Raw genomic sequence first — 57671 nt, 5'->3', positions numbered from 1 at the left:
AGTTATGTCTTTTATTTCCATGAATACCTTTGAATTTATATCTGACTTGTGGTATCATTTAATATGCTGAAAATTAAAGGAGCATTAAATGAACGATATTAAAAAGATATGCAATGCGACTAATTTGAAATACCTAGCTGTTGCACTTATGTTTTTGGACCAAATCTATCAGATGTTCGGGAGTATGGGGGCACCTATATGGTTGACGATGTTGGGACGCCTGTCTTTCCCAATTTTCCTCTTTCTTGCTGCTGATAGTTTTCACTACACTCATGATCGTATGGCTTTTCTCAGGCGTCTGCTTTACATGAGTTGGTTTATGATTATTGGCAACGCCATCATTGGTAGTATTTTTCATAATGGTAGTATCGGTTTAACCAACAATGCCTTTTCAACCTTCTTTATCACTGGGATTTTTATTTGTTCTTGGGATTTGTTGGCTAAGGGGCTTCGCGATAAATCGAACAAGGAGTTGATTCAAGGGATTGGTGTCTTTCTCTTGCCGATTCTTTCGTCTATTCCAGTTGTGATTCTTGCAGGCATATTTGAAACGCCACATGCAAACCCAATCGTTGTGCAGATTGTTGCCTTTATCTTGTCACTTGTTCCAAGTATTATCATGGTTGAGGGTGGCTTTGTGATGGTTATTCTTGGGTTGCTATTCTATATTTTCCGTACCAATCGAATCGCTCAAATTATTGTCTTAGCTGTTATTTCAGTGATTGCCCATCTCTTTGATCCGACAGGTGTGCAGTGGATGATGGTCTTTGCTGCGATTCCTATGTCTTTCTATAACGGTGAGCGTGGTAGTGGTAACAAGAATTTCTTCTATATTTTCTACCCAGCCCATATTTATCTCTTGTGGATCCTAGCAAGTTTGTTTAGATAAGATAACAAAGACAGTCCTTGTGCTGTCTTTTTTCATGCTCAAAGTCCGTTTTTATGGTTTGTTTCCTGCTTATAAAACTGCTATAATTTAAGGCGTAATAGAATCATGTGATAAGTCAATTGGAGGTATATCATGACAAAAGTAGCAGTAGTATTTGCGGACGGATTTGAAGAAATCGAAGCCTTGAGCCCAGTGGATGTCTTCCGCCGAGCAGGATTTGACTGTAGCATGCTTGGACTTGAAAGTGCGTCAGTAACTGGCTCACATGGAATCCAAGTCGCTATGGATGGCGTATTTGATGGCAATTTTGCGGATTATGACTTGGTGGTCCTTCCTGGAGGTATGCCTGGATCAACTAACCTACGCGACAACGAAACTTTGATTGCCTCTCTTCAAGAGGCTGCAAAAGCTGGAAAATACGTTGCTGCCATTTGTGCTGCACCAATTGTTCTCGAACGTGCTGGTCTTCTTGAAGGGCGTAAATTCACATGTTTCCCTGGCGTAGAAGAACAAATTGCATCTGGCGAGCATCAAACTGACTTGGTAGTTGTTGATGATAATATTGTCACAAGTCGTGGTGCCGGAACAGCATTAGCCTTTGCTTATGCCTTGGTCGATCTGTTGGGTGGTGATGGTCAGCAGTTGGCTCATACTATGGTTTACGACAGATTGTTTAAATAATGTTTTTTAGGGCTCTTGTTCAAGAACTCTAGCACCTCTTGTTAGGAATGTTGACAATTTATATATCCCTATGAGATGATAGAGAACGTATCTAACAGAGGGCCTAGTTATAGGCTGGAGAGACCTTAGCTTAATTTTATGAGCTTTGGTTTTTTCTTTTCTCCTTTGACATCCGTCTTGAAAACGGTTATAATAATCACAAAATAACCTTTAAATGAGTCCAGAGAGGCTTGAAAGGTCGGACAGAGTGAAACAGCAGGGGATTTCCTGTGATTTTTTGTGCGACCTTGCCATGTGGCGAGGTTTTTTTGACGACAGTTTACAGTTTAGAAAGGGTTGTCATGATTTTAGTTGAAGATTTAACCATTGTAAGTCAGCGTGAGATTGCACCTCGTATTTTCGAGATGGTGCTTCAGGGAGAGATGGTTGCAGATATGCAGGTTGGTCAGTTCGTCCACCTCAAGGTGCCAGACCCAAGTAAGCTCCTTCGTCGTCCGATTTCTATCTCAGAGATTGACTACGACAAGAAAGAGGCAACTATTGTCTATCGTGTGGAACGTGAGGGGACAGCCATACTGTCTAAGATGGTAGCTGGTCAAACCATTGATACTATGGGCCCTCAGGGAAATGGTTTTGATATTTCCGTTGTCGATGCTGGGCAGAAAGCTCTCCTTGTTGGTGGAGGTATCGGTGTGCCACCTTTGGTTGAGACGGCTAAACAGTTGAAGGCTAAAGGTGTGGAAGTCGTGTCTGTGATTGGTTTTGCCAATAAGGATGCCGTCATCTTGGAGGACAAACTCAGAGCTTGTGGTGATGTTTATGTGACCACTGATGACGGTTCATACGGTATCAAGGGTTACGTTTCGACGGTTATTGATGGTTTCGACTGGACTCCAGATGCCGTTTACAGTTGCGGAGCTCCAGGTATGCTTAAATATGTCGATAGCAAGTTTGAAAATCATCCTCATGCCTATGTTTCTATGGAAGCTCGCATGGCTTGTGGTATGGGCGCTTGCTATGCCTGTGTGGTTCACGTTAAAGGAGAATCAGACGCCAAAAATCTTCGTGTTTGCGAGGAAGGGCCAGTCTTCCCTACCGGAAAAGTCATCGTCTAGGAGGTTCCTATGTCAAAGATTAAATCAGAAAATCGTTTAGCTATTAGCCTTCCAGGGCTCGATTTGAAAAATCCTATTATTCCAGCATCAGGTTGCTTTGGTTTTGGGCAAGAGTACGCCAAGTATTATGATTTGGACAAACTAGGCTCTATCATGATTAAGGCAACGACTGCCAACCCACGCTTTGGTAATCCAACACCCCGTGTGGCAGAAACACCATCGGGCATGCTCAATGCCATTGGCTTGCAAAACCCTGGTGTTGATGCTGTCTTGTCAGAAAAACTCCCTTGGTTGCAGGAGCATTATCCTGATCTGCCAATCATTGCCAATGTGGCTGGGTTTTCTAACGAAGAATATGCGGAAGTTTCCCACAAGATTTCCAAAGCCAGTAACGTCAAAGCTATCGAGCTTAACATCTCCTGTCCAAACGTGGACCATGGCAATAACGGCCTTCTTATCGGACAAGTCCCAGAGCTTGCCTATGCAGCAGTAAAAGCTAGTGTCTCTCACTCTGATGTGCCCGTCTATGTCAAACTGACACCGAGCGTGGCTGACATCACGAGTGTCGCCAAAGCAGTCGAAGATGCCGGTGCGACAGGCTTCACTATGATTAACACCTTGGTTGGTACACGCTATGACTTGGCTACTCGTAAACCAATTATTGCCAATGGTCAAGGGGGCATGTCAGGGCCAGCTGTCTTCCCGGTAGCCCTTAAACTTATCCGTCAAGTTGCTCTAGCGTCAGACCTTCCAATCATCGGTATGGGTGGCGTTGACAGTGCTGAAGCGGCTATCGAAATGTTCATCGCTGGTGCCTCAGCCATCGGTGTTGGAACAGCCAACTTCGCAGATCCATATGCTTGCCCTAAAATCATTGACCGTCTCCCTGAAGTCATGGACAAGTATGGCATCACAACACTTGAAGACTTGCGCAAAGAAGTTCGAACAGACTTGTTGGGGAAATAGAATAAGAATAGCTTCTTTAAGGAATTTAACAAAGGTATAATTACTTTCATCCCCCTTTGACAATCCTATATAAAAGCGCTATAATAGAAAAAATTGAACTGAACCTTTAATCGAGTCCAGAGAGGCGAGAAAGGTGTACTGAGATGCTACGGCATCACTAAAGGGTAGGGACTGCCCTATTTTCGTGCAACCTTCGCTGACTGGCGGAGGTTGTTTGTGTGAAAGGATATAAGAAATGAGAGAAAATCGTCCTGTTATTGCCCTTGATTTCCCGACTTTTGAGGATGTGAAGGCTTTCCTTACTAAGTTTCCTGCTGATGAAAAGCTCTATGTGAAGATTGGTATGGAACTTTACTATGCGGCTGGTCCAGAGATTGTACGCTACGTTAAAGAGCTTGGTCATAGTGTTTTCCTTGACCTTAAGCTTCACGATATTCCAAATACTGTCAAATCTGCAATGCGTGTCTTGTCTAATCTTGGCGTTGATATGACTAATGTGCATGCGGCTGGTGGTGTGGAAATGATGAAGGCTGCGCGTGAAGGCTTGGGTGATGGTCCAATCTTGATTGCTGTAACTCAGTTGACCTCTACCTCTGAAGAGCAAATGCATGATTTCCAAAATATCCAAACGACACTTCAAGAATCAGTGGTTCATTATGCTAAAAAGACTGCTGAAGCAGGTCTTGATGGTGTTGTTTGCTCAGCACACGAAGTCGCAAAAATCAAAGACGCAACAAATGAAGATTTCGTTTGTTTGACACCTGGTATTCGTCCAGCAGGAGCAGCAGTTGGTGACCAAAAACGTGTTATGACACCTGCCGATGCTCGCCAAATTGGTTCAGATTACATTGTTGTAGGTCGTCCAATTACACAAGCTGATGATCCAGTAGCAGCTTATCATGACATTAAGGACCAATGGAACGGTCAATAAATTTTCAAAAAGACCTTATTTCATAGGAAAATAGATGGAATTAGGTTATAATAAAGAATAGAAAACGCTTTACGGAGGATAATAATTATGACATTAGCAACACAAATCGCATCTGACTTGCTCGATATCAAGGCTGTTTACCTTAAACCTGAAGAACCATTTACATGGGCATCAGGAATCAAATCACCAATCTACACAGACAACCGTATTACTTTGTCTTACCCAGAAACTCGTACACTTATTGAAAATGGTTTTGTTGAAAAGATTAAGGAAGAATTCCCTGAAGTAGAAGTGATTGCAGGTACTGCAACTGCTGGTATTCCTCACGGTGCGATTATCGCTGACAAGATGAACCTTCCATTTGCCTACATTCGTAGCAAACCAAAAGATCACGGTGCTGGTAACCAAATCGAAGGTCGTGTGGTTAAAGGCGAAAAAATGGTTGTTGTTGAAGACTTGATTTCAACTGGTGGTTCAGTACTTGATGCTGTAGCAGCTGCAGAGCGTGAAGGGGCTGATGTTATCGGTGTTGTGGCTATCTTCACTTATGAATTGCCAAAAGCTGAGAAAAACTTTGCGGATGCTGGTGTGAAATTGGTTACTCTTTCAAACTACACTGAGTTGATCAAAGTCGCTAAAGTTCAAGGCTACATCACAGCAGATGGACTTCAACTTTTGAAAAAATTCAAAGAAAATCAAGAAACTTGGCAAGACTAATTATCAAGATTTAAGGCGGAACGTTTTAGGCGTTTCGCTTTTTTTAGTATAATTTAGGAAAAGATAAGCAGGGAGAGTAGAAGATGACAATTAATGAGAGGTCAGATGCGACGGCAATGGCTGAAGCCGTGCAAAATAAGATGGTCAGTCCCCAAGAACTAGTGGAGGCTACCATTCATGAAGCAGAGAGGACGAATCCTAAACTCAATGCTATCGTCAGTCAACGCTACGATAAAGCATTGAAAGAAGCAGAAACTAGAGACTTTTCAGATAAACCATTTGCTGGAGTTCCGATTTTTCTAAAAGATTTAGGTCAAGAGCAAGCTGGTGAGCCGTCAACAGCGGGTTCTCGCCTATTTACAAGTTATCATGCAATGGAAACAGATAATTATGTTAAGAAACTTGAGGAACTGGGCTTTATTATTTTAGGGCGTTCTAGTACTCCTGAGTTTGGCTTCAAAAATATCAGTGATGCTCAGATTCATGGTCCTGTTAATTTGCCTGACGATGTGACACGAAATGCTGGCGGGTCAAGTGGTGGTGCGGCAGCTCTTATAAGTTCTGGCATTTCTCCCTTGGCACCAGCTAGTGACGGTGGAGGCTCTATCCGTATTCCAGCTTCCTTTAACGGACTTATCGGGCTAAAGCCTACAAGAGGACGGATTCCTGTCGGTCCTAGTTCTTTCCGTGGCTGGCAGGGAGCCTCTGTCCAGTTTGCTTTGACTAAGACTGTACGCGATACAAAACGCTTGCTCTATCACATGCAGACGTGTCAGATGGAAAGTCCCTTTATTCTACCGAAGCTTAGCAAAGTGTCTTTAGAAGAACCAGTTAGACCTTTGAAGATTGCTTTTTCAACTGTCTCTCCTATTGGTGGTATGGTGTCAGAATCTGCTATTGCGGCGACAAAAAAGGCTGCTAGAGTATTAGAAAGTCTAGGGCATCATGTGCATGAAATCAACGACCAGCTCTTGAATGGGATTGAAACTATGCAGTCTTACTACATCATGAATAGTGTCGAGACGGCTGCTATGTTTGATTCCATAGAGGCTGGTTTAGGACGGAAGATAACCTTTGAAGATATGGAGTTGATGACTTGGGCTATTTTCCAATCTGGGCAAAAGATTCCTGCTAAAATTTACTCTAAAATCCTTGCCCAGTGGGATCAGTATAGCCATCAGATGGCGAAATTTCATGAGTCTTACGATATTCTTCTGACACCAACAGTTGCGGATGTGGCACCTAAGCATGGACAGTTTGCCCTCTCTGAAAACTTACAAAATCAACTCAAACATATGGCTGATTTTGACTGGCCAAAGCAACAGGAACTTATTTGGGAAATGTTTGCGGATAGCTTAGATTGGACACCTTTCACGCAACAAGCAAACCTGACGGGACAACCATCAATTTCTTTACCTGTCTATCGGGATGAGCAAGGTCTTTCACTTGGAGTTCAATTAACAGCTGCTAAAGGAAGAGAGGACCTCCTCTTACACTTGGCCCAACAGATGGAAGAATGTTCGGTTTTTAGCTAGACATTCTCATTTTCAGTTCAATATTTTGTGAACCCCTTTCAAATAGTGTAGGCTAAGATTATAAGTTTTTAACTTAACTTCATTTTTTAAGGAGAGACACATAGATGAAAAAGAGATTTTTCGCCGTATTTAGCCTAATTTTGGCTGCGGTCTTTTTGGTTGCCTGCTCGTCACAGAGTACAGGTGAGAAGAACTGGGAAAAGATTGAGAAACGTGGGAGCATCAAGGTTGCGACTGCTGGAACTCTTTACCCTCAAAGCTACCACGATGATAAGAATAATCTGACTGGTTATGACGTTGAGATTCTCAAAGAAGTTGGAAAACGTCTTAAGTTGAAAATTGAATTCACTGAGATGGGCGTGGATGGCATGCTTACTGCTGTAAATAGTGGTCAAGTCGATATCGCCAACTACTCACTCGAAGACGACAACAAGAATGTCAAAAAATTCTTGCGTTCTGAACCATACAAGTATTCATTCACTTCTATGGTAGTTCGTGAATCAGATAACTCAGGAATTTCTTCATGGAAGGACCTTAAAGGCAAGAAAGCAGCCGGTGCTGCAAGTACTAAATACATGAAGATTGCCAAAAAAATGGGTGCTGAACTCGTCGTCTATGACAATGTTACCAATGACGTTTATATGCAAGACTTGGTAAATGGTCGTACAGACGTTATCGTCAACGATTACTACTTGCAAAAGATGGCAGTAGCTGCTATCAAAGATAAGTACCCTGTTAAGATCAACGATGGTATCTACAGTAACCCTTACTCAACAAGCTTTACTTTCTCATTGAAGAATAAAACCCTTCAAGAAAAAGTTAATAAAGCTATCAAAGATATGAAGAAAGACGGTACCCTTACCAAGATTTCAGAGAAGTTCTTTGCTGGTCAAGACGTTACAAAGAAAACGAAAGTTGACTACACTGAGATTGACATCTCTGACGTTGAATAATATGAGCGATCCAATTGGATCGCTTATTTGCTAAAGAAATGTTTAGAAAGATAGACTTATGATTATTGATTTTTCACTGATTCTAAAAAGCATTCCCTATGTCCTATCAGGTTTGCCCTATACTTTGGGGATTTCCCTTTTAAGCTTTATGGTGGGGAATGTATTTGCCATCATCCTTGCCTTTATGCGGATGTCGCAAAAACCTTGGTTGAAATATCCTGCCCGTGTTTATATTTCCATCATGCGTGGGGTCCCTATGTTGGTCGTCCTCTTCATTCTTTACTTTGGTCTGCCTTACATTGGTGTTCAGCTGCCTGCCCTTCTTTGTGCCTTTATTGGTTTCTCATGTGTCAGTGCCGCTTATATGGCAGAAATTTTCCGTTCATCCATAGCTGCAGTAGATAAGGGGCAGTGGGAAGCCGCTCGTTCTCTTGGCCTTCCTCAGAAATCTATTATCCGTCGAATTATCTTACCTCAGGCCATGCGTATAGCAGTAGCCCCACTTGGTAATGTTATTATTGATATGGTTAAGAGTTCGTCATTAGCTGCTATGATTACAGTGCCTGACATTTTCCAAAATGCTAAGATTATCGGTGGGCGTGAGTATGACTACATGTCAATGTATATCCTAATCGCCCTTATTTACTGGACTTTGAGCTTTACTTTTGAACTGCTTCAAGGTTATCTAGAAAAACGTTTAGCTACCTATTGACTTTTTTGAAAGAATTGTTTGAATATCTAATAAAATATTGAAGTTTATTTAATTCTAATCTTATAAATGTGGTATAATAAAAAACGATTTAAAAATCAGAAAGGTATTTTGGAATGAAGAAGAAAACAGTCGTTGCAACGACCCTATCAACCCTACTTGTCTCAACTGCCATCTTGGCCAATGCTGTCCAAGCTGACGAGGTAGAAACTCATGCAGCTGTTACAGCACCAAGCACTGAAGTAGTAGCTACAGAGGCAACTACCAATGCGACATCTACTGCAGCAACAACTGCATCTAGCGAGTCTGCAGCACCAGTAGCTAGTTCAACATCAGTTGTTACTGCTTCAACAGCTGAAATAAGCGAAACACCCGTTGCCACAGCAAGCGAAACTGCAACTGTAGCCGCAACTCCTACAACAGAAGTCGTAACAAATTCTAGCACAAGTGCCAGCAACGATACTGTAACAGTCCTTCACACCAACGATGTTCATGGTCGTATGGTTGAAGATGATCGTAATGGGGTTATTGGTGATGCCCTTTTGTCTGGTATCGTCAATGATTATCGTTCGAAAGGAACAACCATCGTCCTTGATGCTGGTGACTCATTCCAAGGTCTTCCAATTTCAAACAGTTCTAAGGGTGAAGACATGGCAAATGTCATGAATGCTGTTGGTTTTGATGCCATGACAGTGGGGAACCATGAGTTTGACTTTGGTCTTGACCAATTGCGTCGTTTGAGCAAACAAATCAATTTCCCAATCATCACATCTAACGTATATGTAAATGGCGTACGTCTTTTCCAACCATCTACAATCGTTGACAAAACACCTGGTGTTGATGGAGATGAAGTCGTTGTTATTGGTGTCACTACACCGGAGACAGCTACTAAGACACACCCACGTAATATCCCAGGTGTCTCTTTCACTGATCCTATTACTGAAGTTAAGGCTGTTGTTGACCAAGTGGAATCAAATGCCCGTGCCGAAGGTAAGGAATACAAGACTTATGTTGTCCTTAGTCACTTGGGGATTGATACAACAACTCCAGTTGAATGGCGTGGATCAACTTTGGCAGAAGCTCTTTCAAATTATGCCCCTTTGAAAGGAAAACGTGTTCTTGTCCTCGATGGTCACTCACACACTCTTCACACAGCGACATACGGCGATAACGTTACTTACAACCAAACTGGTAGCTACCTTAACAATGTTGGCCGCGTCGTTTATAATTCTGACCGTGTCTTGTCACATGGTGTGATCTCACACGACGAAGCTAAGAAAAATTATCAAGTTAACCCAACAGTTAAAGCTATGATTGATGATATCCAAGCTAAGTACAAGGCGGATTCCTCAAAAGTCGTTATTGAAAATAGCCCAGTTAAACTTAGCGGTGACCGTATGGACGTTCGTGTTCGCGAAACTAACCTTGGTAATGTGGTCGCCGATGCTCTCTTAGATTACGGACAATCAGCCTTCACACACAAGTCTAACCTTGCCGTGACAAATGGTGGTGGTCTTCGTGAAACAATCGCCAAAGACAAAACAATCACTAAAGGTGATATCATTGCCGTTCTTCCATTTGGTAACTCAGTTGCTCAAATTCAAGTAACAGGTCAAAATATCCATGATATGTTTGTCAAATCTCTTGGTTCTATTCTCCAAGTTGACGAAAGTGGTAAAACTGTTATGGACGAAAATGGCCAACCTCTTCTTGAACCATCTGGTGGTTTCCTTCAAGTCTCAGGAGCTCGTGTTTACTATGACACAACTCTTCCAGCTGAAAAACGTATCTTGTCAATTGACATTTTGGACCCAGAAACTGGTGTCTATAAACCACTTAACACTAACGAAACTTACTATCTTGTAACCAACGACTTCTTGGCTGCTGGTGGTGATGGCTTCACTATGCTAGGTGGTCCTCGTGAAGAAGGTCCTTCAATGGACACAGTCTTTGCGGATTACTTGACACGTGCAGACCTTTCTAAGTATGCCGTTATCAATCCAAATTCACGTACCATTTCAATTTCAAGTGCTGATTTTGCTGCCTTGAACAAAAAAGAAAATGCAGCAGACCCTACACTTAATCCTTTGGAACCTGTTACTCCATCAACTATTGCTAAAGATTTAGAAACTAGCAAACCAGTCGTATCTAAAGTAGTGACGACTCCTAATGGAAAAGTATTCTTCATTTCAACAAGAAGTGAAGCACTTAAAGAAACTGAAAAAGCGACAGAAGCTTCTGCTCAAACTGAAGTTCTTCCTACAACAGGTGACAAGGGCTCACACGCTGGTCTTCTTGGACTTGGTATGTTGCTAACTCTCTTTGGACTTAGTGGTAAACACAAAGGCAAAGAGAAAAACTAAGAAGTTTACAGATAAAAAAAGAGTTAACCATTTGGCTAACTCTTTTTTGTTTTCTTCTTGTTACTATGTGTCTTACGATACTGGCTTGGTGTTTGGTCGTAATAGTGTTTAAATTGGCGGTTAAAATTGGATAGGTTATTAAAACCAACATTAGTAGCAATTTCCAAAACTGGTTTAACGCTATTACGAAGCTCCTCGCAAGCAGCATTGAGTCTTGCTTGAATGATAAATTCTGTACAAGAGGTACCTGTATGTTGCTTAAAAATCGTCATAAAGTGAGTCTTACTATACCCCATAAGCTCTGATAACTTTTCAATAGTCAGATTTTCGGCATAATGTTGATTAATATAATCAATGATTTCCCGAATCTTTTCATTCTTACGATAATGATCATCAGAAGTTTTGCGCTCTACCAAACGATAGAAGTAGAGGAGGTAAATTAATTCTTCTAGTTTTGACTTGAGAAGGAGTTCATAGTGACGATCTTTCTGACGAATCATTTTAAAAATCTCAAAGAGGAGAGCTTTGATTTCCCTATACCCCTCGTCTGACGGTCTCAGGCATTGTTTAAACTTGAAATTAGAATTCTGTAAAGGCTGTAGGTAGCGTAGACTAAGCGGGTCCACCAGCGACTGTCCCAGCATATCCAAATGAAAATGTAAGGTGTCCGTATGATGAGGCTGATTATCTACGGGGTGAATCGAATGAAGGCCATTCGGACGTATTAAAAAGATATCTCCAGCCTGACTGTCAAAATAGTCATAATCAATGTGATAACGAGCTGTCCCCTCATAAACGTACTGAATCTCAAGTTCAGGATGCCAATGAAAAAGAATATCAGGGCGTCCATTTTCAACCTTAGTTTCCGTCAGTCGAAAAGGAAGCAGATTATCGTCAAAGTCTATCAAATGTTTAAAATCAGTATCAGTAGTTGCTTGACTCATGACAAACCTTTCAAAATCATAGGATAGTACCATGATAGCATTTTCTTTCTTAAAAAGCATGAGGTAATCGTCTTATGGTATTGATAGGTTTTAGTTTACATAACTTTATTTCTGTATTTATGATACAAAAAATAAAAAGATGACAGAGCATCTTTTTTACATAAATTTAGTTATGTTTATTTTCCTAGACAGAACTGGCTAAAGAGTTGCGTAATGAGTTCATCTGGGGCAGCATCACCAGTGATTTCTCCCAGAATTTCCCAAGTACGTGTCATATCTACTTGTAAGAGGTCAACAGGCATGCCTAATTCAAGAGCTTGATTGACTGCTTCAAGGCTTTCGAGGGCTTTTTCAATGAGTGAAATGTGACGGGCATTTGAGAGATAAGTAGCATCTTTCTCCACTAGACCAGCATTATCAAAGAAGAGTTGATTGATGCGATCTTCAATTTTGTCGATGTTTTCATTCTTGAGGACTGAAATCGGAATGACATCTTCAGGAAGCTCTTCCATTTGGATTGCTTGTGGAAGGTCTGTCTTATTTAGGAGAATGATTCGATTGCTATTTTGGCTGATTTCGAGTAATGTACGGTCTTGCTCAGTTAACGGTTCAGAGCTATTAAGGACAAGAAGAACCAGGTCAGCCTCTTCAAGAGCTTTCTTAGAACGCTCCACACCAATTTTTTCAACAACATCGTCTGTGTCACGGATACCAGCGGTATCAATTAACTTAAGTGGAACGCCTTTGATATTAACGTATTCTTCAATGACATCACGTGTTGTACCCTCAATGTCTGTAACGATAGCCTTCTCCTCACGTAGGAGATTGTTAAGAAGGCTAGATTTTCCGACATTTGGACGACCAATGATTGCCGTTGAAAGACCTTCTCGTAGAATTTTTCCTCGTTTGGCAGTAGCCAGAAGATTTTCTAGAAGTGCTTGGAACTCTTGAGTCTTTTCACGGACAAGATTTGTAGTAACTTCTTCAACATCATCATACTCTGGGTAATCAATATTCACTTCGACTTGAGCCAAAGTGTTAAGGATTTCTTGGCGAGTGTTGTTAATGAGATCCTTGAGCGAACCATCAAGTTGAGAAACGGCAACGGCCATAGCCTTATCAGTTTTAGCACGAATCAAATCCATAACAGCTTCGGCCTGGGTCAAGTCCACACGACCATTCAAGAAGGCACGTTTGGTAAATTCTCCAGGTTCGGCCATACGAGCGCCAGAACGGATAAGGAGTTGAAGGATTTCATTGGTTACAGCGACACCACCATGGGTGTTGATTTCTACGACATCCTCACGCGTAAAGGTCTTTGGTGCACGCATAACACTGACCATGACTTCATCAATGGTTTCATCATTTTCCACGATATGACCGTAATTGATAGTATGTGAAGCGACCGTTTCTAAATTTTTTCCTTTGAAAACCTTATTAGCAATAGCAACTGCATCGGTTCCAGATAGGCGAACGATACCGATAGCACCTTCACCTAAAGGTGTTGAAATTGCAGTAATCGTATCAAATTCTTTGGTAATTGACATAGTTATTCCTTTGGATTTTTTCTCTATTAGTTGTAAAATGATTTAATTTCATTGTAACGCAAAAGACCAGTAGTAGCAAGGATTGGTGCCGATAAAGTCAAGAAAAAAGAGCCTAGGCTCTTTTTGTTTATTTGTGACGTTCAAAGTAAGATTTAGTTTCTTTGAAGATGATTGGTGAGAGGACAAGAAGGGCAATCAAGTTAGGCAAAGCCATCAAACCGTTTACGATATCCGCAATTTTCCAAACAACATCAAGTGTAAGGTAACCACCAAGGGCAACCATGACCACAAAGATAAGGCGATAGAGTGGGAGGAATTTAGTTGATTTGAAAATGAATTCGAAACAACGTTCACCGTAGTAAGACCAACCCAAGATTGTTGTAAAGGCAAAGAGAACCAAAGAAAGTGTTAAGGCAATTTCACCAAATGTACCAAAAACAGAAGAGAAGGCAGCTTGTGTCATTGGGGCACCTTCTAGGCTACCTGACCATTGACCCGTTACAAGGATGGCAAGACCAGTAAGCGTACAGATGATAATCGTATCAATGAAAGTACCTGTCATTGAAATCAAACCTTGTTCAACTGGTTCTTCGGTCTTAGCAGCAGCTGCAGCGATAGGAGCTGATCCAAGACCTGACTCATTTGAGAAGACACCACGCGCAATACCAAGACGCATTGCAACCAAGACTGTTGCACCAGCAAAACCACCTACAGCTGCTTTACCAGTAAAGGCAGATTGGAAGACCATTTCAAGGACTGGAAGAAGTTGATTAAAGTTAGTAAAGATAACCACAAGAGCTGCCAAGATATAAAGCCCAGCCATAAATGGTACGACCTTTTCAGAAACTTTAGAGATAGATTGGATACCACCAAAAATGATAGCAGCAGTGATAAAAGCAAGAATGACACTTACGATTTTTGGTGACCAGTCAAAGCTATTTTGAAGTGAAGCGGTGATTGAGTTAACTTGAGAGAAAGTACCAATCCCCAACCATGCAACTAGCACACCTGCAAAGGCAAAGAAGTAGGCCAAGGGTTTAGCGATTGTTTGCCATTTCCCAGAAAAACCGTGTGTGATGTAATACATTGGACCACCAGAAACATTACCTTGGTCGTCAAGTGTACGGAATTTAATAGCCAAAAGACCTTCGGAATATTTAGTTGCCATACCAAAGAAAGCGGCAATCCACATCCAGAAAAGGGCACCAGGTCCACCCGTTTTGATGGCAGTAGCTACACCGACAATGTTACCTGTACCAACAGTTGCAGCAAGAGCCGTTGCAAGGGCTGCGAAACTAGAAATATCTCCTTCCCCTTTATCTTCAGAAAAGATAAGTTTAAAAGCTTTAGGAAGACGAAGAACTTGCAAAAGACCAAGACGAATTGTAAGGTAAATCCCAGTTCCTACAAGAAGGACCAGAAGGGGAGGACCCCAGACAAAATCATCAATGGTAGTAAAAAAGTCTAACATAAATTTACAATCTCCTTTAACCGAGACGTCAAAAAAGAGGTTTGGCTTAACCAGACCTCTGAGAATACAAAGCTATTACTACAAGTTAAAAAACTTGCGATGCTTTCTGTCCTTTTACCTGAGAGTTTCGGTTGTTACCCCTTGCCCCTTCGGTGTCTTGTTTACAGCTAAGGCTGCTTCAAGATCTCTCCAGAAGTCCGTCAATCACCAGTCATCCTGATGACATCACTCGGTTCTTATTTTATTGTGATTATATCTTATCGAAAAAACCGAACAGTGTCAACACTAATTTTCATCAAAAGTATAAAAATCCGAATATTATTCTTTAGCATGTCTTCCCCCAAAGCTAGAAAAAGCTAAGAATATGGGTAATCTTAAGCAAAGTACTTCCAATAAAAACAAACAATTATCTTCTAAAGTTATTTCAGATCCATTATGAATAGAGTCTGCATTTTCATCCAAAAAATGATAAAATAGTAGAGCCTATTTTTGAGAATGGAGAATATGATGAACCCATTATTAACTGGTATGAATGACAAACAGGCCGAAGCCGTCCAAACGACTGAAGGGCCTTTATTGATTATGGCTGGTGCAGGATCTGGGAAGACACGTGTGCTTACCCACCGCATTGCCTACCTCATTGACGAGAAAATGATTAACCCCTGGAATATCCTAGCCATTACCTTTACCAATAAGGCAGCTCGTGAGATGCGTGAACGTGCTATGGCTTTAAATCCAGCAACTTCAGAAACCTTGATTGCAACCTTCCATAGTATGTGCGTGCGAATTCTTCGTCGTGAAGCGGACCATATTGGCTACAACCGAAACTTTACTATCGTAGATCCTGGGGAACAACGTACTTTGATGAAGCGTATTCTCAAGAATCTGAACCTAGATCCTAAGAAGTGGAATGAACGTGCCATCTTAGGGACGATTTCCAACGCCAAAAATGACCTCTTGGATGAAGTGGCCTATGAGCACCAGGCCGGTGATATGTACACCCAAATTGTTGCTAAATGTTATAAGGCCTATCAAGAAGAGCTACGTCGTAGTGAAGCTATGGATTTTGACGATTTGATTATGATGACTTTACGTCTCTTTGACAAAAATCCTGATGTCCTCGCCTATTATCAGCAACGTTATCAGTACATTCACGTGGATGAGTACCAAGATACCAACCATGCTCAATATCAGTTGGTAAAACTCTTGGCTTCTCGCTTCAAGAATATCTGTGTCGTAGGTGATGCGGACCAATCAATCTACGGTTGGCGTGGGGCTGATATGCAGAATATCCTTGATTTTGAGAAGGACTATCCTGAAGCTAAGGTAGTTCTCTTGGAAGAAAACTACCGTTCAACCAAGAAAATTCTTCAAGCAGCCAACGAAGTTATCAAGAATAACCGCAATCGCCGTCCAAAGAAACTTTGGACACAAAATGATGACGGTGAACAAATTGTTTATTACCGTGCTAATGATGAGCGTGATGAAGCTGTTTTTGTTGCTTCAACAATCGACAATATTATTCGTGAAGAAGGTAAGAACTTTAAGGATTTTGCTGTACTCTACCGTACCAATGCTCAGTCTCGTACTATTGAAGAAGCCTTGCTCAAGTCAAATATTCCTTATACCATGGTTGGTGGTACCAAGTTCTATAGCCGTAAAGAAATCCGTGATGTCATTTCTTACTTAAACTTGATTGCCAATCCTGCGGATAATATTAGCTTTGAACGTGTGGTTAATGAACCTAAACGTGGAGTCGGACCTGGTACACTCGAAAAAATTCGTACCTTTGCCTATGAGCAAAACATGAGTCTCCTAGATGCATCAGCTAATATTATGTTGTCACCGATCAAGGGGAAAGCAGCTCAGGGCGTTTACGATTTTGCTAACATGATACTGAATCTACGTGACCAGCTAGACGGGCTAAGTATTACTGAAGCGGTAGAGGCTGTTTTAGATAAGTCTGGTTATCTGGATGCTCTTTCTATGCAACAAACACTTGAAAGTCAAGCACGCATTGAAAATATCGAAGAGTTCATGTCTGTTACTAAGAATTTTGATGAAACCAACTCCGATGGTACGGAAGATGAGACTGGTATTGACCGTTTAGGCCGTTTCTTGAATGATCTAGCTTTGATTGCTGATACGGACGATGGTGATATGGAAGCAGCAGAAGTAACCTTGATGACCCTCCATGCTGCTAAAGGACTTGAATTTCCAGTTGTCTTCCTTATCGGTATGGAAGAGGGAGTCTTCCCTTTGTCTCGTGCCTCAGAGGATCCAGAAGAACTCGAAGAAGAGCGTCGCTTAGCTTACGTAGGTATTACCCGTGCTGAAGAGATTCTTTTCCTTACCAACGCTAATACACGTACGCTTTTCGGTAAGACTAGCTATAATCGTCCTAGCCGTTTCTTGCGTGAAATTTCAGATGATTTATTACAATATCAAGGTCTAGCACGTCCAGCCAATTCATCATTTGGTGTTCGTTTTACAAAGGAAGAGCCAACACAATTTGGTCAAGGCATGAGTTTACAACAAGCGCTTCAGACCAGAAAAGCAAATGTACAACCTCAAAGACATACTGGTGCTCAGCCATTTTCAAAAGCTACTGGCGGACTACCTTTTGGTAAGACTTCAGACTCTGGCAATTCAGCTACTGACTGGGAAATCGGAGATATCGCTCACCACAAGAAGTGGGGAGATGGGACCGTCCTAGAAGTAACTGGAAGTGGCAAGACACAAGAACTTAAGATAAAATTCCCAGAAGTTGGACTTAAAAAAGTTTTGGCAAGCGTAGCACCTATTGAGAAGAAATAGAAAGGGACCGAAAGGTCCTTTTTAATAAGCCTTCCCTATCACATTGATAAAAAATTTCTATTAGACAGCTAGCTTTTCTGGGTGTAGAATGAAAGCAACTTTTGTTTTGGAGGACACCCATATGTCACGAGAATTTTCATTTGAAACCTTACAATTACACGCTGGACAAACACCTGACAAGGAAACAAAATCACGTGCGGTTCCAATTTACCAAACGACTTCATATGTTTTTGACGATGCTCAAGAAGGTGAAGATCTCTTTGCCCTTAGAAAACCGGGTAATATTTACACACGTATTACCAATCCAACAGTAGCAGTACTTGAAGAACGTATTGCAGCCCTCGAAGGTGGTGTTGGTGCCTTGGCTACGGCTTCAGGTATGGCTGCTATCACCTATGCTATCCTTGGTTTGGCACATGCTGGTGATCATGTAGTTGCTGCGACAACCCTCTACGGTGGAACATTCAATCTCTTAAAAGAAACTCTTCCACGCTATGGTGTCACAACAACTTTTGTAGATGTTGACAATCCTGAAGAAATAGAAGCTGCTATCAAAGATAATACCAAACTTGTATTGATTGAGTCTTTGGGAAATCCGCTTATCAACATTCCTGATTTTGAAAAAATTGCTGAAATTGCTCACAGTCATAAGATTCCATTGGTTGCTGACAATACTTTTGGTACTCCATATCTCATCAATGTTATCTCCCATGGTGTAGATATCGTGGTTCATTCTGCGACTAAGTTTATCGGTGGACATGGAACAACTATCGGTGGCCTTATTGTCGATTCTGGTAAATTTGACTGGGAAGCTTCAGGCAAGTTCCCACAGTTGGTTGAAGAAGACCCATCTTACCACAATATCAGCTATACACGTGATGTTGGTCCAGCAGCATTTATCACTGCCCTTCGTACACAACTTTTGCGTGACACAGGGGCTGCCTTGGCACCTTTCAATGCTTTCTTGCTTTTACAAGGACTTGAAACACTTTCACTTCGTGTCGAACGCCACGTCGAAAATGCTAAAAAAATCGTAGACTTTTTGGAAAATCATCCAAAAGTTGAAAAAGTGAACTATCCTGGATTGCCATCAAGTCCTTACTATGACTTGGCACAAAAATACTTCCCTAAAGGACCAGGTTCTATTTTCACTTTCCATGTTAAAGGTGGGCAAGACGAAGCACGTACCGTTATCGATAATCTTGAAATCTTCTCGGATTTAGCTAACGTTGCTGATGCAAAATCTTTGGTGGTGCACCCTGCAACAACAACTCACCAACAATTGGCAGAAGCAGATTTGTTGGCTTGTGGTGTCACTCCAAATCAAATTCGTATCTCAGTTGGTTTGGAAAACGCAGATGATTTGATTGAAGATTTAAAACTAGCCCTTGATAAAATCTAAGTATTTTGATACTAAATATTTAAACCAGCTCTTTAGCTGGTTTTTTGTTATACTATCCCTATGAAATTTGTTTTTGATTTGGATGGAACCCTATGTTTTGATGGTATAACCATGTCAAAAGAACTACAAGAGGTTCTTTTAACAGCACCAAAATACGGTCATGAGATTATTTTTGCAACAGCACGCTCTTACAGAGACTGTCTTGGTATTTTGGAGGGAGAATTGAAAAAACTGACAGTAGTTGGCTTAAACGGTGGTGAAGTCTTTCAAGATGAACTATTAGTATCTCAATACACAATACCTTCTAATGCTCTCAGAACGATTGTTAGCTACTGTGATACCTATAACCTCCCTTATTTTATTGATGATACCTTTAATTATGCTATACAAAATCCTGATCAGATTCCTTTCCTTTCAAATGTTGACCCATTAAACAAAGCAAGGATTTTGCCTGTCCAAAAACTTAATAAGCCTATTAAAGCTGTTATTCCACTTGCAGAGCATGAGGATATACGAAAAGATCTTATCTTTAATCTAAACAAACTGGAATGTTTAGACCTTACTTACCATGATATCGAAAGGTGTCTCTACATTAATCCAAAAGGAGTGACTAAGGCTAGTACTGTTTTAAACCACTTTGGTAGAGACTTTGTAGCTTTTGGAAATGACCAAAATGATATTTCTCTTTTCAAATATGCTATATATAGTGTGCAAGTTGGCGATTATCCCTATCTGAAAGACTTTGCAGACGAAGTCATTCCTGCAATTAATACAGTGATTGCTGAAAAAATTAAACTACTGTTTGAAAAGTTCTAAACAAATGCTTAGGCTTCTTGCTCTATTTGCAGTACAATAGTAAAAAAGTATTGGAGGATTAACATGCCAACATTTATTGGAAAACCAGTTACAGTAGCAGAAGACAAACAACTTCAAGTTGGAGATACCTTGCGTGACTTTAATTTGACAGCAACAGATTTGACGAAAAAATCACTTTCAGAATTCGACGGTAAGAAAAAAGTTATCTCTATCGTTCCATCAATCGATACTGGTATTTGTTCAACTCAAACGCGTACCTTTAACAAGGAATTGTCAGAACTAGATGATACTGTAGTTATTACTATTTCAGTGGACCTACCATTTGCGCAAGCTCGTTGGTGTGGTGCTGAAGGCCTTGAAAATGCCATCATGCTCTCTGACTACTATGATAATAGTTTCGGTAAAGACTATGGTGTCCTTATTGAAGAATGGCACTTGTTAGCGCGTGCCGTTTTAGTAGCAGACGCTGACAACAAGATTACCTATGTCGAATATTTAGACAATATCAATACTGATCCAAACTATGAAGCGGCAGTAGCAGCAGTTAAAAGCTTATAAAAGGGGCCCCGGTCTCTTTTTTATTTTATCTTTCTTACAGTTTTTACTTGCAAAAGTATTAGCTTCTTGCTATTATTGTATAGCAATACTTAATATGGATAGTAAAATATAAAAAGGAGATTCAATGTCTGAAAAAGAAAGACCTCAACTGATTATTGATTACGAAGCTAACACAGACAAACTTGTTCGTTTAGGCGATGTTGTCGATCAATTTAAAGGAAAAGCCGTCCCTGCTAAGGCAGAACCTGGCGAATTCGCTGTCATTAATCTATCGGATATGACACCCAACGGCATTGCTTACGATGACCTAAAAACATTTTCTGAGGAACGTCGCAAACTTTTACGCTTTCTCTTAGAAGATGGAGATGTTCTTATTGCATCTAAGGGAACTGTTCAAAAAGTTGCTGTTTTCGAAGATCAGGGCAAGCGTGAAGTTGTTGCTTCATCAAATATCACAGTATTACGACCTAAGGAAAAACTTCGTGGTTTTTACATCAAGTTCTTTCTTGAGACAGATATTGGTCGTGCCTATTTGGACTATGCTGATAAGGGAAAGGCTGTCCTCAATTTATCGACAGCTGACCTCTTGGACATCAAAATTCCTGAGATACCGATTGTTAAGCAAGATTACCAAATTGCGGCCTACCTACGAGGTCGTGCCGATTTCCACCGTAAGATGGTTCGTGCAGAGCAAGAGTGGGAAAATATCCAACACAATGTTACAGAAGCTCTATTTGGAAATTAACCAAAAGCCAGCAAACTAGGATTTGTTGGTCTTTTTTTATTATTCTCGTGTATAATGGTAGTAGCAAATATGTTATTAGGAGGTCATTATGACTACCAACACCATAGATTTATCACAACCAGTCGCAACAATCATAAAAGAGCATCCAGAGGTTAAGGATTTACTGATTGACCTTGGTTTTAAGCCCTTGTCTAACCCAGCTATGCTAAATACTGTCGGTAAGGTGACCAGTCTAAAAGCCGGCTCTAAGTTAGCTAATATTCCCCTAGATAAAATCAAGCAAACCTTACTATTCAATGGTTATGATGTCATCGGAGACTAATATGGAAAACAATCGTATTCAAATACTCAAAGAAATACTTCTAGATTTACACCAGGGAGCCAGTCCCGAGAGTGTTCAAGAGCGCTTCAATCAACACTTCAGGGGAGTATCTGCCCTTGAAATCTCTATGATGGAGCATGAATTGATGTCTTCTGAAGATGGAGTTACCTTTGAAGATGTGATGAGCCTTTGTAATGTTCACGCGAACCTCTTTAAAGGAGCTATTGCAGATGTGGAAGTGGCAGACGCTGATCAAGAGGGCCACCCTGTCTATGTCTTTAAACAAGAGAATTTAGCACTACGTTCAGCTATTCTCCGTATCCGACGTATCATAGAAAATATCAGTAAGCCCGAAAATGAAGACTTTAAATCTGACCTAGTCAATGGACTTAAACATCAGATGTCTTTATTGGGACAATTCCATAACCATTACACACGTAAAGAAAAGCTCTTCTTTCCAATAATGGAGCGTTATGGTCATGATTCTCCTCCAAAGGTTATGTGGGGTGTAGACGATGACATCCGAAAACTCTTTCGAGATGCAGAAGCTAAACTAAAAGAACTTCCAGATGCTGATTTCGAAGAATTTTCAAAGTCCTTTGAAGCTTTCTCAGAAGAATTTGAAGCTATGATTTTCAAGGAAGAAGCTATCTTACTTATGATTCTGCTTGAAACCTTCACGCAGGATGATTGGCTTTCAATTGCCGAAGAAAGTGATGCCTATGGCTATGCAATTATAAAACCTACAGCCGTCTGGAAACCTAAGCGTGAGCGTTTTGAGAAAGACAATACGGAAACATCGCAAGAACAGTCAGGTCTGAGCACTGACGCACATACGGGCAATACCCGAATTATTGAAACCCCAGAAGGGCAATTCACCATCAGCTTCACCCCAAAACCAAAAACTGAAACTGTCGTTGATAGAGAAACAACGCAACCTTTTGGCAATGGTTATCTTTCTGTGGAGCAGGCCAATCTCATCCTCAATCATCTTCCTTTGGAAATCACTTTCGTCAATAAAGACGATATTTTCCAATACTATAATGATAATGTTCCTGCCAATGAAATGGTTTTTAAACGAACACCTAGCCAAATTGGACGCAACGTTGAACTTTGTCATCCGCCAAAAGTACTTGATAAGGTCAAGAAAATTTTTGAATTACTAAGGAGTGGTGAGCGTGACCAAGTTCCAATGTGGTTCAAGTCTGAACGTTTAGGAAAATTCGTCTATGTTACCTATGCAGCTGTTAGGGATGACAAGGGAGACTTTCAAGGTGTCCTAGAATATGTGCAAGATATTAAACCTTTCTTTGAACTAGAACGCGATCTTAAAAGAGATATTGATTAAAAAGCTAGCAGTCTTACGACTGCTTATGACTATAATACTCAAGAGGTTTGAGACTTTGCTCTCTGCCTCTTTATGTTTCTACCTAGCTCTTTAGGATTGCTTTTGATATAATTAAAAGTATGATTTCAGGAATTATTAATCTAAAAAAAGAGGCTGGAATGACCAGTCATGATGCTGTATTTAAACTACGCAAAATATTACAAGAGAAAAAAATCGGACATGGAGGTACCCTTGATCCAGATGTTACTGGTGTTTTACCTATAGCGATTGGAAAAGCGACTCGTGTTATTGAGTACATGACTGAAGCAGGAAAGGTCTACGAGGGAGAAATTACCATTGGATTTTCAACAACTACCGAGGATGCTAGTGGAGATGTCGTTCAAACAACTCCGGTTACAGAGTTAGATGAAGAAACCGTCGATATGGTAATGGCTAGTTTTGTAGGAGAAATCACACAAATTCCTCCTATGTATTCAGCGGTTAAGGTCAACGGAAAGAAACTTTATGAGTACGCACGCGCTGGAGAAGAAGTAGAGCGTCCACAACGTCAAGTGACAATTTCCGAATTTGTCCGTACCTCTCCTATTGAATTGGAAAACAATACCGCAAAATTCACCTTCCGTGTTGCTTGTAGCAAGGGGACTTATGTCCGTACTTTATCTGTCGATTTGGGTGCTAAGCTCGGCTACGCAAGTCATATGTCTGCTCTTCGTCGAACAGCCTCAGCTGGTCTAACATTAGATAAGGCACTAACGCTTTCACAAATCTCAGAAATGGTAGAAGCAGGGGATACCTCCTTCCTCCTTCCCATCGAATTTGGTGTTCAGGATTTGCCAGCAGTACAAGTCACAGCAGATGATGCAAAAGAAATCTCATTTGGTCGTTTTATTGCTATTGATAGCCAAGAACCCTTAGTTGCGGCCTTTTTAGGAGACAAGGTTCTAGCCATCATGGAAAAGCGAAATCAAGTTTATAAACCTAGAAAAGTATTAAGTCAATGAAAATAACTTCTATTAACGATTATAAAGATATCCATCAGGACAAGGAAACGGTCCTTGTCTTAGGGTATTTCGATGCTCTTCACCGTGGTCATAAGGTCCTTTTTGATAAGGCGCGCCAGATTGCTGATGAAAAACAGCTTGAAGTAGCTGTCCTTACCTTTAATGAGAGTCCTCAATTGACTTTTCAAAGGTATACAGATGATCTCCTCCTTCATATCACAGCACCTCAGAGACGTTGTGATCTTTTTGAAGCCTATGGCACTGATCAGCTTTATTTAACAGATTTCAATAGTGATTTTGCTCGAACAAGTTCAGACGATTTCATTGCTCGTTATATTAAACGTCTAAAAGCCCAAGAGGTTGTTGTGGGCTTTGATTACAAATTTGGACATCATCGAACAGATGCGGACTATCTAGCCCGTAATTTTTCTGGTAATGTTCATGTCATTGAGGAGCAACAAAGCGATGGTGAAAAGATTTCGTCAACACGTGTGCGTCAATTAATACGAGAAGGCAAGGTTAAAGAAGCCAATAAACTCCTTGGCCATGAATTCTCTACACGTGGCATCGTGGTGCATGGTGATGCCCGTGGACGTACCATTGGTTTTCCAACAGCAAATTTAGCACCTATTGATAGGACTTTTCTACCAGCTGATGGTGTCTACGTCGCCGATGTTGTAATTGATGGCAAACGTTATCGTTCCATGACTAGCCTAGGAAAAAACGTTACCTTTGGGGGGACAGAACTCCGTCTTGAAGCCAATATCTTTGATTTTGAAGGCGATATTTATGGAAAGACAATTGAAGTTTTTTGGCTGGATTATATCCGTGATATGATTAAGTTCAATAATATCGATGAACTATGTGCTCAACTGGAGGCTGATAAAAAAATCGCGGAAAAATTTTAAGAAAGCGTAGCCAAAACTAATCAAATAATGTATAATGATTAGGAATGTTAAAGTGAAAGGGGTGTTTGCGTGGTAACTTTATTTTTATCGCCTAGCTGCACCAGCTGTAGGAAAGCAAGAGCCTGGTTGACCAATCATGAAGTTGCTTTTGACGAACACAATATTATCACGAGCCCATTAACTCACGATGAGTTAATGAAGATTTTGTCTTACACGGAAAATGGTACTGAAGATATCATTTCAACTCGTTCAAAAGTCTTTCAGAAGCTGAATATCGATGTGGATGATTTGACCATCAAGGAACTCATTCAATTGATTTCTGAATACCCAAATCTTCTTCGTCGACCTATCATTATGGACACCAAACGCATGCAAATTGGTTTCAACGAAGATGAAATTCGTGCCTTTTTGCCTCGTGATTATAGAAAGCAAGAATTGCGCCAAGCGACCATTCGAGCTGAAATTGAGGGTAACAATGACTAAAGGAAATTATTCCTACCCACTCGATCCATCATGGAGCACTGAGGAAATTACCACAGTGCTTCATTTTTTGAGTCAGGTAGAAAAAGCATACGAGAGCAAGGTTGACCGTGACCAACTCTTGCAAGCTTATAAGGCATTTAAAACCGTTGTTCCAGGCAAAGCGCCTGAAAAACAACTAGACAAGGCCTTTGAAGAAGCTAGCGGTTTTTCAACCTATCAAGCTGTCAAAGCTGCTAAAGCAAAAGATAAAGGATTTGTATCACTTGGAAAATAAACTGATTTTCGCCAAAGAAATCATCAAAGAAGCCGGTGCTTTTATTAAAGAAAGTTTAAGTAAAACTATAACGGTCGAAGAAAAGACGGCTTATGATGATTTAGTAACTAATATTGACAAACAAACACAAGATTTACTCGTGGCACGTATTAAATCCTCCTTCCCTTCAGACAATATTTTCGCTGAAGAAAATGGCTTGGTTCATAATATCAAAGATGGAAATGTCTGGGTCTTGGATCCTATTGATGGAACGGTCAATTTTATTGTCCAACAAGATAATTTTTGTGTTATGATTGCCTACTATGAAGAGGGGCAAGGAAAATTTGGCCTCATTTATAACGTCATGGCTGATCAACTTTTCTATGGTGGTGGCCAGTTTGATGTGTATTGTAATGACAAGTTGCTTCCAGCATATAAAAACCGACCTTTAGACCGTTGCCTAGTCGCTAGCAATGGAGCTATGTATGCTAAAAATTTTCACGGCTTAAAAGACCTTATTGATAAGACCTTGGGCGTTCGTGTCTACGGTGGTGCTGGTTTAAGCATGTCAAAAGTCCTATCTGGTCAAATTTTAGCTTACTTTTCAGTAATTTACCCATGGGACTATGCCGCAGCAAGTATTATGGGAGAAAAATTGGGTTATCACCTTGAGACCATTACTGGAGAACCACTGGATTATTCTAGTCGTCAAGCTGTGATGCTTGTCCCTAAAGACAGACTTGAAGAAATCAAGCATATTATGGGCTCAGAAAATTAATTTGAAACATAAAACCATACTGGACAAATCAGAACAGCAAGTTCTCTTGGTTAGTCCAGTTTTTTGATAGAAAGGAAACTATGCAATTTCCATCAGACTTTATAGAAAAATATAATAACCTCCTTAGAGATGAAGCTGAGGACTTCTTTGCATCTTTTGATCAAGAAGCCGTATCCGCCTACCGTACCAACCCTTTGAAAAAGCAACAGAAGGACTTTCCTGATGTTATCCCTGAAACACCTTGGGGCCATTACGGTAAAATTTCCGGAAAATCTGCCGATCATGCAACTGGTTTGGTATATTCTCAGGAACCAGCTGCTCAAATGGTTGCTCAAGTAGCAGCTCCTGCCAAGAGAAGTCGTGTCTTAGACTTGGCAGCTGCTCCAGGCGGAAAGTCTACTCATCTTCTTAGTTACCTAGATAATACAGGACTGTTGGTCAGCAATGAAATCAATCCAAAGCGTAGCAAAATTCTGGTTGAAAACATTGAGCGTTTTGGAGCGAGAAATGTTATTGTGACAAATACGTCAGCTGATAAACTAGCCAAAGTTTTCAAAAATTATTTTGATACGATTGTCTTTGATGGACCATGTTCTGGAGAAGGAATGTTTCGTAAGGATCCTGATGCAATCCAATATTGGCATAAGGAGTATCCTAGTGAACTGGCACAATTGCAGAAGGATATATTGTCAGACGGTTTGAAGATGCTCGCTCCTGGTGGACAATTGGTCTACTCAACTTGTACCTGGTCTCCTGAGGAAAACGAAGGGGTTGTCGCTTGGATTTTAGAAAATTACCCTGATCTTGAATTGGTGGAAATCCCTAAATGGAATGGCATGAGCGATGGGATTGATTTTCCAGAAACAGCTCGAATGTATCCGCATCATTTCAAAGGTGAAGGTCAGTTTGTGGCAAAATTCCAGGATAAGCGCATCCCTGAGCAGATTCGTATCAAAGAAGGAAAATCTAACCTAAACAAGGAGCAGAAGCAACTTTGGGAAGATTTTGCAAAGAAACACCTTAAGACTGATCTAGATGGTTTACTCCAAGTTTTTGGGGACAATCTCTATCTGCTTCCTAAGGGACTTCCAGATCTTTCTAAAGTTAAAATTGCTCGTAATGGTTTGCATCTTGGTGTCTTCAAGAAAAAACGTTTCGAACCAAGTTTTGCGCTTGGAATTGCGTTAACCTCTGATGAAGTTGTTTCAAGTATAGAGCTAACTCAAGACCAGTTTGCCCAATATGTTTCTGGTAATGTGGTCACTCTAGATCAAGCGCAACCAAACGGTTGGTATCAGCTTTTAGTGGATGGCAATGGATTTGGATTTGCCAAAATCGTTGGAAACACGGTTAAAAACTACTATCCTAAGGGATTAAGATTCCATATATAAGAGCCTGTAATCAAACTTTAATATGACTTAATTATCTTATACTTGGTATAATTAGATAGATGTCTTTTTACAGCATATATATGAGACACTATCTTACTTAAGTTACAAAATGTCGGAGGACAAAAATGAAAAAAACAAAAGTCCTTGCAGTGATTATGTCACTGGCAATGGCCATGCTAGTCTTAACTGGCTGTGCTTCTTGGATTGACCGTGGCCAGTCCATTACAGCAGTTGGTTCTACGGCCCTTCAACCCTTAGTGGAGGCGGCAGCAGATGGGTTCGCTGAAAAGAACCCTGAGAATATCGTTAACGTCCAAGGTGGCGGTTCTGGTACTGGACTTTCTCAAGTACAATCCGGTGCCGTTCAAATTGGGAACAGTGACCTTTTTGCCGAGGAAAAATCTGGAATTGATGCCAGTAAGCTTGTTGACTATCAAGTTGCCGTTGCTGGAATTGCAGTGATTACAAATAAAGAAGTCTCTGTCGATAACCTGACAACCGAACAACTTCGCAAGATTTTCACTGGGGAAATCACAAACTGGAAACAGCTTGGTGGTAAAGACCTTGAGATCACTATTATTAACCGTGCAGCCAGCTCAGGATCACGCGCAACTTTCGATGCAGTGATTATGGACGGTAAATCACCAATCCGTACCCAAGAGCAAGATTCTAATGGTATGGTTAAGTCAATCGTTGCTCAGACACCAGGTGCTATTTCCTACCTATCATTTGCCTACCTTGATGATTCTGTTAAAACATTGAAGTTAAATGGATTTGAACCAAAAGCTGAAAATGTTGCAACTAACGATTGGCCGATTTGGTCTTACGAGCATATGTATACCAAGGGAAAACCAGATAGCTATACCAAACAATTCTTAGATTACATGATGAGCGACGAAGTCCAAGAAAACGTCGTCGCAAAAATGGGTTACATTTCCATCCATAGCATGAAAGTTACAAAGGATGCTGATGGTAAAGTCTCAAAGAAGAGTGAGGAGTAAGCATGAAAAATGAAGAATTGGTGAAACAATTAACATCACCCTCTAAAAATTCACGCCTCGAGAAGTTTGGTAAAACAATCACTTTCCTTTGCCTAGCTTTGATTGTTTTTATCGTAGCCATGATTTTACTTTTCGTTGCTCAAAAAGGGCTGGCGACTTTCTTTGTTAATAAAGTTAGCTTGATCGAGTTTCTCTTTAGTGGCGATTGGTCGCCATCTGAAGGCAAGTTCGGAGCTCTTCCAATGATTTTGGGATCATTCGTAGTTACCTTGCTCTCAGCTTTGGTAGCAACGCCATTTGCCATTGGAGCAGCCATCTTTATGACTGAAATTTCTCCGAAAGGGGCTAAATTCCTACAACCAGCTATTGAACTTTTGGTGGGGATTCCATCTGTTGTTTATGGATTTATTGGTCTCCAAGTCGTGGTTCCATTTGTTCGCTTAATTTTTGGTGGCACAGGTTTTGGTATTCTTTCAGGTACCTTTGTCTTGTTCGTCATGATTTTACCAACCGTAACCTTTATGACAACAGATACGCTTCGTGCAGTGCCTCGTCACTACCGTGAAGCTAGTCTTGCCATGGGGGCTACACGCTGGCAAACGATTTGGCGTGTGACACTTAACGCGGCTAAACCAGGTATTTTCACGGCCGTTATCTTTGGTATGGCCCGTGCCTTTGGTGAGGCTCTTGCCATCCAAATGGTTGTCGGAAATTCCGCAGTGATTCCAACTTCTTTAACAACACCAGCAGCAACATTGACATCTGTCTTGACTATGGGAATCGGAAATACAGTCATGGGTACTGTTTCAAACAATGTCCTTTGGTCTCTCGCCTTGGTGCTCTTATTGATGAGTCTTGGTTTCAATATGTTGGTGAAATTCATTACCCGTGAGAGAAAGAGAAATTATGAACGCTAAAAAAATTGATAAAATTGCCATTGGCACACTCTATGTGATTGCTGGCATTATTGTAACAATCCTGGCAGCCTTGATTCTCTATATCTTGGTTCGCGGGATACCACATATCAGCTGGTCATTCTTGACTAGTCGATCATCATCTTACAAAGCTGGTGGAGGAATTGGGGTTCAACTCTACAATTCATTCTTCCTTTTGGTTATTACCCTGATTATTTCTGTGCCTCTTTCTATGGGAGCTGGAATTTTCTTATCAGAATATGCAAAAAAAGGACGACTTACCAACTTTGTTCGTACCTGTATTGAAATCCTTTCTTCACTACCTTCAGTGGTTGTCGGACTCTTTGGTTATTTGATTTTCGTTGTCCAATTCCAGTATGGATTTTCAATCCTATCTGGTGCCTTGGCTTTAACGGTCTTTAACCTACCACAAATGACTCGTACGGTTGAAGATAGTTTGCGAACCGTCCACCATACCCAACGTGAAGCTGGGCTAGCTCTAGGCTTGTCTCGATGGGAAACAATCTTACACGTTGTGGTTCCAGAGGCATTGCCTGGTATTGTTACTGGTATCGTTCTTGCTTCTGGCCGTATTTTCGGGGAAGCAGCAGCGCTTATCTATACAGCAGGTCAGTCTGCTCCAGCACTAAACTGGAGCGACTGGAATCCGCTTAGTATCTCTAGTCCAATCTCAATTTTCCGCCAAGCAGAAACACTAGCTGTTCACATCTGGAAGGTCAACTCAGAAGGTACGACACCTGACGCCACTGCAGTATCTGCTGGTTCAGCAGCAGTACTCTTGATTTTCATTTTGATTTTCAACTTTGGTGCACGTCGTTTGGGAGCTTACCTCCATAAGAAATTAACATCCGCTTAAAGGAGTTATCATGACAAAATACAATTGGGACGAGCGTCATATTATCACCTTCCCAGAGAAGGAGCTCGCTCTTGAAACAAAGGACTTGCATGTCTATTATGGTCAAAAAGAAGCCATCAAAGGCATCGACATGCAATTCGAGAAAAATAAAATCACGGCTCTTATTGGGCCTTCAGGATGCGGAAAGTCAACCTTTCTTCGTAGCCTAAACCGAATGAATGATACGATTGATATTGCTAAGGTTACTGGACAAATCCTTTATCAAGGTGTCGATGTCAATGCAAGTAATATCAATGTTTATGAAATGCGTAAACATATTGGAATGGTTTTCCAACGTCCAAATCCATTTGCCAAGTCTATCTACAGAAACATTACCTTTGCTCACGAACGTAAAGGCGTAAGAGATAAGCAAACTTTGGACGAGATTGTTGAGACATCGCTTAAGCAAGCAGGTCTGTGGGATCAGGTTAAAGATGATCTTCATAAATCTGCCTTTACGCTATCAGGTGGTCAGCAGCAACGTCTTTGTATTGCAAGAGCTATTGCCGTGAAACCACAGATTCTCCTCATGGACGAACCTGCAGCTTCATTGGATCCTGTAGCTACTATGCAGCTAGAAGAGACTATGTTTGAACTTAAGGAAGATTACTCTATTATCATCGTGACGCACAATATGCAGCAGGCAGCGCGTGCTAGTGATTATACAGCATTCTTCTACCTTGGTGATCTTATCGAATATGATGAGACTAAGAAAATCTTCCAAGATGCTGCCCTACAGTCAACTAATGACTATGTATCAGGACGTTTTGGATAGAAAGGAGCACTTATGACTGAACCAATCATTTCAATCAATGATTTATCGGTGTATTTCAATAAGAAAAAAGCCCTCAATAATGTGACAATGGATTTCTATCCAAATGAAATCACAGCCCTTATCGGACCTTCAGGATCGGGAAAATCAACCTTGCTCCGCTCTATCAACCGAATGGGAGATCTAAACCCCGAATGGACACTTACTGGTGCTGTTTCCTACAATGGTCACAACGTCTACAGTCCTCGAACAGACACCGTTGAGCTCCGTAAAGAAATCGGAATGGTCTTCCAACAACCCAATCCTTTTCCAATGTCTATCTATGAAAACGTGGTTTATGGGCTTCGTATCAATGGTATCAAAGATAAGGCTGTCCTTGACAAAGCAGTAGAAGAGTCACTAAAAGGTGCTTCAATCTGGGAAGAAGTCAAAGACCGTCTCCATGACTCAGCACTTGGACTTTCAGGAGGGCAACAACAACGTGTCTGTATTGCACGGGTTCTTGCCACGTCTCCAAAGGTTATCCTTCTTGACGAACCAACGTCTGCCCTCGACCCTATCTCCGCTGGTAAGATTGAGGAGACCCTATATAACCTTAAAGACCAATATACCTTGCTATTAGTCACACGTTCTATGCAACAGGCAAGCCGTATCTCACAACGAACAGCCTTTTTCCTCGATGGAGAACTCATTGAGTATTCATCAACAAAAGACATGTTCCTAAATCCACAACATAAAGAAACAGAAGATTATATTACCGGTAAATTCGGTTAAGAAAGGACAGATTACTAAAACAATTATGATGTTACGAACACCCTTCGAAGAAGAATTAGAAAAACTCCACAACCAATTTTACGCTATGGGAACAGAGGTTGCAGCTCAGCTTAAGAAAGCTGTACGTGCCTTTATCAGCCATGACCGTGATTTGGCTAAGGAAGTCATTGAAAATGACGAAATCGTCAATAACTACGAAACCAAACTTGAGAAAAAATCGCTTGAAATTATCGCTCTTCAGCAACCTGTATCAAGTGATTTGCGAACAGTTATCACAGCCCTCAAAGCATCTAGTGACGTTGAACGCATGGGTGACCATGCCGTTGCTATTGCTCAAGCAACTATCCGCATTAAAGGTGAGGAACGCCTAACTGAAATTGAAGCTGAAATCAAGAAAATGGGGAAAGCAGTTCGCCACATGGTCGAAGATGCTCTAGATGTTTACTTGAACAGTGACGAAAAACGCGCTTATGAAATCGCAGCTTCAGATGAAATCATTGATAACTATTTCCGTGATATTCAAGCCATGACAGTAGAAGGTGTTCGCAAGAATCCTGATGCTGCCTTCGCTGCCAAAGAATATTTCCAAGTCCTTATGTATTTGGAACGTATTGGTGACTATGCCCGCAATCTCTGCGAGTGGGTTGTCTACCTCAAATCTGGGAAAATCATTGAACTGTAGGCAAAGCTTACAATCTATGTTATAATGGGTCTGTATTGAATAATTCAGACTCTTTTCTTTTGCAAAAGCGTCTGATATCGAAACATTTGTCAGTCTGTTTCGATACGAAAAGTTAGATTAGGAGTATATACGTATGACAGCATCTGTTGCTCGTTTTATCGAAAGTTTCATCCCTGAAAACTACAATCTTTTCTTGGACATTAATCGTTCTGAAAAGACCTTTACAGGGAATGTTGCCATTACAGGTGAAGCCCTTGATAACCACATCTCTCTTCACCAAAAAGACCTTACCATTAGTTCCGTTCTCTTGGATAATGAATCGTTAAACTTCCAAATGGATGATGCTAACGAAGCCTTCCATATTGAACTTCCAGAGACCGGTGTTTTGACGCTTGTCATTGAATTCTCTGGTCGTATTACAGATAATATGACAGGGATTTACCCATCATATTACACCTACAATGGTGAGAAAAAAGAAATTATTTCAACGCAGTTTGAATCTCATTTTGCGCGTGAAGCCTTCCCATCAGTTGATGAACCAGAAGCCAAAGCTACTTTTGATTTCTCATTGAAATTTGATGCCGAAGAAGGCGATATCGCTTTGTCAAATATGCCTGAAATCAATAGCCATCTACGTGAAGAAACTGGGGTTTGGACATTTGAGACAACCCCTCGTATGTCAACATACCTCCTTGCCTTTGGTTTTGGAGCTCTTCAAGGTAAGACTGCGAAAACACAAAACGGAACTGAAGTTGGTGTCTTCGCTACAGTTGCACAAGCTGAAAACAGCGTTGACTTTGCCCTTGATATTGCCGTTCGTGTCATTGATTTCTACGAAGACTACTTCCAAGTCAAATATCCTATCCCATTGTCATACCATCTGGCTCTTCCTGACTTCTCAGCAGGTGCCATGGAAAACTGGGGACTTGTTACCTATCGTGAAGTTTATCTACTAGTAGACGAAAATAGCTCAGCTGCAAGTCGTCAACAAGTAGCTCTTGTGGTTGCCCACGAATTGGCTCACCAATGGTTCGGTAACCTTGTAACGATGAAATGGTGGGATGATCTCTGGCTCAACGAAAGCTTTGCCAATATGATGGAGTATGTTTCAGTAGATGCCATTGAACCTAGCTGGAACATCTTTGAAGACTTCCAAACAACTGGTGTGCCTCATGCCCTCCAGCGTGATGCTACAGATGGTGTTCAGTCAGTCCACATGGAAGTTAATCACCCAGATGAGATTAATACCCTCTTTGATAGTGCTATCGTTTATGCTAAGGGTAGCCGTCTCATGCATATGCTTCGCCGTTGGTTAGGCGATGAAGCCTTTGCCAAAGGACTTAAAGCTTACTTCGAAAAACACCAGTACAACAACACTATTGGACGTGACCTCTGGAATGCACTCTCTGATGCTTCTGGTAAAGATGTCTCTAGTTTCATGGATACTTGGTTGGAGCAACCAGGTTACCCTGTTGTTAGTGCAGAAGTTGTTGATGACACTCTTATTCTTAGTCAAAAACAATTCTTCATTGGTGAACATGAAGATAAAGGGCGTCTTTGGGAAATTCCATTGAACACAAATTGGAAAGGACTCCCAGACACACTCTCAGAAGAGCGTATTGAGATTCCAAATTATAGCCAGCTTGCTGCTGAAAATAAAGGAGCTCTTCGCCTTAATACAGCAAATACGGCACATTACATCACAGACTACCAAGGACAACTCTTGGACCAACTCTTAGAGGAATTTGCTAACCTTGATACGGTAAGTAAACTTCAAATCTTACAAGAACGTCGTCTTCTTGCTGAAAGTGGCCGTATCTCCTACGCAAGCCTAGTGGCTCTTCTTGATCTTGTCGAAAAAGAAGAAAGCTTCTTGATTGCACAAGCTAAGTCTCAAATCCTCGCTGGTTTGAAACGCTTTATCGATGAGGATACAGAAGCAGAAGTGCACTACAAGGCTTTGGTACGCCGTCAATTCCAAAACGACTTTGAACGCCTTGGTTTCGATGCCAAAGATGGTGAATCTGATGAAGATGAAATGGTCCGCCAAACAGCCCTTAGCTACTTGATCCAAGCAGACTATCAACCAGCGGTCCTTGCAGCTGCAAGTGTTTTCCAAGCTCATAAAGAAAACATCGAAAGCATCCCAGCAAGTGTCCGTGGACTCGTTCTCATTAATCAAATGAAACAAGAAAACAGTCTTACTCTTGTTGAAGATTATGTCAATGCTTACGTAGCAACAAACGACAGTAACTTCCGTCGCCAATTGACTCAAGCAGTTTCATATCTTAAAAACCAAGAAGGCCTTGACTTTGTCCTAGGTCAGCTTAAAGACAAACATGTTGTTAAACCTCAAGACTTGTATCTCTGGTATATGAACTTCCTCAACAAATCATTTGCTCAAGAAAGCGTTTGGAACTGGGCAAAAGATAATTGGGATTGGATTAAGGCAGCCCTTGGTGGCGATATGAGCTTTGATAGCTTTGTTAATATCCCAGCAGGAATCTTTAAAACACAAGAACGTCTTGATCAATATATTGCATTCTTTGAGCCACAAACAAGTGATAAAGCCTTGGAACGTAATATCTTAATGGGAATTAAGACAATTGCTGCACGAGTAAACTTGATTGAAAAAGAAAAAGCAGCCGTTGAATCTGCTCTTAAAGATTATTAATAAGAAAAACAAGCTTTCCGTCAAGGAGAGTTTGTTTTTTGTGTATGATAGTTTACATAAATATAGTTATGTGTTTAAAGGAGTAACAAAATAGATGTAGCATAATTAAATTTATGTAAAATAAAAACAACCACTCCAAATAGGAATGGTTGGGATAGCTAATTATAAATTGTCTAGAGCATTTTTTTGTTCATCATTAACAATATGCGTATATAGATCGGTAACCTGAGTGGAAGCATGGCCAAGTTGGTGACTCACTAAAACTTGAGACTTGGTAGCATCATAAAGGCGTGTTGCCAGAGTATGTCGAAGCTTGTGGGGAGTCACACGAATTTTGAAATCCTGAGAATATTTGGCAACCATCTTTTCGATACTTGAAGCATCAATACGGTTTGGAACCCCTCGATATTCCGTTAAAAAGAGGGCAACATCTTGCTTTTCAGCCTTATAGCGTTTATCACGTATACTGAGATAAGTTTCAAGATAGGGCTTTGCAAAACTTGCTACATTAACTGAGTCCCGTTTGCCACCTTTTCGAGTGACGTCGATGACCATCATTTTTAGATTGATATCTTTAAGGTCCAGATTAACAGCTTCAGAGAGTCGAACACCTGAAGCCAGTAGCAAGGCAATGATAGCCAAATCACGTTCTTTATTCTTATAAAACGAGGATTTGGCGCGATTTGAGAGCTTGACTTCGTATTCATTTTCTACATAATCAAGAAATTCCATGGTTTCATCACCAAGAAAGAGTTTCTGTTTGATATTCTCAGCACGTGCAGCTAAGGTTTCTTTCTTTTTCTTAGTAGAAACTTTTTTCATGACGTTACGATAGAAATATGGCTCACCGTCAGGACCCTCGACCTCCTCGGTTAAATACTTATAGAGACTAGATAGAGCTGAAAGTGTGCGATTAATGGTCGTTTGAGAGACACCTTGTTTCTTGGAATAGGTATTCAAAGATGGACGTTCACGTAGATAAAGGACAAATGACTCCATATCTTTTTTAGTTAGATTTTCCAAGGTTTTGATGTCAATTGAGGCAATATCATCAGCATCTGAAATACCTGAGTCAATCAACCAGTCAAAAAAGCGTTTATATTCCTTAAGGTATTCGTATAAGGTCGTAAAAGAATAAGATACCGATAGTTTAGACTGATAATACTCCAGAACAAACCAAGGCATTAGAGATTTGTATTCTTCAATTTTTTCGAGTAAGAGTTCACGTTTCATTTGTTTTTTCTCCAATGTTACTTAATAGAAGTATATCATACCCTTATCTTTCTTTCAAGAAAATTACAGTTTTTCGGAAAGATGTTATAAGATGTTTTTCACTTAGCGGCTTTATAGGTTTACTATTCAGATATACACAACACCACACTAAATCAATCATAAACCAATTTTTGAAAATATCTTTATTGTTCTTTGACTTTGAAAAATCTTTATAACGTATTTTTTACTTATAGAATTTTTCCCAAGAAAAAACAACCTGGAGTTTTCCAGATTGTTCAAACAATGATTAAGCTACGATAGCTTTTGCAACCTCCTCGGTTGTCATACGTGAGAAATAATGTGTTGTGTCAATGGTTTTAAGTTTAGCCAAGACATCTTCGTACTCGTAAGGTACACCGACCAGCAACTCTTCAATATCAGATACATCCCCGATACCAAAGAAATCTCCGTAAATCTTAACGGATTTAATAATTGAATTCTCAACATTGGCGTAAGTTGAGATCTTACCAGCTGGGTAACGAACGTTACGCTCTACTGTGTATTCTGGTGATTGACCGTATGTCCAGTCCCAAGTATTGAATTGCTTCTCATAAGACTCTTGGATTTTAGCTAATTCATCCTCAGAAAGGACGTATTCAGTCATATCAGGGTAAAATTCCTTCATTTTTTCCAAGATCTTATCTGAGAATTCATTTACAGTGATTTTTTCTGGCAATTCGTCTACGATGTTTGTCACACGAGCACGTACAGATTTAACACCTTTTGATTCAATTTTGTCTTTGCTGACTTTGAGGGCTTGGCCAAGAACGGACATATCAACGTCAAAGAGCAAGCAACCATGGTGCATCATACGCCCTTTATAGTATGCTTGAGCATTTCCACAGAACTTTTTACCATCGATTTCAAGGTCATTACGGCCAGTAAACTCAGCCTTAACTCCCAAATCAGCAAGTGTTGCGATTACAGGTTGAGAGAAAGTCTTAAAGTCAAATGCCCCTTCATCTGCCTTATTAGAGATGATAGTATAGTTGAGGTTATTCAAATCGTGATAAACAGCGCCACCACCAGACAAACGACGAACGACCTTAATACCATGAGCATCTGTATATTCTTTGTTAATCTCTTGAATGGTATTTTGGTGTTTACCAACAATGATAGCTGGACGGTTAATCCAAAGAATGAACAGTTCATCTTCATTCACCAATTCACGAAAGGCATAGGCTTCCAAGGCAATATTATAGGCAGGATCATTTGATGTGTTTACAATATATTTCATGAGGTCTCCTCTTGTAATGTGATACTTATATTATAAAGTAAAACGGTGACAAAGTACACGAAGACGCCTTAGGTATAAGGATTTTCATGATATAATAGTAAAAAATAGATGGTGTCAGTGAGTACCACTTTCAGATGAAAAATCCTAAATCAGGAAAAATGCAAAGCTATATTATCTACGGAAATGAAGGAGACATCCCACTCTGGGATTGGCAGGCTCCCTTTGTTACCTTTGATAAGGATTTTGCTAACAAAGAAAGAATTCAGGAATTCTTCGATAACTACGAAATTAGAGAGTATGGAAATTATTGGAATGGCATCTACCATATACAATTCCCTCACTTAAATTCATTTAGAGGTGACAGGTACAACTTTTATAAAATGGCCTTTTACTCAGATGAATTTACAAATTTTCCACTAAGCCTCGATTTAACAGGGAAGAGCGAGGATTTTAAGATTACCATTACAGATTCTTACTTACAAGAAGAATCCAGAAATGCAAAAAATGAAATCCATTATCTAAAATACACAACATCTAAAACTTATGATTCATCAAATAAAGAAGCCTATATGAATGATATACTGAATTATCACTCATAGGTAACATAACATTATTTATGTAAATACAGCTAATTTATCTATAGGCTGTTTTTTTCATGCAAAAAAACAAGACCATTTCTGATCTTGTTTTCCTTCTATGCAACTAGAATATTATTTTGTGTGCCAGATGTCTTTGTCATACTGTTCGATTGTACGGTCAGATGAGAAGAATCCTGCTTCAGCAATGTTGTAAACAACTTTTTTGTTCCATGCATCTTGATCTTCGTAAGCTGCGTATACTTCTTCTTTCTTGTCGATGTATTCAGCCAAGTCAATCAATGTCATGAACCAGTCTTTAGAGATAAGTTCATTGCGGAGACGTTCCAAGCGTTCTTTATCTCCAACTTTAACGAGGTCTTCGCTTACGATAAAGTCAACAGCTGCTTTGATGTTAGCATCTTTTTCGTAGTAATCACGTGGTACATAACCTTCTTTTTCATAAAGGTCGATGATTGTATCAGAATCTTTACCAAATGTGAAGATGTTTTCTGGTCCTACCAATTCAGCAATCTCAACGTTGGCACCGTCCATTGTACCAAGTGTAAGGGCACCGTTAAGCATGAATTTCATGTTACCTGTACCTGAAGCTTCTTTAGAAGCCAATGAGATTTGTTCTGAGATATCTGTTGCTGGGATGAGGTGTTCAGCAACTGTTACGTTGTAGTTTTCAACCAAGTGAACGTTGAGGTATTTGCTTACTTCTGGATCATTGTTGATGAGTTCAGAAAGTGACAAGATCAAGTGGATGATGTCTTGAGCAATAACGTAGGCAGGAGCTGCTTTACCACCAAAGATGATAGTGATTTTACGTTTTGGAAGGTTTCCTTTTTTGATTTCCAAGTATTTGTGGATGACATACAAAGCGTTCATTTGTTGACGTTTGTATTCGTGGAAACGCTTGATTTGTGTATCGATGATTGAGTTTTCATCAAGATCAATACCTTTATTAGCTTTAAGGTAACGTTTAAGTGACAATTTGTTATCGTATTTAATTTCAGCTAAACGTTTGTGAACTGCTGGATCATCTGCAAAGGCAGCCAATTTTTCCAATTGAGTTGCGTCAGTAAGGTAACCATCGCCAATCAATTCTTTGATGTAATCAGCAAGTTCTTGGTTTGAGAATTCCAACCAACGACGGAATGTAATACCGTTTGTTTTGTTGTTGAAGCGTTCTGGGTAAAGGTCGTAGAATGGTTTCAACTCAGAAGATTTAAGGATTTCTGTGTGAAGTGCTGCTACACCGTTAACGCTTGTAGAGAAGTGGATATCCATGTGTGCCATGTGAACACGGTTGTCTTTGTCAATGATTTGAACACGTGGATCTTCGAATTTTTCACGAATGATAGCATCCAATTTCTTGATGATAACAACAAGGTGTGGAACAACTTCTTCAAGGTAGTCAAGAGGCCATTTTTCAAGGGCTTCAGCCAAGATAGTGTGATTTGTGTAACCAACCATTTTGCTTACGATTGCTACTGCTTCATCAAATTCAAATCCATGTTTTTCTGTCAAAAGACGGATCAATTCTGGAATTACCATTGATGGGTGAGTATCGTTGATTTGTACGTAAGCGTAATCTGGAAGGTCGTGAAGGTTAGATCCACGTTCGATAGCTTCGTCGATCAAAAGTTGAGCAGCGTTTGATACCATGAAGTATTGTTGGTAGATACGCAAGAGCTCACCTTTACGAGTTGAGTCATCAGGGTAAAGGAAAAGTGTCAAGTTCTTTTGGATTTCGTCTTGATCAAAAGTGATTCCTTTATCAATCAAATCGTAGTCCACACCATTGATGTCAAAGAGGTTAAGGTAGTTCTTAGTTTCTTTCTTATAACCCAAGATATCCAAACGATCCAAACGTGATTTCAATGTGAAGTTTTTGAATGGAACATCATAAGAGATATCAGTTGGTACCAACCATGATTGATCTTCAATCCAGTAGTTTGGTTCTGCATCTTGTTTGTTGTCTTTGAAGACTTGTTTGAAAAGACCACAGTGGTAGTTAAGACCAACACCTTCACCGTTGATGCCAAGTGTTGCCATAGAGTCGATGAAACATGAAGCCAAACGACCCAAACCACCGTTACCAAGAGATGGTTCTGGTTCAACGTCTTCAACTTCGCTGATTGATTTACCAGCAGCATCCAATTCAGCTTTAACATCCTTGTAGATGCCCAAGTTGATCAAGTTGTTAGACAAAAGTTTACCGATCAAGAATTCAGCTGAGATATAGTAAACTTTACGTTTGCTATCGTTTTTAGGTTTTGGGGCAGCTGCTTCTTTTACGAATTCCAACAAAAGATAGTAGATTTCTTCGTTTGAAAGGTCCTTAAGATTTTTGTTTTTTGCTTCAACATATTGTGTAAATGTAGCCATTTTAGTTATTACCTCGATTATATCTTTCTGTAATGTCTGTCAAAAATTCTTTCTTGTCGACAGTGATTTCACCTGGGAGCATACGCCATTTCCAGTTTTCACCAACTGTGTTAGGGAAGTTTGTACGGCTATTTTCAGGTTTATCAAGGATATCCTGCATAGTCGCAATAGCTGTGTTGCTTACTGTAGCAAAGAGTGTGCGAAGAAGAGCACGTGTGATTGGTTCACCTTGACGACGGTTGATGTAAGCATCAGTGTAATCACGTTGCTCTTGCGTCAAGTTGTCGTACCAACCGTTGATTACTTCGTTATCATGTGTACCTGTGTAAGCAACTGAATGTTGTGTGTATACGTGAGGAATGTCAATGCTGTTTCCAGTAGTATCGTAGAAACCAAATTGAACAATCTTCATTCCAGGGTAACCACAGTCTGCAAGAAGTTTACGTGTCTTATCATCAATGTTACCAAGGTCTTCGGCGATGATTTTAAGATCACCCAATTCTTCTTTGACCACTTTGAAGAGGTCATAACCAGGTCCAGGAACCCATTCACCATTTTCAGCAGTTTCATCTCCACCAGGAATTTCCCAGAAGTCAGAGAAACCTTTGAAGTGGTCAATACGCAAGTAATCATAAAGTTTGAATGATTCTTGAATACGGAATACCCACCAAGAATAATTTTCAGCTTTATGTTTATCCCAAGCGTAGATTGGGTTACCCCAAAGTTGACCAGTAGCTGAGAAGTTATCTGGTGGAACTCCGGCAATGTAACGTGGTTTACATTCGGCATCTAGTTTGAAGAGGTGTGGTTGAGTCCACACTTCAACACTATCAGCTGAGATGTAAATTGGCATGTCACCAATGATTTGAATACCATTTTTGTTAGCATAGGCTTTAAGTTCTGCCCATTGGCTAAAGAAGAGGTATTGCACTACTTGGTGGTAAGTGATGACATCAGCAAGTTCTTTGCGAAGTTTTTCAAGAGTTGCCTCATCGCGTTTAACTGCTTTTTTGTCATCCCAATCTTGAAGCGCTTTGTTATCAAAGTGTTCTTTGATAGCCATGAAATCAGCATAATCTGCTAACCAGTTAGCATTTTTAGTTTTAAAAGCTTCGAATTTTTTAGCTTCTTTTTTATCTGCCAAGATAGCTTTTACTGCTTTTTCAAGGATTGGGCGACGTGCTTCATAAACTTTAGCATAGTCGATAAACTCTGGATCTGATCCAAAGTCAGCGCCTTTAACATCAGCTTTGGTTAGAAACTTGTCACGAATAAGGAAATCCAAATCGATGAAGTGTGTATTCCCCGCTACCGCAGAGAATGATTGATAAGGTGAGTCCCCATAACTTGTTGTAGTAAGTGGCAAGATCTGCCAGTAAGTTTGTTTTGTTTCTTTCAAGAAATCAACAAAGTCATAGGCTGCTTGACCGAAAGATCCGATCCCGTAGTCACCTGGAAGTGATGTGATGTGCATCAATACACCGCTTGCTCGTTTGTTCATAAAGTTTACCTCAAATTATTTTTTACACTTATGATTATAATGCAAACGTTTGCATTAGTCAAGAATTTTTAGCAAAAAAATAGAAATTTTTTTATTTTTTCTTGAATAATTGTTCGCAAAACAAACGCTTACAATTTGAGAGAGTGTTTTTAAGCCGAGGCTTCTAGTGAATTCCGGAAAATAGTCATCTTACATAAAATAAAAAAGTAGCCGGCTAATTTACTAACCAACTACTTAGATTCTCCTTAAGATATTATGAATGCGTTAAGACGCTTTCTCTTTCTATAAGTTTAAATGGAATGATGACTTTCTGTGACTTGTTCTTAGTTGACTTAAGGAGTCCATTAAGACTTTGTACACTTTCTTTAGCAAGTTCTTGGATATTAATATCAAAAGTGGTCAAGAACGGATGCATGATTTCTGCAAAAGTAGAATTATTGAAGGAAATGATAGCATAATCTTCAGGTACTCTAATTCCTTGATTGTTTAGCCATTGAATGAGACGAAGGGCGATAAGGTCATCCTTGACAATCAAAGCTGTCGGAGAAAATCTATCTAATTCCTTCTTTAGCTTATCGATTGTTTTAGATGAAAATACAAGTTCAGGTAAGATTTCTAATTCTAGTTCATCTGCTGCTTCTTTATAACCTCGATAACGTTCCTGTCCTACTTGACCAAAAAGGTCATCCGTAATAAAACCTATTTTTTTATGACCATGAGATGATAAATAAGTCACTGCTTCCTTACCTAAGGCCTTATTGTCATTATCGATGTAGGTAACCTTATCTTTTGTATCACCTGCAGCTCCAATGACGACAAAAGGAACTTTTTCTTTTAGGAGATAGGATTTAACAGGATCATTCTTCTCAGAGTAGAGAATAATGAAACCATCAGCTCGTTTTTGGCGATGCATGAGTTCGACTTGTTTAACCAATTCATCCAAACTAGCACCTGTGGCAATACTGACGACCTGAGAATTGCGACTTGCTTCTTCATTGATAGCCGTTAGAATTTCCATATAGAAGGGTTGACTGATATTTTCTCTATTCGCCAAAGGAGGAAGAATCACACCTAAACTATGAGTTAAGCCAGTTGCCAACATCTGAGCTGCAAGATTGGGGACATAACCTAATTCATCCATAGCCGCCCGCACCTTGTTTTTTGTTTCTTCAGAAATGGCTGGATTATCTTTTAAGGTCCTACTAACCGTTGAAGGACTTACTCCTGCTTTTTGGGCAACATCCTTAATTGTAGCCATTATTTTCCTCTCATTCTCATAAATATTTATAGTCGTAAAATACAAGAACAATTATAACCGAAACAATTTAGTTTTGCAATCGTTTGCACAAAGTTAAAATTTTTTTTTATAAAATACTTGACAGATTGTGGAAACGGTTGCATAATGTTTATCGTAAACTAAATTTCTGGAGGAAATAGAAATGAAAAAATGGCAAAAGGTATTACTTGGTAGTGCTGGACTTCTCGTGGCTGGGTCGCTCTTGGTGGCTTGTGGGTCAAACTCAAGCAAGAGCTCAAGTTCAGATAGCAAGACTTTGAAACTTTGGGTACCAACTGGTGCTAAGAAATCTTACTCAGATACAGTAGCACAGTTTGAAAAGAAATCTGGTTACAAAGTTGATATGGTTGAAATGGAAGATCCAAATGCTCAAGAAAACTTGACTAAGGATGCTTCTACTGCTGCAGATGTCTTCTCACTTCCACATGACCAACTCGGTAAATTGGTAGACGCTGGAGCTATCCAAGAAATCCCAGAGCAATACTCAAAAGAAATTGCTGAGCAAGATACTGAACAAGCTGCTGTAGGTGCTCAATACAAAGGTAAAACTTACGCCTTCCCATACGGTATCGAAACTCAAGTTACATACTACAACAAATCTAAACTTAATGAAGAAGATGTGAAATCATATGAAACAATCACTTCTAAAGCTAAATTTGGTAGCAACTTGAAAGAAGTTAATGCTTATGTAACTGCTCCTCTCTTCCTTTCTGTTGGTGACACACTCTTTGGTCCTAACGGTGAAGATGTGAAAGGTACTAACTGGGGTAACGAAGCTGGTGTGAATGTTCTTAAATTCATCGCAGCTCAAAAAGACAATAAAGGATTTGTCAATGTTGATTCAGCTAATATGATGGCTAAATTCGAAGATGGTTCTGTTGATGCTTTCCAATCAGGACCATGGGACTACGCTGCAGCTGCTAAAGCTGTTGGTAAAGACAATCTTGGTGTTGCTGTTTACCCAACAGTTAATATCGGTGGTCAAGACGTTCAACAAAAAGCCTTCATGGGTGTTAAACTTTACGCAGTTAACCAAACACCATCTAAAGGTAACGCAGAACGTATCGCTGCTTCTTACCAATTGGCACAAGCTTTGACAAGCAAAGACAGTCAAAATAACCAATTCACTAATGAAGACCGTCACATCATCCCAGCTAACAAAGAAGTTCAATCTTCTGAAGCTGTTCAAAAGGATGCACTTGCACAAGCTGTAATCACTATGGGTTCATCTGATCAGTACACAACTGTTATGCCTAAACTTAGTCAAATGTCAGTCTTCTGGACTGAAAGTGCTGCTCTTATGAGTGATGCATATAACGGTAAAATCAAGGAAGACCAATTCCTTACTAAATTACAACAATTTGATAAAGATTTGGCAGCAGCTAAATAAGAATCCTAACTATGAGAAGGTAAAGAGGCAGGTCAGGTTCCTAGCCTCTTTATCTATCACTAATTAAACATTTATCTGAGGAGATATCTATGTCACAAACAATCTACGACACAACTCCTATGCGCCAGGTCTTCAAAGAAGGTACATGGGATGTCAAATTATCCTTTCTGGTAATGGGTTTGGCAAACTTGGTCAACAAACAGTTCACCAAGGGCTTGCTCTTCCTCCTTTCTGAGATTGCCTTCTTAGTAGCCTTCGTTATTCAAATCATCCCTGCGCTTAAAGGTATGATTACCTTGGGGACTCAAGAACAGGGTGAAGCTATCAAAGAGGTTAATGGGGTTAAGCTTACTGTTCAGGTCGCTGGAGATAATTCAATGCTTATGTTGATTTTTGGACTTGCATCATTAATCTTCTGTGCAGTTTTTGCTTATATTTATTGGTGTAATCTTAAGAGTGCTCGCCATCTCATGGCTCTCAAACAGTCTGGACGTAAAGTTCCCAACTTTATCGAAGACTTCAAGACCTTAGCTGATGGTCGTTTCCACATGGGACTTATGACTGTACCATTGATTGGAGTTTTGCTCTTCACAATCTTGCCTTTGATCTACATGATTTGTTTGGCCTTTACTAACTTTGACCACAATCACCCAGCACCTAAATCACTCTTTGACTGGGTTGGTTTCTCAAGTTTTGGTGAGGTTTTGCAAGGTCGTATGGCTGGTACTTTCTTCCCACTTTTGACATGGACCTTGATTTGGGCAGTTGCTGCAACAGCAACAACTTTCTTCTTCGGTATTGTCCTTGCTCTCTTGCTCAACACTAAAGGGCTTAAATTCAAGAAAGTATGGCGTACACTCTTTGTTATCACTATCGCCGTTCCTCAGTTCGTATCCCTTCTTTTGATGCGTAATTTCCTTAATGACCATGGTCCTTTGAATGGTTTGCTTCAAACCTTACATCTCACTAATGGACCAATTCCATTCTTGACTGACCCTCTCTGGGCTAAGTTCTCTATTATCTTTGTTAATATGTGGATTGGTATTCCGTTCACAATGTTGGTTGCAACTGGTATCATCATGAACTTGCCAACTGAGCAGATTGAAGCTGCTGAAATTGATGGAGCAAGCAAATTCCAAATCTTCAAGAGCATCACTTTCCCACAAATTCTCTTGATCATGGCACCATCGTTGATTCAACAATTCATCGGTAATATCAATAACTTCAACGTTATCTACTTCCTTACTGGTGGTGGACCTACTAACTCTGAATACTATCAAGCGGGTTCAACTGACCTCTTGGTAACTTGGCTCTACAAACTGACTGTTAGCGCTAAAGACTACAACTTGGCATCTGTTATCGGTATCTTGATTTTCGCCATCTCTGCAACATTCAGTCTCTTGGCCTACACAAGATCATCTTCATTCAAGGAAGGGGCTGCTAAATAATGAAACGTAAGAAAAATCTTTACCTAACTGGTACTTATATTCTATTGACAGTTCTAGCTGTTATCTGGTTGATTCCTATTATTTGGATCTTCCTTACAAGTTTCCGTGGTGAAGGAGCTAATGCGGTGCCTTACTTCTTCCCTAAGACTTACACATTTAATAACTACATTAAACTGTTTACCAGCGATGCTTACCCATTTGGAAAATGGTTCATCAATACTTTCATCGTTGCCACATGTACATGTATCCTCTCAACTTTGATTACCGTAGGTATGGCCTACTCACTTAGCCGTATTAAATTCAAACACAGAAATGGCTTCTTGAAATTGGCACTTGTACTTAACATGTTCCCTGGATTCATGTCAATGATTGCGGTCTACTACATTTTGAAGGCCCTCAATTTGACACAAACCTTGACATCTTTGGTCTTGGTATATTCTGCTGGGGCAGCTCTTGGTTTCTACATTGCAAAAGGTTTCTTTGATACCATTCCTTACTCATTGGATGAATCAGCAATGATTGATGGGGCAACTCGTCTTCAAATCTTTACCAAGATTACCTTGCCACTTTCTAAACCAATCATCGTCTACACTGCCCTCATGGCCTTCATGGGACCTTGGGTAGACTTCATCTTTGCATCTGTTATCCTTGGTGACGTTAAAGATAAATATACCGTTGCCCTTGGACTCTACCAAATGCTTAACCAAGACGCTATCAATGAATGGTTCCTTCCATTTACCTCAGGTGCTATTATCATCGCCATCCCAATCACCCTTCTCTTTATCTTCATGCAGAAATACTATGTTGAAGGTGTAACCGGCGGATCAGTTAAATAATAAAGGATAAATGATATGACAACTCTTAAACTGGATAAAATTTACAAAAAATACCCAAATGCAACTCACTACTCTGTTGAAGATTTCAGTATCGACATCAAAGACAAGGAATTTATCGTTTTCGTAGGTCCTTCAGGATGTGGTAAATCAACAACTCTCCGTATGGTTGCTGGTCTTGAAGAAATCACTGAAGGTAAACTCTATATTGATGGTGAAGTGGTTAATGACAAATCACCAAAAGACCGTGACATTGCCATGGTATTCCAAAACTACGCACTTTACCCACACATGACTGTTTATGAAAATATGGCCTTTGGTCTTAAACTTCGTAAATATAAAAAAGACGATATCGACAAACGTGTGCGTGAAGCTGCTGCTAGCCTTGGGTTGACTGAGTTCTTAGATCGTAAGCCGGCAGACCTTTCTGGTGGTCAACGTCAGCGTGTAGCTATGGGACGTGCCATCGTTCGTGATGCTAAAGTCTTCCTCATGGATGAACCTCTCTCAAACTTGGATGCTAAACTTCGTGTCACTATGCGTGCTGAAATTGCTAAAATTACTCGTAATATTGGCGCAACAACCATCTATGTTACTCACGACCAAACAGAAGCCATGACTCTTGCTGACCGTATCGTTATCATGAGTTCTACTAAAAATCCTGATGGTTCTGGTACTATCGGCCGTATCGAACAAATTGGTACACCTCAGGAACTTTACAATGAACCAGCCAACAAATTTGTTGCTGGATTTATCGGAAGTCCTGCTATGAACTTCTTCAATGTTAAGGTTGACGGCAATCGTATCACTAACTCTGAAGGCTTGGATATTGCAATTTCTGAAGGTCAAGCTAAAATCTTGAAAGAAACAGGTTATCAAGGCAAAGAAGTAATTTTTGGTATCCGTCCTGAAGATGTTTCAAGCCGTCCAATCGTTCAAGAAGTATATCCAGATGCCAATGTAGATGCTGAAGTCGTCGTTTCAGAGCTTCTTGGTGCAGAAACAATGCTTTACCTAAAACTTGGAGAAACTGAATTTGCTGCCCGTGTTGATGCGCGTGACTTCCACAATCCAGGTGAAAAAGTAAATCTTACTTTCAGCGTTGCAAAAGGTCATTTCTTCGACGCTGAGACAGAAAAACGTATCAGTTTGTAAGATAAAAAAATCAGCTCAAGAGGCTGATTTTTTGTTTGGCATGATTAAACCACATTCTAACTTTTATTTCCTGACACTCACTAAACATAACTCTCTCAATCTATGATATAATATCCTTTGGCACCTCGACACCGCCTACGAAGGGAGGTGAGTTTGCCTATGATGGATTTACTATTCAAAACTATCATCGGACCTATTGTGGTCGGTGTTATCCTTCGTCTAATCGACAAGTGGTTAAACAAGGATAGATAGTGCTAAAAAAGACCCCGAGCTTATGTGGAAGTTAGCTTGGGGTCTTTTCTTGCCTATGATATAGACTTACTATTCAATACAGGTGTATTATGTCATAAAAGCTTAGAATTGTCAAGAAAATAGAGTATCTAGGAACTAGTCTTTCTTCCCAGTCTCTTGATCCTTTTTATCTTCATCAGTCTTATTTACAGCTGCTTTAAATTCGGCTAGCATTTTACCGATAGATTGACCGAGTTCTGGCAAGCGTTTAGGACCAAAGATGAGGAGGGCTCCTAGGACAATAATGATAAGTCCTGGAGCTCCGATATCACGTAGAATTCCCATGAGATCTCCTTTCTATTTATCTTTATATTTTCTTTGTTTACGTTTATAAATCAGCTTACTAAGAGTTACGCTAACTTCATAGAGCAAGATTAAGGGAGCAGTCATAGCCAAGTCACTAATAAAGTCGGCTGGTGTCAAAACAACTGCCAAAACCAAGAGAATAAAGTAAGCATAGCGTCTATAGCGTGCCAGAAATACTGGTGTCAAAATGCCAATGGACGTTAAGAAACACACAATTACGGGAAGTTCAAAGAGAACAGCTAGAGGCACTGTCGTATGCAGTAAAAAACTAAGGTAGTTTTGTGCTGTAATTTGTGTATCAAAGAGTCCTTCACCTAGTTTTAAAAGCACTTCTAAGATAGCCGGACTAACAAAATAATAACCAAAGGCCAAACCCAATACAAAACAGACAAAAGTTGCTGGAATATAGGCAAAAATGGCACGCGCTTCATTGTCCCTCAAACCAGGTTTCACAAACTGCCAAATCTGGTAGGTAGTAAAAGGCAAGGTGACCGTAAAAGCCATAAGGCTGGCTAAGTTAATGTAAATCCAGAGAATATCGTTAGGTCCTAGAACCAATAAGGGCTTATCAAATCCTCTAGTCAGATAAGCATAGAGCTCTCCGGCAAACAACAGAGTGATACAGAAAACTAGGAAAAAGCAAATCACTACTGCAATAAAACGTCTTCGAAATTCCACCAGATGCTCAACAATGGTCATCTCGTCCTTACTTCTTGCCATGCTGTTTCACCGTTACAAAGGCAATAATAGCAATAAAAATAAGTTGTGGAATTAGGACTTCCCAGCTTGGATAAATACCAGCCCAATCAATGGTTGGGAAACCACTAATCAAATGATTGGACATCATATTAGTCAACTGAAGAGCATGAATGCTGACACCGAGCATCTTGAAGGCCAAGGCATAAATCAACCAAGTCAAAATAAAGAAGATACGATGCGGTTTAATATGGTGACTAGCTTTAGTCATAGCCACAGCAATAATAACAAGAACTGCAATGGCTAAAGCAATACCAATCAAGAAATTAGCTGTCGTGATACGTGGGATAATACCAACATAGAAAAGAATGGTCTCGGCACCTTCACGGAAGACAGCCAAGAAACTAAGGGCAAACATGGATACAAAACTTCCAGTAGCCGTCACTGTCTTCATCTGACGGTCCATAAAGTCATTCCACTGTTTGACTGAAGACTTGCTATGAAGCCAAATACCAATCAAAATCATCATCGCAACTGCAAAGATACCAACGCCACCCTCAATAATTTCACGGTTAGCCCCTGAGGTCACAGCTGGAAAGACAACTTGTAAGATAACAGCTATAAGTGCGCTGGCAAGAACACCAGCAATGGCTCCACCATAAACCCATTTGAGACCCTTACGCATCTTGGCTGCCTTAAGAGTTGTCACAAGGGCCATAACAATGAGGAGGGCTTCGATCCCTTCACGCAAGAGAATCAACATGGCATCAAATGCATTATAAGAAGCACTGGTATCGATAGCTGATAGGTCTGTAATTAAGGCTTGCAGTTTGTCCTGATAAGCTTTTTCTTTCCCCTTAACCATGATAACCGGTGTTTCACTCTCCACGCGCGTATAGAGGCTTGGGTTAGTCGTGCTCACGTCACCTTCAATGGTTGGCCAGATAGTGATGAACTTCTTCATAGTTGCCGCAGCCGTTTTTTCATCACCTGATTGGAATTGACCGAGAGCTTTTTCCAAGAGCTTAATACCATCTTTTAGGGTTAAACTTGAGCTTGTGCTATCAAGAGGGACGCCCTTGATAAAGTCATCAATCCCACCCTTGAGATCATCATAGGATGACTGGATGCTGGTGAAATCAGTAGGCTCCGTCTCAATACTGCTTCGCAAAAGTGAAATAGCCGTCTCAATCTTGCCGTAGTAGGCAGCACTGTGGTCACGGACAACAGCTTCATTTCGCGTCCAAGCATTATTCAATTCGCCATAAGTTTTGCGGGTCTCAGCTAGGTCTTTAGCCGTAATGGCATCCTGTAAATTCTTGAAATAAGGATTGAGACGGGTCTCAAGTTTTTCCTTTTCGGCATCCAAGTCAACAGGATTTTGCTCTTTCTCAAATTTAAGAAGGGCTGACGAGATAGAGGTTAGGTCTTCTTCTGTCACGTCACCTTTAATATCAAGAGCCTTGCTAACTTTTTTACCAGCCTTGGAATCATGATTTTCTTTAGTTTCGAAATCAGTTTTAATCTCAGCAACCAATTCCTTAGCTTTAGCTTGATCTTTATTTTGAACAGCTGTTGTCGCATCTGTAATTTTGATATAGAGGTCACTGTATGATTCAGCAGCTACTGGATAGGTCCAGAATAAGGCTAAAAGCCCAAGTAAAACGATGAGTTTATTCAAAGAGTGCTTGACCAAGGTAGCCTCCTTTCTCCACCCCAGCAAAGCAAGCAAAGAGCCCGCTTCCGATATGGGTGATGTACTCGTTCATCTTGTCTACAGCACCAAGATTGGTCTGAATTTTAACAAAACGGTCTGGATCCTTCTGGTAGGCAATGAAAATCAAACCTGAATCAAACTGGCCAGTTCTCTCATCAATGCCATCTGAATAAGAATATGAACGACGTAAGATAGGAAGGTCTACTTCTTTTGCCAAACGCACATGCGAATCGACTGGTAATTTTGACAAATCTACTTCGTCAAACTCATCTTTCTTACCAAAGGGAGCGCCTGATTCCTTGTAACGACCAAAGGTGTTTTCCTGCTCCTGCAAGTTGGTACGATCCCAAGTCTCCAAATGCATCTGTACCAGACGAAGAGCCATATAAGAACCACCCTTCATCCAATCTTGACTATCAGTCCAGACAACCTTGTCGAATTCCTTTTCTGTCGTAACATTGGCAGTACCGTCCTTGAAACCAAAAAGATTTCGAGGCGTTTCCTTGCGGTCTCCGATAGCTGCAAACCCTGATTTGCTCCACTTCATGGTGATTTTATTACGACCTTTACGAATCAGATTGCGGATAGCGTGGAAAGCTACTTGTTCATCGTCCGCACAGGCTTGAATCACGATATCCCCGCCCGTATACTTGTCCTGCAACTGCTCCTTTGGAAATGGAGGCAAATCACGGAAGAGCTTAGGACGTTTGGATTCTAAACCAAGTTTTTTAAGAAAATCAGCCGAAACTCCAAAAGTCAAACTCAGGCGATAGGGATTGAGTCCCACCGTTTCGCCTGTATCCGTAGGAGGCAAGAGGGCATTAGAACCGTCTTTTTTGACTAACTCTCCTTCAACCAATTTACTACTATAATCGGTCCAGTCTTTAAAAAGCTGGATGACTTCTTTTTTATCGGTTGTATGAAGATCTAGCACCACCAAGTAGCAAGCCTTCTGCATAGGAGTCGTAATCCCAGCCTGGTGCTTGCCAAAGAAGCTAATATCTTCATCACCATCATAAGCCTTTTTACTTGAACTATCCTGATTAGCGAAAAAAGCAGATGCACCAGAAAGACCAAGCGCAAGCCCAGCCCCTCCAATACCTGCTTTTTTAAGAAATTCACGACGGTCCATTTTTTGATCTAAAAATTTTTCGTCAGTCATTTTTCTTATTTCCCATCTAGGATAACACCCATTTGTGATAATGGTTCACCAAGTTTAGTTACAGCTTCGGCCAATTCCTTAGTATCTGCCTCACTCAAATCTGTATAAGACTTATAGTTTTTCTCATCAGTCATGTGTTTGTCCAAAAGACCATTCACATTCTTGAATTCAGTTTCCAGAGTCTTCACAAGTTTAGCATCTTTCTTTTGGATCAACGGCTTGAAAAGTTCAAAGATTTTTTCTGCCCCTTCAATATTGGCACGGAAGTCGTAAAGATCAGTATGTGAGAAGACCTCTTCTTCACCTGTAATCTTTTGAGTTGCTACTTCGTTCAGAAGGTCAACAGCACCTGTCAACATGATATCTGGAGTAACTTTAACAGTTGCAATTTTAGCTTTGAGTTCCTTAATATCGTTAACCAATTGATCTACATAGGCATCTGTACCCTCTGTCGTGTTGTCTTGCCACATGATACGTTCGATACGGTGGAACCCTGACCAACCGTCTTCTGATTTATTTTCGTCCATGTAATCAACCAAACGGTAGTCGATTTTCACGTCAGACTCACCAAAGCTTTCTGCAATCGGCTCTGAACGCTCGTAAGCCATACGAATCAATGGGTATTGTTTCTTAGCTTCTTCAAGATTTCCTGACTTGAGGGTTTCACTGAATCCTTCAGTATCTTTCAAAAGCTGATCAATTTCGCCTTCTACGAAAGTCTTATAATCACTTGTCGCCTGCTTCAATTGCTTTTGCTCACTGGCTGTGAGTTTTGAGCTCGTTGAGCTTGAATTACTTGAATTACCAGATTTGGCACAAGCCGTCAATAAAAGTCCTGATGCCAAAAGAACAACACCAAGTTTGCTAAGTTTTTTCATGAATGTCTCCTATTTTCAAGATAGTGTTCGACATTTGTCGTTATATATGTGAATCGTCGTTTTATCATTAATAAAGAACGAACGATGATAAGTCAATAATGATCTCTCGTATGTAAGAGAACATATCTAAACTAACAGAAGAAACCAGCACTGTCAACGGTTTTAGGCTATTTAAGAACTATTCTAAAGAGCAGATAAGAATGATTCTAAATAAAAGAAAACAACAGGAAATAACCTGTTGTCACTTATTTATTTCATCCGTCGTTTTCTAAGGAATCCTAGGCTAAGGATGCTTAGAAGACCTGCTAAAAAGAGTCCACGATTTGTCTTTTCACCAGTGGATGGCAGTTGTTTATCAGTCTGACGACTAGCTTCAGTCTTAGCCTGACCATTGTCACGATTAACAAGTTCAGCATCTCCGACAAGGTCCTCTTTACCTGAAGCCTTGACATTTGCTTTAGTTGCTTCAGTATCTTTACCACCAAATGACCCGGTCTTTTCAGAAGGCTGATCTACTGCCTCAGTTGGCGTCTGAGCATTAGTCAAACGAATAATAGTCGCTGTTAGTGGGTCCAAGGTCAAGATGTGATTGTTGATTGTCACACCTGATAACTCACTAATTCCAGATAAATTGACTTGACTGCCATCTGCCAAAACCATATAAGATAGGCCATTTGTAATCTTGCTCAAATCAAACTGACAAGCCTTGCTATCAGCATTGACATAGACAAGGTAACGATCTCCATTCGAAGCAACAGTTTGGTATCCCAATACCAAATCTTCTTGAGCGACATTGTCCTGACCTGGAACCGTCAATAGTGTCACACGGGCATCCACATCTGCTTTTGATTTGAAATTGAAGGCATCCGTCGACTTACGTAAGGCAATTAACCCTTTGGTAAAGGCACGCGTTTTCGTATTTTCTGGGAAGGCCTGGCTATCAGTCGCCTTAGTCCAGTCAAAATGGTTAACCGCATCACTTGAATCATAAGAATCATGGATGAAGTAAGGATAATCAAATGGATTGCCCTTTTCATCAACTAAGAGGTGCGACTTGTTCGGCACCTTGTCCTCAGATACAGGATAACGGTAGGCAGGATCACGGAACTGTTTGGTGCGGCCGTATTCCTGACCAGAGTGAATAAATGGTGTTCCCTGAGCAGTCAAGACCATGAGGTTTCCTAGACGCAAACGACGATGAATTTCAGCATTATTCTCAGGCTTGCTTGGATCCTTCTTGATTGATTGGGCGATGATATCAAAAAGGGTCAAATTATCATGAGCAGCAATATACTGAATAACATCTCCTGGTGCATCAGCCTCAAAGTTAGTTGGCTGTGCCTTGATATTATCAAAAACCTTATTAATATCACGTTTTCCACCTGTGATGAAGGCCGGTGTTCCCTCGTTTGGATAACCTGATTTGAGGGTATTTCGAATATCATCTGAAAATACAGCTACGGTATCTGTGTCTTTCATCCAAGACTGATCGGCAGGCTGAACAGGGCTATTTTCATCACCAGCATAAGTCACCCAACCCTCACCAAGCATAATGAGATTTGGATTAAGGGCGCGTGCAGTATTGTATGCTTGCTCGATACTTTCAGCATCATGGTCACCCATCATATCAAAACGGAAACCATCTACTTTATATTCCTTAGTCAAATAAGCAATGGAATCCACCAAGACACGACGGCTCATATAGTGAGTCGTACCTAGACGACCGCCTCCAAAACTCGAACGAGGAGTGCCATCAGCATCCATAAAGTGATAGTAATTTGGCTCAAGGTCTTCAAAAATAGCTGTCTTGGCTGTATGATTGTAAACCACATCCAAGATAACACCCATACCATGGGCATGGATAGCTGCAACTAAATTCTTGAATTCTTCAATACGTTTAGCTGGATCACTAGGGTTTTCAGAATACATACCCGTCAAAGAGAAATAGTTTTGTGGGTCATAGCCCCAGTTGTAGTTACTATCGCTTGATGCATAGGCAGCCAAACGCTTGCCATTTTGCAATTCATTAACAAAATAGTAGCTCAATACTGGCAAAAGCTGAATATGAGTAACCCCAAGGTCTTTAAGATAATCCAAACGCTCCGCAAAGGCTGCAAAAGTACCAAACTGGTGCCTCAATTCAGTTGAGATAGCCTTGTCAGAGGTGAAATCTCGGACATGAGCCTCATAAATGATGGCATCTTCTCGAGATTTAAAGTTAGGAATCTTAGCGTAGTCAAGGTCTTTTGGTCCATAATTAGCAGGATCTACAAAGGCAGCCTTGGCAATCTTGTGTTCAGGTCCCTTGTTGGCATCGTCACTATTCCAAGCTGCCAGAGATTTCGCATAAGGATCAAGAACAATTACTGACTGATCTCCACGTTTAATGCGGTATTGATAGAAATAACCAGTTAAGTTTTCAAGGCCAAAATCAGTCGCAAGGAGGTCAGCTTGCCAAGTACCTCTAGGGCCTTTGCTTAGAGCGTGTTCAGCCAGCACCTTGTCTTGATTATTCTTATCATAGACAATGATGTCTACTTGATCAGCACTTGGTGACCAAAGTGTCACATGTGCCTTAGTACCATTTTCTTCTAGTCGAGCACCCAACTCACCATCATAACTGTAGAGGGCATCCTTTAATTGCCAGCTCTCAGATGTTTTAAAACTATCACTGCCCAAAGTGACCTTGTAAGGCAGATTTTCTGCAGCAAAATCACCTGTTAAAGTAGCTTTTTTAAGTTTAGCATCCAAGTCAAGCTGTTTAAGAGTGACACTGTTACCATCCTTATCCGTCACCTTAAGGTCTTTAAGAATATCCTCAGATGAGACCTCGTCTAAGTTGGTGAAGCTAAGTTCGATTTTGCTTGGACTAAGCTGCTGAACCCCAGTCAAACGCACATCCTTGACAAAGTAAGGGTTGGTGTAGACTGTCGGATCAGTATCTCGTACGAAAAGCTGACGAGATTTTTTCAAGTCACTAAATTTATAATCATTTGGTTGAATTTTCACATCATCTCCAGTTTTACTCTCATCTAAGAGTAAAAATCCTATCGATTTTGCCGCTTGTGTTAGTGGAATATCTAAGTAGGCACCATACTTACCATTCGGTTGGAAATTGACACCATCAGGCCAATTGCTTGGAGCGTCCTTAACATCACCCCAATACCAGACAGACTTATTGCTATAGTCGCCATCCGTACGGAAATAATTGATACGAACGTGGTCTTGAGGGATAGGTTGATAGCTGTAAACTTGGAAATCTTTGTCAATCCAGGCCACATTCATTTGAGGGCTAAGAATTTCCACTGCTTTATCCCCTGAAAGGTTCGTTCCAGCGGCATTATTAATCAAGAAGCTAAGTTTTTTAGGTGTTGAAGACAACTTCACATCTAAATAGACACCATAATCATCCTGTTTAGCTTCAGCAAATGAGGTTGCCCCTGTCGGCCAGGCCCCCTTCTGAGATGATGGTGTCTCAACATCATCCCAAGTCCAAAGACCAAGAGACGACTTGTCTTGACTTGGCAACTCTTGGAAATGCAAGCGAATAGTCCCCTCAGCAATAGGATTTTCAGACGCATTCGTAAGAGCTTGACTATTATTAGTACTTACTGTTTTTGGCGTGTTTTCGCTAGTTTCAGTTAGCTTGGTAGTCTCAGTAGGGCTAGTATTTTCTTCTGGAAGAGAAACTGGCTCATTTGCCTTGGAAACAGAGGTACTCTCAGCTGTTACAGGAGCTGCTGGCGTTTCAGTTACTAGACCACTGGTAGTAAGACTCGAATCAGCTGGTTCTACCTGTGTGCTTGATTCGGTCGTTGATACTGCTTCATCTGCCTTGACGACTTGAACAGCAGAAAAGCTCAAAAAAATAGCTCCAATGGTTACAGAAGCCAAACCTAACTTGTACTTGCGAAGGCTATAACGAAGGATTTTTCCATCATTAGCTTGAGTATTTCTTTTCATAGAAACTCCTTTTGTTAACGTTTTCATGTTTTTTAATATACCATTTAGCTTTCATTTATGCAAGCGTTTTCTCTCTTTAAAAATTAAAAAAGAGAGAACCATAAGATTCTCTCAATCTATTAATTATAAATAGAATAGTAACGCTTAATCCCTGCCACAATTGCGTTAGCTAAAGTC

The 57671-nt window shown here is 40.4% G+C and carries 50 protein-coding genes and 1 riboswitch; of the genes, 36 read left to right on the top strand and 14 right to left on the bottom strand.

Annotation, left to right across the window (positions count from 1 at the left end; translation table 11 throughout):
• Nucleotides 1–88: 88 nt before the first annotated feature.
• The 10 genes from HMPREF3112_RS05480 to nt5e all read left to right on the top strand — a co-directional run bounded on the left by HMPREF3112_RS05480 (nucleotide 89) and on the right by nt5e (nucleotide 10859).
• Entirely contained in the window at nucleotides 89–889 is an 801-nt protein-coding gene (locus HMPREF3112_RS05480; RefSeq protein WP_070438577.1) for a TraX family protein, read from the top strand.
• 132 nt (nucleotides 890–1021) lie between these two features.
• Complete coding sequence (locus tag HMPREF3112_RS05475) at nucleotides 1022–1570, top strand: DJ-1 family glyoxalase III (RefSeq protein ID WP_070438574.1); 549 nt, start codon at nucleotides 1022–1024, stop codon at nucleotides 1568–1570.
• Nucleotides 1571–1911: 341 nt separating this feature from the next.
• Complete coding sequence (locus HMPREF3112_RS05470; protein WP_070438571.1) at nucleotides 1912–2685, top strand: dihydroorotate dehydrogenase electron transfer subunit; 774 nt, start codon at nucleotides 1912–1914, stop codon at nucleotides 2683–2685.
• A gap of 9 nt (nucleotides 2686–2694) precedes the next feature.
• Nucleotides 2695–3651 (top strand): dihydroorotate dehydrogenase, encoded by a 957-nt coding sequence (locus tag HMPREF3112_RS05465; protein ID WP_070438568.1) that lies wholly within the window; start codon nucleotides 2695–2697, stop codon nucleotides 3649–3651.
• A 235-nt stretch (nucleotides 3652–3886) separates the two neighbouring features.
• The gene (pyrF, locus tag HMPREF3112_RS05460) at nucleotides 3887–4582 is read left to right on the top strand and encodes an orotidine-5'-phosphate decarboxylase (RefSeq protein ID WP_070438565.1); all 696 of its coding nucleotides are present in this window, start codon (nucleotides 3887–3889) and stop codon (nucleotides 4580–4582) included.
• An 87-nt stretch (nucleotides 4583–4669) separates the two neighbouring features.
• Nucleotides 4670–5299, top strand: a complete 630-nt coding sequence (pyrE, locus tag HMPREF3112_RS05455) for an orotate phosphoribosyltransferase (RefSeq protein WP_002885126.1) — start codon at nucleotides 4670–4672, stop codon at nucleotides 5297–5299.
• A gap of 83 nt (nucleotides 5300–5382) precedes the next feature.
• Nucleotides 5383–6834 carry an amidase gene (locus HMPREF3112_RS05450; protein ID WP_048675763.1) on the top strand — a complete coding sequence of 484 codons (1452 nt, stop codon included), beginning with the start codon at nucleotides 5383–5385 and terminating at the stop codon, nucleotides 6832–6834.
• Between the two features lie 104 nt (nucleotides 6835–6938).
• Nucleotides 6939–7787 carry a transporter substrate-binding domain-containing protein gene (locus tag HMPREF3112_RS05445; protein WP_048675765.1) on the top strand — a complete coding sequence of 283 codons (849 nt, stop codon included), beginning with the start codon at nucleotides 6939–6941 and terminating at the stop codon, nucleotides 7785–7787.
• 58 nt (nucleotides 7788–7845) lie between these two features.
• Nucleotides 7846–8499: an amino acid ABC transporter permease gene (locus HMPREF3112_RS05440; RefSeq protein ID WP_038676047.1), complete on the top strand. Its 654-nt coding sequence runs from the start codon at nucleotides 7846–7848 to the stop codon at nucleotides 8497–8499.
• 113 nt (nucleotides 8500–8612) lie between these two features.
• Nucleotides 8613–10859 carry a cell surface ecto-5'-nucleotidase Nt5e gene (nt5e, locus tag HMPREF3112_RS05435; RefSeq protein WP_070438562.1) on the top strand — a complete coding sequence of 749 codons (2247 nt, stop codon included), beginning with the start codon at nucleotides 8613–8615 and terminating at the stop codon, nucleotides 10857–10859.
• Between the two features lie 35 nt (nucleotides 10860–10894).
• On the opposite strand, the gene HMPREF3112_RS05430 is transcribed toward nt5e, so the two are convergent.
• The 3 genes from HMPREF3112_RS05430 to HMPREF3112_RS05420 all read right to left on the bottom strand — a co-directional run bounded on the left by HMPREF3112_RS05430 (nucleotide 10895) and on the right by HMPREF3112_RS05420 (nucleotide 14821).
• Entirely contained in the window at nucleotides 10895–11836 is a 942-nt protein-coding gene (locus tag HMPREF3112_RS05430; RefSeq protein ID WP_081721229.1) for an AraC family transcriptional regulator, read from the bottom strand.
• Between the two features lie 143 nt (nucleotides 11837–11979).
• Entirely contained in the window at nucleotides 11980–13350 is a 1371-nt protein-coding gene (mnmE, locus tag HMPREF3112_RS05425; protein ID WP_070438559.1) for a tRNA uridine-5-carboxymethylaminomethyl(34) synthesis GTPase MnmE, read from the bottom strand.
• Nucleotides 13351–13477: 127 nt separating this feature from the next.
• Nucleotides 13478–14821, bottom strand: coding sequence for an alanine/glycine:cation symporter family protein (locus tag HMPREF3112_RS05420; RefSeq protein ID WP_048675774.1), 1344 nt, complete (start codon nucleotides 14819–14821; stop codon nucleotides 13478–13480).
• A 96-nt stretch (nucleotides 14822–14917) separates the two neighbouring features.
• Nucleotides 14918–15024, bottom strand: a riboswitch (glycine riboswitch).
• A gap of 304 nt (nucleotides 15025–15328) precedes the next feature.
• Here HMPREF3112_RS05420 and pcrA point away from each other — a divergent pair.
• The 20 genes from pcrA to HMPREF3112_RS05320 all read left to right on the top strand — a co-directional run bounded on the left by pcrA (nucleotide 15329) and on the right by HMPREF3112_RS05320 (nucleotide 35376).
• Nucleotides 15329–17638: a DNA helicase PcrA gene (gene pcrA / locus HMPREF3112_RS05415; RefSeq protein ID WP_048675776.1), complete on the top strand. Its 2310-nt coding sequence runs from the start codon at nucleotides 15329–15331 to the stop codon at nucleotides 17636–17638.
• Nucleotides 17639–17759: 121 nt separating this feature from the next.
• Complete coding sequence (locus HMPREF3112_RS05410; protein WP_204373248.1) at nucleotides 17760–19040, top strand: O-acetylhomoserine aminocarboxypropyltransferase/cysteine synthase family protein; 1281 nt, start codon at nucleotides 17760–17762, stop codon at nucleotides 19038–19040.
• A 60-nt stretch (nucleotides 19041–19100) separates the two neighbouring features.
• Complete coding sequence (locus tag HMPREF3112_RS05405; RefSeq protein ID WP_070438556.1) at nucleotides 19101–19856, top strand: HAD-IIB family hydrolase; 756 nt, start codon at nucleotides 19101–19103, stop codon at nucleotides 19854–19856.
• Between the two features lie 63 nt (nucleotides 19857–19919).
• Nucleotides 19920–20414 (top strand): thiol peroxidase, encoded by a 495-nt coding sequence (gene tpx / locus HMPREF3112_RS05400; RefSeq protein ID WP_037611582.1) that lies wholly within the window; start codon nucleotides 19920–19922, stop codon nucleotides 20412–20414.
• A 124-nt stretch (nucleotides 20415–20538) separates the two neighbouring features.
• A complete protein-coding gene (locus tag HMPREF3112_RS05395) occupies nucleotides 20539–21159 on the top strand; it encodes a restriction endonuclease subunit S (protein ID WP_048675785.1) in 621 nt (206 codons plus the stop codon).
• An 88-nt stretch (nucleotides 21160–21247) separates the two neighbouring features.
• Nucleotides 21248–21481, top strand: coding sequence for a DUF1858 domain-containing protein (locus HMPREF3112_RS05390; protein WP_004182516.1), 234 nt, complete (start codon nucleotides 21248–21250; stop codon nucleotides 21479–21481).
• Between the two features lies 1 nt (nucleotide 21482).
• Nucleotides 21483–22829, top strand: a complete 1347-nt coding sequence (locus HMPREF3112_RS05385) for a DUF438 domain-containing protein (protein WP_048675787.1) — start codon at nucleotides 21483–21485, stop codon at nucleotides 22827–22829.
• 119 nt (nucleotides 22830–22948) lie between these two features.
• Nucleotides 22949–23830 carry a tRNA pseudouridine(55) synthase TruB gene (gene truB / locus HMPREF3112_RS05380; protein ID WP_070438553.1) on the top strand — a complete coding sequence of 294 codons (882 nt, stop codon included), beginning with the start codon at nucleotides 22949–22951 and terminating at the stop codon, nucleotides 23828–23830.
• The gene (locus HMPREF3112_RS05375; protein WP_048790297.1) at nucleotides 23827–24738 is read left to right on the top strand and encodes a bifunctional riboflavin kinase/FAD synthetase; all 912 of its coding nucleotides are present in this window, start codon (nucleotides 23827–23829) and stop codon (nucleotides 24736–24738) included. Before truB ends, HMPREF3112_RS05375 begins: the two co-directional genes overlap by 4 nt.
• Before the next feature lie 69 nt (nucleotides 24739–24807).
• Entirely contained in the window at nucleotides 24808–25221 is a 414-nt protein-coding gene (locus tag HMPREF3112_RS05370) for a Spx/MgsR family RNA polymerase-binding regulatory protein (protein ID WP_002890965.1), read from the top strand.
• Nucleotides 25214–25495 carry a UPF0223 family protein gene (locus HMPREF3112_RS05365; RefSeq protein WP_004182521.1) on the top strand — a complete coding sequence of 94 codons (282 nt, stop codon included), beginning with the start codon at nucleotides 25214–25216 and terminating at the stop codon, nucleotides 25493–25495. The genes HMPREF3112_RS05370 and HMPREF3112_RS05365 overlap by 8 nt, the downstream gene beginning before the upstream one ends.
• Nucleotides 25485–26252, top strand: coding sequence for an inositol monophosphatase family protein (locus HMPREF3112_RS05360; RefSeq protein WP_048790298.1), 768 nt, complete (start codon nucleotides 25485–25487; stop codon nucleotides 26250–26252). Before HMPREF3112_RS05365 ends, HMPREF3112_RS05360 begins: the two co-directional genes overlap by 11 nt.
• Before the next feature lie 80 nt (nucleotides 26253–26332).
• A complete protein-coding gene (locus HMPREF3112_RS05355) occupies nucleotides 26333–27643 on the top strand; it encodes an RsmF rRNA methyltransferase first C-terminal domain-containing protein (RefSeq protein WP_070438551.1) in 1311 nt (436 codons plus the stop codon).
• A gap of 125 nt (nucleotides 27644–27768) precedes the next feature.
• Complete coding sequence (locus HMPREF3112_RS05350; RefSeq protein ID WP_070438548.1) at nucleotides 27769–28644, top strand: phosphate ABC transporter substrate-binding protein PstS family protein; 876 nt, start codon at nucleotides 27769–27771, stop codon at nucleotides 28642–28644.
• A 2-nt stretch (nucleotides 28645–28646) separates the two neighbouring features.
• Nucleotides 28647–29561, top strand: coding sequence for a phosphate ABC transporter permease subunit PstC (gene pstC / locus HMPREF3112_RS05345; RefSeq protein WP_002885101.1), 915 nt, complete (start codon nucleotides 28647–28649; stop codon nucleotides 29559–29561).
• Entirely contained in the window at nucleotides 29551–30435 is an 885-nt protein-coding gene (pstA, locus tag HMPREF3112_RS05340; protein ID WP_022495957.1) for a phosphate ABC transporter permease PstA, read from the top strand. The genes pstC and pstA overlap by 11 nt, the downstream gene beginning before the upstream one ends.
• 10 nt (nucleotides 30436–30445) lie before the next feature.
• Nucleotides 30446–31249: a phosphate ABC transporter ATP-binding protein PstB gene (pstB, locus tag HMPREF3112_RS05335; RefSeq protein WP_003092580.1), complete on the top strand. Its 804-nt coding sequence runs from the start codon at nucleotides 30446–30448 to the stop codon at nucleotides 31247–31249.
• A 12-nt stretch (nucleotides 31250–31261) separates the two neighbouring features.
• Nucleotides 31262–32020, top strand: a complete 759-nt coding sequence (pstB, locus tag HMPREF3112_RS05330) for a phosphate ABC transporter ATP-binding protein PstB (RefSeq protein WP_002884992.1) — start codon at nucleotides 31262–31264, stop codon at nucleotides 32018–32020.
• A 28-nt stretch (nucleotides 32021–32048) separates the two neighbouring features.
• Complete coding sequence (gene phoU / locus HMPREF3112_RS05325) at nucleotides 32049–32702, top strand: phosphate signaling complex protein PhoU (protein WP_021146873.1); 654 nt, start codon at nucleotides 32049–32051, stop codon at nucleotides 32700–32702.
• Nucleotides 32703–32835: 133 nt separating this feature from the next.
• Nucleotides 32836–35376, top strand: a complete 2541-nt coding sequence (locus HMPREF3112_RS05320; RefSeq protein WP_070438545.1) for a M1 family metallopeptidase — start codon at nucleotides 32836–32838, stop codon at nucleotides 35374–35376.
• Nucleotides 35377–35538: 162 nt separating this feature from the next.
• Here HMPREF3112_RS05320 and xerS read toward each other — a convergent pair whose 3' ends face one another.
• Nucleotides 35539–36609, bottom strand: a complete 1071-nt coding sequence (gene xerS / locus HMPREF3112_RS05315) for a tyrosine recombinase XerS (RefSeq protein ID WP_070438542.1) — start codon at nucleotides 36607–36609, stop codon at nucleotides 35539–35541.
• 286 nt (nucleotides 36610–36895) lie between these two features.
• Complete coding sequence (locus tag HMPREF3112_RS05310) at nucleotides 36896–37885, bottom strand: lipoate--protein ligase (RefSeq protein ID WP_048675812.1); 990 nt, start codon at nucleotides 37883–37885, stop codon at nucleotides 36896–36898.
• Between the two features lie 134 nt (nucleotides 37886–38019).
• Between HMPREF3112_RS05310 and HMPREF3112_RS10975 the strand changes: the two genes are divergently transcribed.
• Nucleotides 38020–38484: a hypothetical protein gene (locus HMPREF3112_RS10975; protein ID WP_256262665.1), complete on the top strand. Its 465-nt coding sequence runs from the start codon at nucleotides 38020–38022 to the stop codon at nucleotides 38482–38484.
• A gap of 111 nt (nucleotides 38485–38595) precedes the next feature.
• On the opposite strand, the gene glgP is transcribed toward HMPREF3112_RS10975, so the two are convergent.
• The 3 genes from glgP to HMPREF3112_RS05290 form a co-directional block, all read right to left on the bottom strand.
• On the bottom strand, nucleotides 38596–40857 hold the full coding sequence (gene glgP / locus HMPREF3112_RS05300; RefSeq protein ID WP_070438539.1) for a glycogen/starch/alpha-glucan family phosphorylase: 2262 nt from the start codon (nucleotides 40855–40857) through the stop codon (nucleotides 38596–38598).
• Nucleotide 40858: 1 nt separating this feature from the next.
• Complete coding sequence (gene malQ, locus HMPREF3112_RS05295) at nucleotides 40859–42358, bottom strand: 4-alpha-glucanotransferase (RefSeq protein WP_070438536.1); 1500 nt, start codon at nucleotides 42356–42358, stop codon at nucleotides 40859–40861.
• A 253-nt stretch (nucleotides 42359–42611) separates the two neighbouring features.
• Nucleotides 42612–43616 carry a LacI family DNA-binding transcriptional regulator gene (locus tag HMPREF3112_RS05290; RefSeq protein WP_022496652.1) on the bottom strand — a complete coding sequence of 335 codons (1005 nt, stop codon included), beginning with the start codon at nucleotides 43614–43616 and terminating at the stop codon, nucleotides 42612–42614.
• Nucleotides 43617–43797: 181 nt separating this feature from the next.
• On the opposite strand from HMPREF3112_RS05290, the gene HMPREF3112_RS05285 reads away from it, so the two are divergent.
• The 5 genes from HMPREF3112_RS05285 to HMPREF3112_RS10970 all read left to right on the top strand — a co-directional run bounded on the left by HMPREF3112_RS05285 (nucleotide 43798) and on the right by HMPREF3112_RS10970 (nucleotide 48733).
• Entirely contained in the window at nucleotides 43798–45045 is a 1248-nt protein-coding gene (locus HMPREF3112_RS05285; RefSeq protein WP_070438533.1) for an extracellular solute-binding protein, read from the top strand.
• An 89-nt stretch (nucleotides 45046–45134) separates the two neighbouring features.
• Entirely contained in the window at nucleotides 45135–46493 is a 1359-nt protein-coding gene (locus HMPREF3112_RS05280) for a carbohydrate ABC transporter permease (RefSeq protein WP_061652462.1), read from the top strand.
• Nucleotides 46493–47329 carry a sugar ABC transporter permease gene (locus HMPREF3112_RS05275; protein WP_021144180.1) on the top strand — a complete coding sequence of 279 codons (837 nt, stop codon included), beginning with the start codon at nucleotides 46493–46495 and terminating at the stop codon, nucleotides 47327–47329. Before HMPREF3112_RS05280 ends, HMPREF3112_RS05275 begins: the two co-directional genes overlap by 1 nt.
• Before the next feature lie 15 nt (nucleotides 47330–47344).
• Nucleotides 47345–48481, top strand: a complete 1137-nt coding sequence (locus HMPREF3112_RS05270; RefSeq protein WP_002890942.1) for an ABC transporter ATP-binding protein — start codon at nucleotides 47345–47347, stop codon at nucleotides 48479–48481.
• Nucleotides 48482–48640: 159 nt separating this feature from the next.
• Nucleotides 48641–48733, top strand: a complete 93-nt coding sequence (locus HMPREF3112_RS10970; protein ID WP_004182539.1) for a type I toxin-antitoxin system Fst family toxin — start codon at nucleotides 48641–48643, stop codon at nucleotides 48731–48733.
• Nucleotides 48734–48868: 135 nt separating this feature from the next.
• Here the strand turns inward: HMPREF3112_RS10970 and HMPREF3112_RS05265 are convergent, their stop codons facing one another.
• The 6 genes from HMPREF3112_RS05265 to HMPREF3112_RS05240 all read right to left on the bottom strand — a co-directional run bounded on the left by HMPREF3112_RS05265 (nucleotide 48869) and on the right by HMPREF3112_RS05240 (nucleotide 57494).
• Nucleotides 48869–49057: a twin-arginine translocase TatA/TatE family subunit gene (locus HMPREF3112_RS05265; RefSeq protein ID WP_002890941.1), complete on the bottom strand. Its 189-nt coding sequence runs from the start codon at nucleotides 49055–49057 to the stop codon at nucleotides 48869–48871.
• Nucleotides 49058–49069: 12 nt separating this feature from the next.
• The gene (gene tatC / locus HMPREF3112_RS05260) at nucleotides 49070–49798 is read right to left on the bottom strand and encodes a twin-arginine translocase subunit TatC (protein ID WP_049545999.1); all 729 of its coding nucleotides are present in this window, start codon (nucleotides 49796–49798) and stop codon (nucleotides 49070–49072) included.
• On the bottom strand, nucleotides 49785–51470 hold the full coding sequence (locus HMPREF3112_RS05255) for an FTR1 family iron permease (RefSeq protein ID WP_070438531.1): 1686 nt from the start codon (nucleotides 51468–51470) through the stop codon (nucleotides 49785–49787). Before HMPREF3112_RS05255 ends, tatC begins: the two co-directional genes overlap by 14 nt.
• Nucleotides 51448–52653, bottom strand: coding sequence for an iron uptake transporter deferrochelatase/peroxidase subunit (gene efeB / locus HMPREF3112_RS05250; protein ID WP_070438526.1), 1206 nt, complete (start codon nucleotides 52651–52653; stop codon nucleotides 51448–51450). Before efeB ends, HMPREF3112_RS05255 begins: the two co-directional genes overlap by 23 nt.
• Before the next feature lie 5 nt (nucleotides 52654–52658).
• A complete protein-coding gene (gene efeO / locus HMPREF3112_RS05245) occupies nucleotides 52659–53531 on the bottom strand; it encodes an iron uptake system protein EfeO (protein ID WP_002890936.1) in 873 nt (290 codons plus the stop codon).
• Nucleotides 53532–53780: 249 nt separating this feature from the next.
• Nucleotides 53781–57494, bottom strand: coding sequence for a pullulanase (locus HMPREF3112_RS05240; protein WP_070438523.1), 3714 nt, complete (start codon nucleotides 57492–57494; stop codon nucleotides 53781–53783).
• Nucleotides 57495–57671: the final 177 nt, after the last annotated feature.

The organism is Streptococcus sp. HMSC10E12 (assembly GCF_001807855.1).
Lineage (GTDB): Bacteria > Bacillota > Bacilli > Lactobacillales > Streptococcaceae > Streptococcus > Streptococcus salivarius.
The sequence above is the reverse complement of the archived record's forward strand: the minus strand, read 5'-3'. Positions and strand labels throughout refer to the sequence as shown.

Bases quoted from the DNA above. Each gene is read 5' to 3' on its own strand.
- HMPREF3112_RS05480 (WP_070438577.1), top strand. From the start codon at position 89: ATGAACGATATTAAAAAGATATGCAATGCGACTAATTTGAAATACCTA.
- HMPREF3112_RS05475 (WP_070438574.1), top strand. From the start codon at position 1,022: ATGACAAAAGTAGCAGTAGTATTTGCGGACGGATTTGAAGAAATCGAA.
- HMPREF3112_RS05470 (WP_070438571.1), top strand. From the start codon at position 1,912: ATGATTTTAGTTGAAGATTTAACCATTGTAAGTCAGCGTGAGATTGCA.
- HMPREF3112_RS05465 (WP_070438568.1), top strand. From the start codon at position 2,695: ATGTCAAAGATTAAATCAGAAAATCGTTTAGCTATTAGCCTTCCAGGG.
- pyrF (WP_070438565.1), top strand. From the start codon at position 3,887: ATGAGAGAAAATCGTCCTGTTATTGCCCTTGATTTCCCGACTTTTGAG.
- pyrE (WP_002885126.1), top strand. From the start codon at position 4,670: ATGACATTAGCAACACAAATCGCATCTGACTTGCTCGATATCAAGGCT.
- HMPREF3112_RS05450 (WP_048675763.1), top strand. From the start codon at position 5,383: ATGACAATTAATGAGAGGTCAGATGCGACGGCAATGGCTGAAGCCGTG.
- HMPREF3112_RS05445 (WP_048675765.1), top strand. From the start codon at position 6,939: ATGAAAAAGAGATTTTTCGCCGTATTTAGCCTAATTTTGGCTGCGGTC.
- HMPREF3112_RS05440 (WP_038676047.1), top strand. From the start codon at position 7,846: ATGATTATTGATTTTTCACTGATTCTAAAAAGCATTCCCTATGTCCTA.
- nt5e (WP_070438562.1), top strand. From the start codon at position 8,613: ATGAAGAAGAAAACAGTCGTTGCAACGACCCTATCAACCCTACTTGTC.
- HMPREF3112_RS05430 (WP_081721229.1), bottom strand. From the start codon at position 11,836: ATGGTACTATCCTATGATTTTGAAAGGTTTGTCATGAGTCAAGCAACT.
- mnmE (WP_070438559.1), bottom strand. From the start codon at position 13,350: ATGTCAATTACCAAAGAATTTGATACGATTACTGCAATTTCAACACCT.
- HMPREF3112_RS05420 (WP_048675774.1), bottom strand. From the start codon at position 14,821: ATGTTAGACTTTTTTACTACCATTGATGATTTTGTCTGGGGTCCTCCC.
- pcrA (WP_048675776.1), top strand. From the start codon at position 15,329: ATGAACCCATTATTAACTGGTATGAATGACAAACAGGCCGAAGCCGTC.
- HMPREF3112_RS05410 (WP_204373248.1), top strand. From the start codon at position 17,760: ATGTCACGAGAATTTTCATTTGAAACCTTACAATTACACGCTGGACAA.
- HMPREF3112_RS05405 (WP_070438556.1), top strand. From the start codon at position 19,101: ATGAAATTTGTTTTTGATTTGGATGGAACCCTATGTTTTGATGGTATA.
- tpx (WP_037611582.1), top strand. From the start codon at position 19,920: ATGCCAACATTTATTGGAAAACCAGTTACAGTAGCAGAAGACAAACAA.
- HMPREF3112_RS05395 (WP_048675785.1), top strand. From the start codon at position 20,539: ATGTCTGAAAAAGAAAGACCTCAACTGATTATTGATTACGAAGCTAAC.
- HMPREF3112_RS05390 (WP_004182516.1), top strand. From the start codon at position 21,248: ATGACTACCAACACCATAGATTTATCACAACCAGTCGCAACAATCATA.
- HMPREF3112_RS05385 (WP_048675787.1), top strand. From the start codon at position 21,483: ATGGAAAACAATCGTATTCAAATACTCAAAGAAATACTTCTAGATTTA.
- truB (WP_070438553.1), top strand. From the start codon at position 22,949: ATGATTTCAGGAATTATTAATCTAAAAAAAGAGGCTGGAATGACCAGT.
- HMPREF3112_RS05375 (WP_048790297.1), top strand. From the start codon at position 23,827: ATGAAAATAACTTCTATTAACGATTATAAAGATATCCATCAGGACAAG.
- HMPREF3112_RS05365 (WP_004182521.1), top strand. From the start codon at position 25,214: ATGACTAAAGGAAATTATTCCTACCCACTCGATCCATCATGGAGCACT.
- HMPREF3112_RS05355 (WP_070438551.1), top strand. From the start codon at position 26,333: ATGCAATTTCCATCAGACTTTATAGAAAAATATAATAACCTCCTTAGA.
- HMPREF3112_RS05350 (WP_070438548.1), top strand. From the start codon at position 27,769: ATGAAAAAAACAAAAGTCCTTGCAGTGATTATGTCACTGGCAATGGCC.
- pstC (WP_002885101.1), top strand. From the start codon at position 28,647: ATGAAAAATGAAGAATTGGTGAAACAATTAACATCACCCTCTAAAAAT.
- pstA (WP_022495957.1), top strand. From the start codon at position 29,551: ATGAACGCTAAAAAAATTGATAAAATTGCCATTGGCACACTCTATGTG.
- pstB (WP_003092580.1), top strand. From the start codon at position 30,446: ATGACAAAATACAATTGGGACGAGCGTCATATTATCACCTTCCCAGAG.
- pstB (WP_002884992.1), top strand. From the start codon at position 31,262: ATGACTGAACCAATCATTTCAATCAATGATTTATCGGTGTATTTCAAT.
- phoU (WP_021146873.1), top strand. From the start codon at position 32,049: ATGTTACGAACACCCTTCGAAGAAGAATTAGAAAAACTCCACAACCAA.
- HMPREF3112_RS05320 (WP_070438545.1), top strand. From the start codon at position 32,836: ATGACAGCATCTGTTGCTCGTTTTATCGAAAGTTTCATCCCTGAAAAC.
- xerS (WP_070438542.1), bottom strand. From the start codon at position 36,609: ATGAAACGTGAACTCTTACTCGAAAAAATTGAAGAATACAAATCTCTA.
- HMPREF3112_RS05310 (WP_048675812.1), bottom strand. From the start codon at position 37,885: ATGAAATATATTGTAAACACATCAAATGATCCTGCCTATAATATTGCC.
- HMPREF3112_RS10975 (WP_256262665.1), top strand. From the start codon at position 38,020: ATGAAAAATCCTAAATCAGGAAAAATGCAAAGCTATATTATCTACGGA.
- glgP (WP_070438539.1), bottom strand. From the start codon at position 40,857: ATGGCTACATTTACACAATATGTTGAAGCAAAAAACAAAAATCTTAAG.
- malQ (WP_070438536.1), bottom strand. From the start codon at position 42,358: ATGAACAAACGAGCAAGCGGTGTATTGATGCACATCACATCACTTCCA.
- HMPREF3112_RS05290 (WP_022496652.1), bottom strand. From the start codon at position 43,616: ATGGCTACAATTAAGGATGTTGCCCAAAAAGCAGGAGTAAGTCCTTCA.
- HMPREF3112_RS05285 (WP_070438533.1), top strand. From the start codon at position 43,798: ATGAAAAAATGGCAAAAGGTATTACTTGGTAGTGCTGGACTTCTCGTG.
- HMPREF3112_RS05280 (WP_061652462.1), top strand. From the start codon at position 45,135: ATGTCACAAACAATCTACGACACAACTCCTATGCGCCAGGTCTTCAAA.
- HMPREF3112_RS05275 (WP_021144180.1), top strand. From the start codon at position 46,493: ATGAAACGTAAGAAAAATCTTTACCTAACTGGTACTTATATTCTATTG.
- HMPREF3112_RS05270 (WP_002890942.1), top strand. From the start codon at position 47,345: ATGACAACTCTTAAACTGGATAAAATTTACAAAAAATACCCAAATGCA.
- HMPREF3112_RS10970 (WP_004182539.1), top strand. From the start codon at position 48,641: ATGATGGATTTACTATTCAAAACTATCATCGGACCTATTGTGGTCGGT.
- HMPREF3112_RS05265 (WP_002890941.1), bottom strand. From the start codon at position 49,057: ATGGGAATTCTACGTGATATCGGAGCTCCAGGACTTATCATTATTGTC.
- tatC (WP_049545999.1), bottom strand. From the start codon at position 49,798: ATGGCAAGAAGTAAGGACGAGATGACCATTGTTGAGCATCTGGTGGAA.
- efeB (WP_070438526.1), bottom strand. From the start codon at position 52,653: ATGACTGACGAAAAATTTTTAGATCAAAAAATGGACCGTCGTGAATTT.
- efeO (WP_002890936.1), bottom strand. From the start codon at position 53,531: ATGAAAAAACTTAGCAAACTTGGTGTTGTTCTTTTGGCATCAGGACTT.
- HMPREF3112_RS05240 (WP_070438523.1), bottom strand. From the start codon at position 57,494: ATGAAAAGAAATACTCAAGCTAATGATGGAAAAATCCTTCGTTATAGC.